Here is a 57671-nt window from a genome sequence, read left to right on the forward strand (position 1 = left end):
GGCGTAACACACCCGTGGACAAAGGCGGCATCGGTCCCGTCAAGTACACTCTGGCGGCTGACCTGAACCACGAAATCTGCAAAGCGTTTGACGTTGAGTCCGCTGGCGGCGTTGCGTTCCGTGGCGCTTTCCTGATCGACAAAGACGGCGTTGTGCGTTCCCAGATCGTTAACGACCTGCCGCTGGGCCGCAACGTAGATGAGCTGATTCGTCTGGTTGACGCGCTGCAATTCCACGAAGAGCACGGCGAAGTATGTCCTGCTGGCTGGAAGAAAGGCGACAAAGGTATGCAGGCTTCCCCAGAAGGCGTGGCTAACTACCTGTCTCAAAACTCCGACAAGCTTTAATCGCTGTCGAGTTAACGAAAAAGGCCGCTTCTGCGGCCTTTTTTGCGTCTAGGAGAAGGGGGACAATCCTAAACTCCAAAAAGAAAAGCGCTGTAAACAGCGCTTATCGAATCGGTGTGGATAACCTAAATCCGAAGATCAGTCTGCGTAGTCTTGCTGATCGGTAGTCCAGCCGCCCAATTCTTTCCAGCGATTCACGATAGAGCAGAACAGCTCGGCCGTTTTCATCGCGTCATATTCTGCGGAATGCGCTTCTTTATTATCGAAGGGAATGCCAGCTAACTGACAGGCTCTGGACAATACCGTATGCCCATAGGCCAGCGCCGCTAATGTCGCTGTGTCGAATGTGGAAAACGGGTGAAACGGATTGCGTTTTACATCCCCTCTCTCGGCGGCGGCGAACAGGAACGAGTGATCAAAAGTGGCGTTATGGCCGACCAGGATCGCGCGATTACAACCGTTGGACTTCACGGACTTGCGAATAGGGCGGAACAACTCGTTCAGCGCATCGGCTTCGGGTTTGGCGTCGCGTAAAGGATTGAATGGATCGATCCCAGTAAATTCCAGCGCAGCCTGCTCGATATTGGCGCCGGCGAAGGGCTCCACATTGAAGCTGACTGGCGGCTCAGGGTAGAGCATACCGTCATCTTCCATGCTGATAATGACGGCGGAGACCTCCAGTAGCGCATCGGTCTTGGAGTTGAAGCCGGCCGTCTCGACATCCACCACAACAGGCAGAAAGCCGCGGAAACGTCTGGCGAGAGGGGATTTAGGGCGGTTTTGCGATTCAGACACTGGTTATCTACTTTTGGTTGGGGTGGCGAACGTCTCCCGCCACGGCTGTACTGTTATGATAAATAAAGGTTTTGCGCGACAGGCGAATGCGCGAGGAGCTGCGTCAGAGCAGCTCGGCCTTCCAGCGAATGGTCTCTCCAGCGCGGAAAGGAACTATGGTTGAGTCGCCCAACGCCATGCTGGTGGGCATGGTCCAATCCTGCTTACTCAAGCGTACTTTGCCGCTATTGACTGGCAGGCCGTAAAACTTCGGGCCGTGAAGACTGGCGAAACCTTCCAGTTTATCCAGCGCGCCCAGTTCATCGAAAGCTTCCGCATATAACTCCAGCGCAGAGGGCGCGGTGAAACAGCCGGCGCAACCGCAAGCCGCTTCCTTCTTTTCTTTGGGATGCGGCGCTGAATCTGTGCCCAGGAAAAATTTATCGCTGCCGGAAGCGGCGGCGTCGCGCAATGCAAGCTGATGTTCAGATCGCTTCAGAATGGGCAGACAATAAAAGTGCGGGCGAATGCCGCCCACCAGCATATGGTTACGGTTATAAAGCAAGTGATGCGCAGTAATGGTGGCGGCGACATTAGAGCCAGCCTGATCGACAAACTCCACCGCATCACGAGTGGTGATGTGCTCCAATACGATCTTCAGGTCTGGGAAGCGCTCAGCTAACGGCGCAAGGGTTTCATCGAGAAAACGCTTTTCACGATCGAAAATATCCACGTCCGCCTGGACCACCTCGCCGTGCACCAATAGCGGCAGTCCGACTTCACTCATTTTCTCCAGTACCGGAAAGACATTGGCGACATCAGTGACGCCGGCGTCGGAGTTGGTGGTGGCGCCTGCGGGATAAAGCTTGCAGCCATAAACGATCACGCTTTGCTTAGCGACGACAATTTCCTCTGGAGAGGTATTGTTGGTCAGATAAAGCGTCATCAGCGGATCAAACGTCGCGCCAGCGGGAATGTGACTCAGGATTCGGCTGCGATAGGCTTCCGCCTGCGCTGTGTGGGTGACCGGAGGAACCAGATTCGGCATGACGATGGCGCGGGAAAACAGGCGCGCTGTCGCGGGTATGGTCGTCGCAAGGGCGTCGCCGTCGCGCAGGTGAAGGTGCCAATCGTCGGGCCGGGTAATGACTAAGTCAGACATAGAGTATCAACCACCAGGGCAATGCAGAAAAGCAGGGTTACAAAACTGCACGCAAGTATACCAGAACGGAACAGGATTCAGGGTAAAGAATTCCCGCGCCGGGCCGATAATATCGTTAATGTATGTTGTGATCACCGTGTTAGTGAGATTATCGTGCGCAAACTAACAATCGCCTCCATGATCGCCCTTTGCGGGGCTGCTCCAACCCAGGCCATGACTTTTTCGGCTGGCATTGAGAAAAGTCAGTGGTATTTATCTTCCTCCATATTTGAGTGTGCGTTGACGCATAACATTCCGCAGTACGGTAGGGCGGTGTTCTACCGGGAGGCGGGAGAGTCACTGAGATTCTATCTCGACACCTCACGCAACCCGATGCGCGAAGGCGAAGCGGCTCTGGTGCTGGAGGCGCCGCGTTGGCGTCCTGGCATTAACGTCCGAGACTTGGGTTACGTGGCTGTGTTGGACAAGCCGCACCCCATTACCGTGGATAATCCCAAAGCAGAGCAAATGATGGACAGCCTGCTGGAAGGGATGATGCCGACCTTCACGCGTCGTGCGCGCTTCAATGACGACACCGTCAGAGTAGAGGTTTCTTCCATCAACTTTTCCCGCTACTACGAAGACTATCTATCCTGTGTCTCCGGGCTGTTGCCTGTGAACTTCCGTCAGGTTGAACGTACAGCGGTATTTTTCAAGCTGGATGAGTCTGTGCTGACGGATCAGGATAAAAGAGAGTTGGACAAGGTGGTCTTGTACGTGAAGGCCGACCCTTCTGTGACGGCGATTTTCGTCGACGGACACACAGATTCCACTGGGCGTAGAATTTATAACCGCCGGCTTTCTAAAGATCGGGCGGAAGCGGTGACCGCCTATCTGACGGAGAAGGGCGTGACCTCCGAGAAAATCACCACTCGCTATCATGGCGAACGTTATCCTGTGGTTAAAAACGCTGGCCCCAAAGAGCTGGCTCGTAATCGTCGCGCCACGGTCAGGCTGGAAAGAGGAACGCAACCCCCGGCTAAAGATGACGTCCTGGATATTTCGACAGAAGAGCTTTAATAACGCTCCATTTTTAACCAGCCCTCATAATCTGCGCCTCGCCCTGAATGGCGTGCGCGCAGTCGCCTTGCTCAGCCATAGAAAACTTTGTACGAAGGGCCTAGAATAACCGCCTTTCGTAATCTCTTGGGAGCATCGTCATGTCTAAGGTCAACAAAGTCGTGCTCGCCTACTCGGGCGGGTTGGACACCTCGGTAATCGTTAAGTGGCTGCAAGAAAACTATAACTGTGAAGTGGTGACCTTTACTGCTGATATCGGTCAGGGTGAAGAGGTTGAGCCGGCTCGCGCCAAAGCGGAGAAGCTCGGCGTCAAACAGATCTTCATTGAAGACCTTCGCGAAGAATTCGCACGTGACTTTGTTTTTCCAATGTTCCGCGCCAACACTATTTATGAAGGCGAGTATCTGCTGGGCACTTCTATCGCGCGCCCCTTGATCGCCAAGCGTTTGGTGGAGATCGCCAACGAGACTGGCGCTGACGCTATTTCTCATGGCGCCACCGGAAAAGGGAATGATCAAGTGCGCTTTGAGCTGGGCGCCTACGCGTTGAAGCCAGGCATTAAAGTGATCGCGCCCTGGCGTGAGTGGGATCTGACCTCAAGAGAGAAGCTGCTGACCTATTGCGATACTCATGACATTGCGGTGGAAAAGAAGAAGGGCAAATCTCCTTATTCCATGGACGCCAACCTGCTGCACATTTCTTATGAGGGCGGCATTCTGGAAGATCCTTGGGCGGAAGCGGAAGAAGATATGTGGCGCTGGTCCGTATCTCCTGAGGCGGCGCCGGATCAGGCGACCTATCTGGAACTGACTTATAAAAATGGCGATATCGTCGCCATCGACGGCGAAACCTTGGCGCCGCACGAGGTCATCGAGAAGCTAAACAAGATTGGCGGCGCTAACGGAGTGGGACGCCTCGATATCGTTGAGAACCGCTATGTGGGGATGAAGTCCCGCGGCTGTTATGAAACGCCAGGGGGAACCATCATGCTACGCGCGCACCGCGCCATTGAGTCCATTACTCTGGATAAAGAGTTGGCTCACCTGAAAGACAGTCTGATGCCCAAATATGCTGAGCTGATTTACAACGGTTACTGGTGGTCGCCAGAGCGTCTTGCTCTGCAGAAATTGATCGACGAGTCGCAGCAGCATGTTAATGGCGTGGTTAGGGTCAAGCTCTACAAAGGCAACGTGGTTGTTGCGGGACGTAAGTCTGAAGATAGCCTGTTCGACGACCGTATCGCCACTTTTGAAGATGACGGCGGCGTATACAATCAACGCGACGCCGAGGGCTTTATCAAGCTGAATGCGTTGCGCATGCGCATTGCCGCCGACAAAGGCCGTAGCATGAAATAGCGCCGGACTTGGTCTAAAAGAAAAAAACCGCCTGAATGGCGGTTTTTTTACGTCTGTCCAGCGGCCCTCGCAATGGAGGGCGCTTTCTTAGTTTCTTGCCTTAGTTGCTAAGGTTTAACTGTTTGTTGGTTCTGGCTTGATAGTCCGCTTCTGTCTCCAGGCCGGTCGTTTCACCCGCCAATGCTGCGGTGGTGTCTACAGCAGCGGATGAGATTTCACCGCCCAGCGTGAAGAATGCGACGGATTCCGTTACGCCTTCAGCAAATGATGCTTGGCGGCGCGCAGTTTCTGCGGCTACGTCTGGGTAAGACGAGGACTCTGACGATGAGACGATCGGCAGTACGTACATAGCATGAGAGCCATAGCTGAGGCGGCTGATTAATGTGTCGGGCGAGCCTGAGGGCGCTGCAGCGTCAAGCGTATTGGTGGCGCCCATTTGCTCGGCCAGTTTATCCACGCCGGATAACAAGTCTGGATAAGGGGTTCCAAAGCTGGTTGTCAGCTGGGTGGTTTCCGTCTCAATAACATTGGTTTGATCGCTGATGTAGCCAACTTGCGCGTTGCCGTTCACGTCAGGGCGTCCCGCCAATTCAATCATCAATACGCCTGTATCGTCAGCGGAAGTTTGGTAATTCCCGCTATAGTTCACCGACGTATTCAAGTTGTCAGCGAAGCTGATGGGGTCAACGGCGTCCAGCGCAGCCTGAAATACTCCCAGGAAGGTTTCATAGCTGGTTGTCTTCTGGTCGATTCCGGCTGCGGACAAGCCGCCAATAATGGTGGGTGCGAATGATGGCGAATTTTCCAGCATGCGTACAATGCCTGAGGCCGGGGTTAGTAACGCTGCGGCTTTAATGTTGTCCATTGGCGTGCTGTTGGCGACGGCGACAAACGGTGTGCCAATAAGTGTCCCTAATGAGTGACCCATAAAGAACACATTGTTGTTATCCAGGTCGCCTGCAGCATATAGGCCGCCGCTGGGGCCATCCAGATCAATCGAGCTGATGGTCTGTCTCAGGTTTAGCAGGTCGATAACGCCTTGGCGATTCTTGTCACGGCTATTGATAAAGCCAGTCAAGTTGATAAACAGACTGCCGGATGAGCCCGAGGCGCTGGCAGGGTCAAAGTTCATTGCCACCGCTTGTTGCGCTGCGTTGGCGGTGTAGTCAAAGTGACGCTCGTTATCCGTGTGGGCGATGCCTGGGATAGTGCTGCCGGCGTTGGCGACTGTGTTTTCGAAAGATCTCAGCGAAGGGGCGTAGGCGTTGACGGCAGCGCTTCCTGTATCTCCGCCTGAGATAGCAGTTAGAATCGCTGTTTCAGCTACTGAGTCATCACTGGTGGGAAGAGTCGCTTTAACATAATTCAGGGCGATTACTTGGTCGACAACGGCTTGATTGTTGGTGTCATTCGGAGCTAGTGATGCTGGTAGTCCGCTTTCTTGACCTGCAGCCAGCAGCGTGGCTGCCAAGCCTAGCTTTTTCGCGGTCGAGGCGGGAGCTACGCCATGTACGACTTGATCAATCGCGATTGTGGCGAAACATTTTTCAGCTAAAGCTGTTCCCACGGACAACGCAGCGCTCCGATCTGTGGTAATACCGTGTTGGAATATTACGGTTTTCAGCGGCTTGGGGCATGCCGACGTGTTGTCTGGATATACCGCCAGCCATGGAATAGGGAGTGTGTCAACAGTATCTGGCGTTGTGGTGTTGCCGTCAGCTTGCGTGGGAAATGGGAAAACATAGTTGACAACTGTTGACTTGGCGGCGACAGGGTTGCCGTTGTCATCCTTGCTGTCTCCTTGAGGGAGTTTCAGTCCTGCGCTGCTGAACGCCAGGTTAAGGGCGTCTGCTAACGGTTTGTTAGCGGTCCAGGTGCTGGACTGTATTGTGGAGCCGTCGGTGCTGGTTGGGATGCCCAAGTAGTAGGGGGTAGAAATGGTTCCCTGAGACACCAGAGGATTGATGCTGTTGGTTTTGTCCAGCAAAGAACTGGTGAGAGCTGAAACCAGATTTACAGGTGTGTTGCTGCTGGTGTAGGTAAGCGCCCGAGCCTTTGGAGTTGGGAGTAGTGAGGAGAAATTGGTTGTAAGTACTGTGGAGGCGCAACCAATTGCTGTGACGCCAGTGGCTCCATAGCATGGGTAGCCGGAATTAAATATTGGTGAAAAAGCGGTTATCTGCGCTGCACTTGGGAATGCGGCTACAGCTGCATCTGCAGTGGCGTTTACAGTGGAGTAGGTGGCCGACGGGTTTGTTTCGAGAACCGTTTCGGCGGCTGAGAGACGAATAAATGTGGTTATTTGATCATTAAACCACTCCGTTGGATTGGCGATATACTCCATCACCTTTTCGTCGCCAGACGTGGTAAACGAGTAAGTTAAAGCTATATTGCTGGCGGAAAGCGGGCTCATGCTCAGTGCTGCTCGGGTCGTGTTATTTATTGCGAAATAACCCTCAGCAGTCGGCTCCCAGAAACTGTTTATTGCGGTTCGGACCGGCTCCAATTGGCTGGATGGTAAGGCGATGTCGCCAGAAAGAAGTGAGTAGTTGGGGTCCATTGAAATAAACTGGCCCGTGGAATCCTTAACCTCGTTGGTGACTATGACTAGATAGCGTGTTCTGGGCTTTAAAGGTTTTGTTGGCTGGATTCTCAGGGTGCTGGCGCCTGACAGCTCAATGACGGATGCTTTGATTGCAGGCGCATCTGCTATGGCGGCTCCAAGAATGGTCGCTGCTGTTGCAGGGTCGCTTTCAGCTGACGCTAAAAGTACGCCAGCCGCCAAAGGTATGGTGGGCGGTTCGGAAATGGACAGGCCCTGAATTGGGTCGCCGCTGGCGTAAGCAAGCTCAAGTAAAAAGACATTCTGGTTAGGATTGGGAACAAGGCTGCCGCCGGAAGGGACAAATGGAGAGGTGCTCAAGCTATCGCCATTTATATAGCCTGAAAAAGTAATATCAATCGGCGCAATAATGGACGCGCCGCTTAGAGCCCCTAGTGCAGCTTGAACCGGGTTGGCGGAAGAGTCTGAATAGGTGCCGTCTCTTGCGGTCTGATCCAGCAGTAGATCGTTTGGAATGGGCACCTTGCTGGCTATCGGGTTAAAAACAGGCCATATTTTGCCATCGAATTGATTTAGCGAGTCAGGCAAATCCCCATCAAATTCATTTTGCGCGCCAGCATTAGCATTGCCGCCGCCGTTGCCTCCACACCCCGATAAAGTGACTGCCGACGCTACCGCCAGACTGAGAAAGGTTTTCTTGAACATAGGTAGGACCTTCTTCCTTTTATTATTGCTTTCAGAATGTTCCCGGCGTGACTGAATTATTCGCTCCAGTTCTGCGCCAAAAAAGTTTTATCAGCATAGGTTAGATTTCATCGGCCTGAAAGCCGTGAAATCATACCCCGCACAATAAAATAAGCCTTTCGCACGATGTGTTGGCGTCATCAGGGCGCAGGCGTTTGGTGATTTTCTCATGCATCGTCAGGAGTTTAGCTCATTTTTTCTATGAACGGACTCCCTAATTCACAAATGGGAAAAATAGATTAGGCCCAGTCCTTAGGGCTACGGTTGCAAAGGCGCTGTATTCGTTAACAGTTTAAGGCTGAACTTGGGGGGCGAATTAGGTACAATTTCCGCCTAAATCAAATAAGGCGGGCACTTGGCGTCCTTTGGGAGGCGTCGTTGTCAGCCAAAGCTGTGACTACTCCAAGAACCATGTAACAAGAGAGTGCGTGCATGACCACCGTGATCCGTCAAGACGATCTCATCGACAGCGTATTCGACGCGCTGCAGTTTATCTCCTACTACCATCCCGTCGACTTTATCAAAGCGGTTCATGCTGCCTATGAGCGCGAAGAGTCCACCGCCGCTAAAGATGCGCTGGCGCAAATTCTGATCAACTCCCGTATGTGTGCGGAAGGGCGTCGTCCTATCTGTCAGGATACCGGCATCGTGACGGTGTTCCTGAATATCGGAATGGATGTGCAATGGGATGCAGATATGAGCGTCGAGGATATGGTTAATGAAGGCGTACGTCGCGCCTACCTGCACCCTGACAATATTCTGCGGGCGTCCGTCTTGGCTGATCCTGATGGCGCGCGCAGAAACACGAAAGACAATACTCCCGCCATTATTCACATGAAGGTCGTTCCTGGCGACAAAGTGGATGTGCACGTTGCGGCGAAAGGCGGCGGCTCTGAAGCCAAATCCAAGTTCGCCATGCTGAACCCGTCTGATTCTGTCGCAGAATGGGTGCTGGAGCAGGTGCCGAAGATGGGCGCCGGCTGGTGTCCGCCTGGAATGTTGGGTATCGGTATCGGTGGAACCGCCGAGAAAGCAATGGAATTGGCCAAAGAGGCGTTGCTTGATCCTATCGACATTCAGGACTTGCAAGCGCGCGGCGCAGCTAACCGCAGCGAGGAGTTGCGTCTGGAGCTTTTCGAGAAAGTAAATGCGTTGGGCATCGGGGCGCAAGGCCTGGGTGGTTTGACGACGGTGCTGGACGTTAAGGTAAAAGACTACCCGACCCATGCCGCCAACAAACCCGTCGCTATTATTCCCAACTGTGCGGCGACTCGCCATGCTCATTTCGTGCTCGATGGCAGCGGGCCTTCATTGCAAACGCCGCCTAACCTTGATGAGTGGCCGGAAATCACCTGGGAGGTAGGAGCCAACGTTAAGCGTGTGAATATGGACTCGATCACTCGCGAGGAAATTGCGTCCTGGCGCCCCGGCGATACCGTGCTTCTGTCAGGAAAAATGCTGACGGGTCGTGACGCTGCGCACAAGAAAATGGTGGATATGCTCGCGCGCGGCGAATCCTTGCCGGTGGATTTGAATAATCGCTTCATTTATTACGTGGGCCCTGTGGACCCCGTGGGCGATGAAGTGGTTGGACCGGCCGGACCAACTACATCTACGCGGATGGATAAGTTCACTCGCACTATGCTGGAGCAGACCGGTCTTATGGGTATGATCGGCAAAGCTGAGCGCGGCCCTGTGGCGATTGAAGCGATTCGTGACAATAAGGCTGTCTATCTGATGGCTGTGGGCGGCGCAGCCTATCTGGTTTCTAAAGCAATCCGTTCTTCCAATGTCGTGGCCTTCCCTGAGTTGGGAATGGAGGCGATCTACGAGTTCGAAGTAAAAGATATGCCGGTTACCGTGGCGGTGGATGTAAATGGCGAGTCTGTGCATCAAACTGGTCCAGCGGAATGGCGTAAGCGCATTGCGGAAAGCGCTGTGAAAATAGTCGGCTAAGATAAATGTTGGCGATCTTTTTCTTGTGGAGTTAGGCTACAGCGACGCTGGGGCGAGCGCCCCGGCAAACGCTTAATTCAAAACAAGGAGAAAAAGCATGAGCGATACAATTCCAAGCTGCGAGGCCTGTAGACCTGACGCCGAAAAGGTAGATCCGGCGAAACTTGAGAAGTACTTGAGTCAGGTGCCCGAGTGGCGTTTGGAAGAGCGTAACGGCGTGCAAATGATCAGCCGCGACTACAAATTCAAAAACTTCGCTTTGGCGTTAGAGTTCACCAACAAAGTTGGCGCTATTGCTGAGGAAATTAACCACCACCCTGAACTGGTGACCGAGTGGGGTAAGGTCAGGGTTACCTGGTGGAGTCATACTATTAAAGGTCTGCATGAGTTGGACTTTGCGATGGCTAAGCGGTGCGAAGCAGTCTTTAACGCATAGAGGTCTGTCGCGTCCCGCTGGCGTCTCACAGCTGGTAGGAAAATAATGGAAAGAACATATCGACTGGTAATCGCCTGTCCTGATCGGGTCGGCATTGTTGCGAAAGTAACCACATTTCTGGCTACTTATAATGGCTGGCTGACCGAAGCGAGCCATCATTCTGATCCAACCAACGGCTGGTTCTATATGAGGAATGAGATAAAAGCGAGCTCGCTCCCTTTTGATCTGAACTCATTTCGCATAGCGTTTGAGCCAATCGCCCGGGAGTTCCAGATGTGCTGGCATGTGGCGGACTCGCAGCAACCCAAGCGTATTGTTCTGATGGCGAGCAAGGAGTCTCACTGTCTGGCGGACTTGCTGCATCGCTGGCATGCGAAAGAAATGGATGGAGAGATTGTCGGGGTTATCTCCAATCATGATGACTTGCGTCGCATGGTGGAGTGGCATGACATTCCCTATTATCACGTGCCGGTGGATGCAGATGACAAGTCCGTCGCATTCGCTGAGGTGGAGCGATTGGTGGATGCGCTGGATGCAGAGGTCGTCGTTCTTGCGCGCTACATGCAGATTCTGCCGCCGGAGCTGTGCGACAGGTACACGGGGCGCATCATCAATATCCATCACAGCTTCCTGCCGTCTTTCGCGGGCGCTCGTCCGTACCATCAGGCGTACAAGCGTGGCGTCAAGTTGATCGGCGCAACCTGTCATTACGTCACTCAGGATCTGGATGAAGGTCCAATTATTGAGCAGGATGTGATCAGGGTGAATCACAGCGATACCATTGAAGACATGGTGCGGCTGGGGAAAGATGTAGAGAAGCAAGTGCTTGCGCGAGGCTTGCGCTATCACCTGGAGGACCGGGTGATTGTTCATGAGAACAAGACCATCGTATTTGAATAAGGTCATTATTGACTGACATCAAACCCGGGGCGTTCGCTCCGGGCTCATGAGTTGGCGTTTCAGGTATATGGGCGTATCTTTAAGGTATCAGCGTAATTAAAGGAAGACGCTGACAGGGCGGTTAACAATAACCATCAGCAAATGCCTGCCTTAGGAGAGTCCCATGTTGCGATCCGTGAAAGTGCGCGATTATATGACCACTAATTTGGTTGTATTTTCCCCTGAAACAGAATTGTTTGAAGCCATTCATAAACTCCTTAAAAACAGTATTTCCGGCGCCCCTGTCGTAGATGGCAGGGGGAATCTTGTGGGGATGTTGTCGGAAGTGGATTGCCTGAAAAGCATCCTGAGTGGTAGTTATTACGACTACGAATCTCTGGGCGGCACTGTTGCTGAGTATATGACCGTGGATGTGGATGTCGTCGGGCCGGAGGAGGACATTCTTGCTGTCAGTGAGCGCTTCATTAATGATCGTCGGCGTCGCTTTCCTGTAGTGGAAGAGGGGAAGTTGGTGGGGCAAATCAGTCGTAAGGACGTGCTGCGCGCTGTTGCGGACTTTGTCGCCCCCCAGCGGTTTCATCAGTCGGCCTGACTCGCTAAAAAGAGTGGCGCGCGTTGGCTGATGCGCGCCGCCAACTAGCCTCTCCTGTTGCTGGAGGGAGCGCTTTTTTGCGCCTAAAAAATATCTTATTCTCGCCCTAATTAACTTCGTTGCCGCCGCCTTCTATGCTAGACTTGACCGCTTGTGGCGCAGCCCTTGGTCGAGTAAAGAGTGTGCGATTACATGCCGCTTGAACTGACTCCCCGCCGGGTTCAACGACTGCAAGACGAGCGAACCAGGGTTTGGACAGACTGTGGGTAGAACAAGAACCGAACTATCCTTTCTAGAATAGGTTATTGCTATATTATGGCTGAACTCGCCAAAGAAATACTTCCCGTCAATATTGAAGATGAACTGAAACAATCCTACCTCGACTACGCGATGAGCGTTATCGTAGGCCGTGCCTTGCCGGACGCGCGAGACGGCCTCAAGCCGGTGCATCGCCGCGTTTTGTTTGCGATGAACGAGTTGGGGAACGATTGGAACAAGGCCTATAAGAAATCCGCCCGTGTGGTCGGTGACGTCATCGGTAAATATCACCCCCATGGCGACTCCGCCGTATACGACACCATTGTGCGTATGGCGCAGCCATTCTCGCTGCGATACACCCTGGTGGACGGGCAGGGCAACTTCGGCTCCATCGACGGCGATAGCGCAGCGGCAATGCGTTATACGGAAATCCGTATGGAGAAGATCGCCCATGAAATGCTGGCCGATCTCGATAAAGAAACGGTCGACTTCGCCCCTAACTACGATGGCTCTGAGCAGATTCCCGTCGTACTGCCGACCAAAGTGCCCAATCTCTTGGTGAATGGGTCCTCAGGCATCGCGGTAGGGATGGCGACGAACATTCCTCCTCATAACCTGACCGAAGTGGTCAATGGATGCCTTGCTTACCTGGATAACAGTGATATAACCATCGATGAGCTGATGGAGTTTATTCCGGGACCTGACTTTCCCACTGCCGCCATCATTAATGGTCGCGCGGGGATTTTGGAGGCGTACCGCACTGGTCGTGGCCGGATTTATATTCGCGCGCGCTATGAAATTGAGCAGGACAAGAAAACCAGTAAGGAAACGATTGTAATCACTGAGATTCCTTATCAGGTTAACAAGGCCAAGCTGGTTGAGAAAATCGCTGAGCTGGTCAAAGAGAAAAAGGTTGAAGGCATCACCGAGCTGCGTGATGAATCCAGTAAGGAAGGGATGAGGGTGGTTATTGAGTTGCGTCGCGGTGAAAACGCGGACGTGCTCATGAACAACCTGTTCGCCCTTACGCCCCTGGAAACGGTATTCGGCATCAATATGGTCGCCTTGATTAATGGCGAGCCCAAGCTGCTGAACCTGAAAGACTGTATTGAATGCTTCGTGCGTCACCGCCGTGAAGTGGTGACGCGCCGGACCATTTACGAGTTGCGTAAAGCCCGTGAGCGCGGCCATATCCTGGAAGGTCAGGCGGTTGCGTTGGCGAACATCGATCCGGTTATCGCTGTTATCAAGGCTTCTTCCACTGGCGCGGAAGCCAAAGAACGTTTGATGGCGCAAGGCTGGTCTCCGGGTGCGGTGACAGGCATGCTGGAGCGCGCAGGCGAAGACGCCTGTCGTCCTGATGACTTGGCGCCTGAATTTGGTCTGCGTGATGGCCTGTATTTTCTGTCTGAAGTGCAGGCGCAATCTATTCTGGACTTGCGTCTGCAAAAGCTGACTGGTCTGGAAATTGAAAAAATTAACGACGAGTACCGCAGCATCATCGAGCAAATTGCTGAATTGCTGGAGATTCTGCAGAATCCAGAGCGTCTGATGGAGGTTATCCGTGAAGAGCTGGAAGCTGTCCGCGAAGAATTTGGCGACGCTCGCGTAACGGAAATTACCGCTTCCAAGCGAGATCTTACGATTGCTGACCTGATCGCCGAAGAAGACATGGTGGTTACGTTGTCTCACAAAGGCTACGCGAAGACTCAGCCGCTGGAAGCGTATCAGGCGCAGAAACGAGGCGGCAAAGGTAAGGCTGCGACGGCGATTCGCGACGAAGATTTTGTCGAGAAGCTTTTGATCGCCAGCTCTCACGATACGATTTTGTGTTTCACCTCTCACGGTAAACTGTATTGGCTTAAGACCTATGAAATTCCTCAGGCAAGCCGTACTGCCCGTGGTCGTCCGATCGTAAATATTCTGCCGCTGGCGGAAGATGAGCGCATCACTACCATGTTGCCGGTGCGTGAATACGCGGCTGATCACTATGTATTCATGGCCACCCGTCAGGGGACCGTCAAGAAAACGCCATTAGAGAACTTCTCGCGTCCTCGCAGTAGCGGCTTGATCGCTTTGGCGCTGGATGAAGGCGATATGCTTATCGGCGCAGCCATTACCGATGGTAAGAAAGACGTCATGCTGTTCAGCAGCAGCGGTAAAGCCATTCGCTTCAATGAAGACGACGTGCGACCAATGGGGCGTACTGCTCGCGGGGTTAGAGGCATTCGGATGGCGGAAGGGCAAACTGTCGTTTCCCTTATCATTCCGCAAGAAGATGCATTCATCCTCACTGCAAGTCGTAAAGGCTACGGTAAGCGGACTGCGGTGTCGGAGTTCCCTGTATACGGGCGTGGAGGCCAGGGTGTTATCGCTATCCAGTGCTCTGAACGGAATGGCGACCTAGTAAGCGCGGTACAGGTAATCAGCGGCGATCAGCTTATGTTAATCAGTAACCAGGGAACATTGGTGCGGACTCGTTCGGACGAAGTCTCTATCGTCGGAAGAAATACTCAGGGCGTGCGATTGATTCGTCTGTCTGAATCGGAAGACTTGGTTGGCGTAGAGCGGATTGCAGAGCCGGAGGAAGACGAAAATGACTTCCAGGGCGAAGAAGGTGAAGGCGCTGAAGCCGCTGAAGCCATTGGTAGTGATGAGTTGGACTCTGGCGCATCAGGTGAGGAAGGCTCCGAGGCGGAAGAATAACTTTCGCTTCGGTTGGCTTGTCTGAGAAGTTTATTTGACCAAATACCGGAGAGCGGCCTGTATGGCTGATAGAAAGTTTAATTTTTGCGCGGGCCCTTCCGCGCTGCCTACGGAAGTGTTGTTGCAGGCTCAGGCGGAACTGCTCGATTGGCGGGGTAAAGGCCTGTCAATTATGGAGATGAGCCATCGCAGTGACGATTTTGTCTCTGTGGCGGTTGAGGCGGAACGTGACTTTCGCGAACTGATGTCTGTGCCTGACAATTACAAGGTTCTCTTTGTGCAGGGTGGCGCTGCGACCCAGTTTGCGTCAGTGCCGCTTAATCTGCTGAAGCTTGGCGCTGAAGCGGATTATATCGACACGGGTATTTGGTCGAAGAAGGCGATTGCTGAAGCGGGGCGCTACCTTAAGGTGAATGTTGCCGCGTCAGCTAAAGATAATGGCTATTCCCGCATTCCTGCTCGCAGTGAGTGGCGTTTGAGTGAAAGTGCAGGTTATGTGCACTACACGCCAAATGAAACGATTGGCGGCGTTGAGTTTCTCGATATTCCTGACGTGGGTGATAAACCCTTGGTGGCGGATATGTCTTCCACCATATTGTCCCGTCCTGTGGATATCAGTCGCTTCGGGGTGATATACGCTGGCGCGCAGAAGAATATTGGGCCTGCTGGTCTGACCTTGGTTATCGTGCGGGAAGACTTGCTGGGGTATGCATCCGACAGTCTGCCCACCATGCTGAACTATAAAGTGGCCAGTGAAAACGACTCCATGGTCAATACTCCGCCTACTTTTTCCTGGTACTTGGCTGGCCTGGTATTCAAGTGGCTAAAAGGAAAAGGCGGAGTGCAGGCTATGGAAGCGATTAACTGCCGCAAAGCTGGCAAGCTCTATTCATACATAGACGACAGCGAGTTTTACGCGAACCCGATAGACCTGTCTTGCCGCTCTTGGATGAATGTGCCTTTTACCCTGAAAGACGACAGCCTGGATCAGAAGTTTCTACAAGAAGCGGAAGAGGCTGGTTTGCTTAATTTGCAAGGGCATCGTTCTGTTGGAGGGATGCGCGCCAGTTTGTATAACGCATTGCCGGAAGAGGCGGTGGATGCGCTGGTTGGGTTTATGCAAGATTTCGCCGGGAGGAACGCCTGATTCATGACCTCTGAGCAGACCGAACTCGCCAAGCTGCGCGAACGAATAGATCAGATTGACCGTCAACTATTGGCGTTGATTTGTGAGCGGGCCAAGTGCGCGCAAAATGTCGCGGAAGTGAAAATGCGCGGCAATACAGGGCAGGATGTCGTATTTTATCGCCCAGAGCGGGAAGCTCAGGTTTTACGGAAAATAATGGACGATAACCCGGGGCCGCTGAGTGATGAAGAGGTGGCCAGGCTATTTCGGGAAGTTATGTCTGCCTGTCTTGCCCTGGAAGCGCCATTGCATATCGCGTTTCTAGGGCCTGAGGGGGCCTTTACTCATGCGGCTGCGCTCAAGCACTTTGGACATTCCGGTGTTTGTCTTCCTCATTACGCTATTGATGAGGTTTTTCGCGAGGTCGAAGCAGGGGCTGCTCATTACGGCGTAGTCCCGGTGGAAACCTCCAATGAAGGTGTGATCAGCCACACTCTGGATGTGTTTGTTAATTCGCCTCTGCTGATCTGCGGTGAGGTGGAGGTGCGCACTCACCACTTCTTGATAGCCCCAGAACAAGTTGATGCCGCTGATATCAAGGTTGTTTACTCCTTGGCGCAGTCATTTTCTTTGTGCCGGCAGTGGCTGGATGAAAAGTGGCCGGGGGTGGAGCGTATTGCGGTGCCCAGCCATGCGGACGCTGTAAAACGGGCGTCTGAGCGTCAGGATGCAGCTGCAGTAGCTGGTGAGCACTGCGCCAGACTGTATGGTATGAAAGTGCTGGCGAAAAATATCGAAGATCATCCTGATCAGATCGCCAGGTATTTGATTATTGGTAAAAATTCGGCTCCGCCAAGTGGGGATGACAAAACATCTCTGATGGTTACCATTCGCGATGAGCCGGGCGCTCTGTACAAGATGCTGGGCGTGTTTCATCGTCAAAATCTGAGCCTGACGAGAATTGATTCGCGTCCCGCCCTCAGTGGCGCACGTCGCTATCACTTCTTTGTGGACTTTATCGGCCATAAAGATCTGCCAGAGGTTGGTGTGGCGATTCAGGAGTTATCCCGGGACGCTCTTGACGTGCGATGTCTGGGGTCGTATCCCAAAGGCGTGCTTTAGGCGCGCCCTCCGCCGGTCTCAGTAGGTTGGCTTTTTTGATACCTTAGCCCTTGAGGGCGTTTCAATTTATTCTTTATACGGACATGGCTGCCAAGCGCGCCTGATTAACAATGTTGCAATCCCGAGTTAAATGTTTGGCTGTTGTCGGACTGGGTCTGATCGGCGGTTCTTTAGCCAAGGCTGTGAAAGAGCGCAGTTTGGCGGAGAAAGTAATTGGTTATGATCGGCGCGATTCTGAGGCTGCATTAGCCGTGCGTTTGGGGGTTGTTGATGAGGCTGCCCCGGATCTTGTCACGCTTGCTTCACGGGCGGATGTCATTGTTTTGGCGGTGCCGGTTGGCGCGGTCGCTCCAGTGTTGGAGGAAATGAGATCGGCTTTGCGAAGCGATCACATTCTGACGGATGTGGGAAGTGTGAAAGGTGAGATAGAAAAAGCCTTTATCTCTGTATTTGGTGAAATGCCAGCGAATGCTGTGCTGGGGCACCCTATCGCTGGCTCTGAAAAGAGCGGCGTTCAGGCCGCTAATAGTGCTTTGTTTGAGAATCATAAAACCATATTGACGCCGGTTCCGGTGACGGACTCTCATGCGCTGGGAGTGGTGGCGGCTCTGTGGCGCGGCATGGGGGCGGAAGTGCTCTTCATGTCGGTGGCTCACCATGATGAGGTGTTGGCTGCAACCAGTCACTTGCCTCACTTGATCGCTTTTTCGCTGGTCGATACGCTGGCGGGGGCGGATGATAATAAAGAAATATTTCGCTATGCGGCGGGCGGCTTCAGGGATTTTACCCGAATTGCCGCCAGCGACCCGGTGATGTGGCGGGACGTTTACCTGACTAACCGGGATGCGGTGCTGAAAGTGTTGGATGCGTTTGACGCGGATTTAAAAAAGCTGCGCAGCGCTATTGCTGATGGGGACGGACAAACGTTACTTGGTGTGTTCACCCGGGCCCGGGCGGCCCGCGAACATTTCACAAAAATGCTTGAAGGAAAGGCTTACAAGACTGATATGGCTAACAATGTGACCTACGTTGCCGGGAAAGGCGGTCCGGTGTGCGGCGATATTCGCGTGCCCGGAGATAAATCGATGTCCCATCGCTCCATCATGTTGGGTTCGCTGGCGGAAGGCGTTACGGAAATTGAAGGTTTTCTTGAAGGGGAGGACGCTCTGGCCACCCTGCAGGCCTTCCGGGATATGGGTGTCGTCATTGAGGGGCCGGATCGCGGTTCAGTAAGAATAAATGGCGTGGGCATGCACGGCCTGAAACAGCCGCCAGGGCCTCTGTATTTGGGTAACTCCGGAACTTCCATGCGTTTGCTTGCAGGTTTGTTGAGTGGTCAGTCGTTCGATGTTGAACTGACAGGCGATGAGTCCTTGTCCAAGCGGCCTATGGAGCGGGTTGCAAAGCCGCTGCGGGAAATGGGTGCGGAAATCTCCACATCTGAGGGCGGACGCCCCCCTGTCAAAATTAAAGGCGGCTCCAAGCTACACGGCATTCATTATGACATGCCTGTCGCCAGCGCCCAGGTTAAGTCCAGTCTGGTTCTCGCAGGTCTTTATGCAGAGGGTGAAACCTCTGTGACGGAGCCTGCGCCTACCCGGGATCATAGCGAGCGAATGCTGCGTGGTTTTGGTTATCCTGTGGATGTGAATGGCTCCAAGGTGACGATTGAGGGCGGCCATAGACTGAACGCTACCAAAATCGATGTTCCTTCGGATATCTCTTCCGCTGCGTTTTTCCTAGTTGCAGCGAGCATTACTCCCGGCTCGGATCTGACCTTGCGCCATGTCGGCGTCAATCCGACTCGTGTTGGCGTTATTAGTATTCTTAAGTTGATGGGCGCCGACATTGAGTTGTCCAACCACAAAGAAGTGGGCGGTGAGCCGGTGGCTGACATCCGTGTACGCTATGCTCCCTTAAAAGGAATTCGCATTCCAGAGGACCAGGTGCCTTTGGCGATTGATGAGTTTCCGGTTCTGTTTATCGCTGCCGTGTGCGCTGAGGGAGAAACTGTGTTGAGTGGCGCGGAAGAGTTGCGGGTCAAGGAAAGCGACCGTATTCAAACCATGGCGGATGGTCTGGCGGCGCTGGGAGTCGGTAGCGAAGTAAAAGAGGACGGTATTGTATTGCGTGGCGCGGAAATCGGCGGCGGCGCAGTAGATAGTCATGGCGATCATCGCATAGCAATGGCTTTTGCCGTAGCGTCTTTAAGAGCTACCGGCGCTATTGTTATTAAAGATTGCGCTAACGTCGCTACGTCATTCCCTAGCTTCACGACTCTGGCGAATGAGGTTGGTTTTAATCTTCGGACTGAGGAGACAGCATGAAGGTGAGTTCTGGCATTCCTGTCATCACCCTTGATGGTCCCTCTGGCTCAGGCAAGGGAACCATCGCGCAGCTGACTGCGCGGGCGTTGGGATGGAATATTCTGGACTCCGGCGCACTGTATCGACTGACCGCCTTGAGCGCTGAGCGGCAAAGTGTTGATTTGGCTGATGAAGGCGCTGTGGCGAAAGTCGCTGAAACCTTGGATGTGCGTTTTGAAGCGGGAACTCCTGGTCAGCCGGTGTCCGTTATTTTAATGGGCGACGACGTGACTCTGGAAATCCGGACGGAAACCTGTGGCGCTATGGCCTCACGGGTGGCTGCGTACCCTTTGGTGCGCGCCGCTTTGTTGCAGCGGCAGCGGGACTTTCAGTCCGCGCCGGGGTTGGTGGCGGACGGGCGAGACATGGGGACGGTCGTGTTTCCTGACGCTCAATGTAAGATATTTATGACTGCAAGCGCCGAAGTAAGGGCGCGGCGAAGATATGATCAGTTGAAGCAGCAAGGCGAGAGTGTTAAAATTTCGCACCTTTTAAAAGAGATAAAGGAACGCGATGAGCGTGACACGAATCGGTCAAACGCTCCTTTGCGACCTGCGGATGACGCCGTAGTCCTTGATACTTCTGACTTTTCGGTGGATGAGGTGTTGGAGAAAGTACTCCAGATCTGGTCTTCCCGTCAATCCTGAGTGTCCATCACTACGGTAAATTAATTAACCGGTGATCTTTTTTCGGGAGTATGCCAGTAATGCCCGGAATAAGATTTTAATCGAACAGACCGTGCTTGCTGGCCGCGCGGATGAAAATGTTCAACAGGAAACACAATGAGCGAGAGCTTTGCTGAGCTTTTTGAAGAAAGTTTAAAACAAATTGATATGAAACCCGGCTCTATTGTTAAGGGCGTAGTGGTTGATATCGATGAAGACTGGGTTACTGTAAACGCAGGCCTTAAGTCCGAGGGTGTAATCCCTGTAGCACAGTTCCTGAACGAGAAAGGGGAACTGAATCTGCAAGTCGGCGACGAAGTTGAGGTTGCTCTCGACGCAGTTGAAGACGGCTTTGGCGAAACCCGCCTGTCTCGCGAAAAAGCGAAGCGTGCGGAAGCCTGGAAAGATCTTGAAAAAGCTTTCGAAGCAAACGAAGTTGTTAACGGCGTTATCAACGGCAAGGTCAAAGGTGGTTTCACTGTTGAACTGGGCGGCATCCGCGCATTCCTTCCTGGTTCCTTGGTAGATGTGCGTCCTATTCGCGACACTGCGCATCTGGAAGGAAAGGATCTCGAATTCAAAGTTATCAAGCTGGATCAAAAGCGTAACAACGTAGTTGTTTCACGCCGTGCGGTTCTGGAAGCGGAAAACAGCGCTGAGCGTGACGCTCTGCTGCAAACTCTGCAGGAAGGTATGGAAGTCAAAGGTATCGTTAAGAACCTGACTGACTACGGCGCATTCGTTGATCTGGGTGGTGTTGACGGTCTGTTGCACATCACTGACATGGCTTGGAAGCGTATCAAGCATCCTAGCGAAATCGTTAACGTTGGCGACGAAATCACCGTTAAGGTGTTGAAGTTCGATCGTGAGCGTAATCGCGTATCTCTGGGTCTGAAACAGCTGGGCGAAGATCCATGGGTTGCTATCAAAGAGCGTTACCCAGAGAACACCCGCGTTACTGCGCGCGTTACCAATCTGACTGACTACGGCTGCTTTGCTGAGTTGGAAGAAGGCGTTGAAGGTCTGGTTCACGTTTCAGAAATGGATTGGACCAACAAAAACATTCACCCATCCAAAGTTGTTCAATTGGGCGACGAACTGGAAGTGATGGTTCTGGATATCGACGAAGAGCGTCGTCGTATCTCTCTGGGTATCAAGCAGTGTCACGCTAACCCATGGGAAGAGTTCTCCGGCAACTTCAACAAGGGCGACCGTATCTCCGGTAAGATCAAGTCTATTACTGACTTCGGTATCTTCCTTGGTCTGGAAGGCGGCATCGACGGTCTGGTTCACCTGTCCGACATTTCTTGGAACGAGCCAGGCGAAGAAGCTGTTCGCAAGTACAAGAAGGGCGACGACCTAGAGACTGTGATCCTGTCTATCGATCCTGAGCGTGAGCGTATCTCTCTGGGGATCAAGCAGCTGGAAAGCGACCCATTTGCTGAGTTCACTCAGTTGAATGAGAAAGGCTCTATCGTTACTGGTACTGTTAAGTCCGTTGACGCCAAAGCTGCTGTGATCGCTCTGAACGACGAGGTTGAAGCAACTCTGAAAGCGTCTGAAATCAGCCGCGATAAAGTTGAAGACGCTCGCAACGTGCTGAAAGAAGGCGACGAAGTTGAAGCGAAAATCATCAGCGTTGACCGTAAAAACCGCGTGATCAACCTTTCCATCAAGTCCAAGGACATTGATGAAGAGAAGCAGGCGATTCGCGATGTCAAAGAGAAGCAAACTGAAGCTCAAGGTCCGACCACTATCGGTGATCTGATCAAAGAGCAATTGCAGCAGCAACAGTAATTTCTCTTAGATATATTCTCTAAAAAAACGGGCTATATGCCCGTTTTTTTTGTGTTTTTTTAAATCTTTAACTACACTTCTGACGAAGGCTACGATAAGGAAGCTTCTATGACCAAATCAGAGTTAGTCGAGATTATTGCGCAAAAACAACCACAACTTTCGATAAAAGACGTTGAGCTCGCGGTTAAAACGATCATAGAGTACATGTCACAATCTCTGTCCCAGGGGCAGCGCATAGAAATACGGGGATTCGGCAGTTTTAGTCTCCATTATCGCGCTCCACGGGTAGGGCGTAATCCCAAAACAGGTGAGACTGTTCATCTTCCTGCGAAGTATGTACCGCACTTCAAGCCTGGTAAGGAATTGAGAGATGAGGTTAACGCAAGTCTCAAGGCCGGTTATTAATCGCCGGCGTCAAACCGCTAATTAATTGTAAGTGCACGTTTTTCTATGCCTGACATCAAATCCAGGTATGGTAAGATAGTGCACCCAATTAGACCGGTTCGGGTGCGCTAATGTCCAAGCTTAAAAAAATCTTTTTGCTATGCCTTATCTTCCTGATGGTGATTGTTGGTGTAGTATTTGTGCTGCTGAATAATTCCAAGCTGGAGCTAGACCTCTTCTTCTACCACACGGGGCCTGTGAACGTTTCCATTCTGATCGGGTTGGCGTTTGTTGTAGGGTTTCTATTGGGGATGGCGGTAACTAGTTTGACCGTTCTGAAGTTGAAAATTTTCGGTAAAAAAGGGCGTGATCGCGCCATAAAGTCATCTACGCAGGTTGTCGCCAGCAAATCATAAGGGCTTATGGAATACCTTGGCCAATTGTTGTTAATTGCCGTTGCAATAGGCATTGGTTGGCTGATCTGTTTTATTCAGGGGCGAGTTGGTCAGACTGCCAGAGCTATTAGGCGGGGCGGCGAATATCCTAAGTCCTTGCAATATCTTTTTGAGGCGTATGATGCGCCGACTCTGGACTCTTTTGTTCAGGAGTTAGAGATAAATCAGCATACGGTTCAGCTTCACCTCTCAATCGCCAACTTCTTTCGCCGCAAGGGCGAAATCGAGAAAGCGACGGCGATCCATCAGAATCTTCTTTCACATCCAGACGCAAGAATCAAACACGGTGAGCAGCTTACTTATGAGCTGGCTCAGGACTATATGTTTGTTGGTCTGTATGACAGGGCTGAAGCTCTTTTCATTGAGCTGGCGGCGTCCCGGCAGTGGCGGAAGCTGAGTACCGAGTGTCTTCTTGAAATCTATGAGCACGAAAAGGAATGGGGAGTTGCACGTGAGCGCGCTTTAACGCTGGACGTTAAGCGGGATCGAGACGTGCAGGTGCGGCTGGCTCAATACTGTTGTGAGATGGCTGAGCGCAGTATGCGGCGTAAGGAATATTCAGACGCAACACGCCATCTTCGAGAGGCGCTGATGTATGACAAATTTTGCGCTAGAGCAAGTATTCAAGTGGCTCAGGTTTGTGTCGCCACGGAGCAGTATCCTGAAGCGCTGGCGGAATTGAAGCGTATTGAGCAGCAGAATCCAATGTTTCTCTCGGAAGTCGTTGGGTTGGTGAAAGAGATATGCGAAAAGCTTAATGAGCGGGAGCGACTGCTGAAAATACTCCAAAGAATGTGGGATCTGCAGCCGTCAGCGAAAGTAATGATTGCGTTGTCCGGCGCTCTCAACGAAAACGAGAATACGGAAGAGGCGATAGAGTTTCTTTTGGGGCAGTTGAATGCTCATCCTACTCTTGGTGGCGTGAAAGCGTTGTTGGTGTTGTTGGCTCCTTATGCGGACCCTGAGCCCAAGCGTTGGATTATGATTGTGAAAGGGGTGCTGGAGACGCTTTTGGAGAAGAATCACTCCTATTTATGTGAAAGTTGTGGCTTTTCGGGGCGTCATTTGCACTGGCAGTGTCCCAGTTGCAAAAAATGGGGAGTGGTGAAGCCGTTGCCTTGGGTGTAGGTTTGGCGCGGTTAGCGGTTGGGTTATGGTAATAAGTGACGTGAGAGAAAGGTGAGACGATGGTAAGTGGACCAAGAGTCGTGGTGGCTTTGGACTTTTCTGATAGAAAGCAGCTTGATGAGTTTGTCGCCAAGCTTGATCCAGGTTTATGCCGACTTAAGGTTGGCAAAGAGCTGTTTACAACATTTGGGCCCGCTATAGTTGAGCAATTGCAGGTGCGCGGCTTTGAGGTATTTCTAGACCTCAAGTTTCATGATATTCCCAATACAACGGCGCAGGCGGTGAAAGCAGCGGCTGGTTTGGGGGTATGGATGGTGAACGTGCATGCGTCCGGTGGCAGAAGAATGATGGAGGCGTGTCGCGAGGTGTTGGAGCAAGGATCTCATGCGCTGTTGCTGATTGCTGTTACGATGCTAACCAGCTTGAGTGATGAGGAGATCGTTGAGATAGGGTTTCCCTGCTCAGCTCAAGAGATGGTCGGCAGGCTTGCGGGTTTGGCGCAAAGTAGCGGAATGGATGGCGTGGTGTGTTCTGCTCAAGAGGCTCCCTTGTTGCGTCGTGCGCACGGCGAGGAATTTTGCTTGGTAACGCCGGGCATCAGACCTGCCGCGGCTGCGGCGGATGATCAGACGCGAATTGTTACTCCAGCTCAGGCGATTCTAGATGGAAGCTCATATTTGGTCGTGGGAAGACCTGTTACCCGAGCGTTAAATCCTCTGGATGCATTGCAGCAGATCGTCAAAGAAATTGAGTCGGTCTAAATTGGAGTTAGCTGTTGGTGGGCGAGGAGGGCTTCTTCTCGTCGACCGAAGGCGTGTAGATAAAGATGAGCTTAATTTAGGCAATAAAAAAAGGCTGGTAAAACCAGCCTTTTTAAATTTGGCTCCCCGAGCTGGACTCGAACCAGCGACCCAATGATTAACAGTCATTTGCTCTACCAACTGAGCTATCAGGGAATGAAACCGTTAGTGGCGCGTATAATAATGACCTTTAATTTAAAGGTCAACACTTCGGAAGTGGTTTTTCTTTAGTGTTTTCAGCAAATAAAAAGCCCGCTGAGCCGCGGGCTTTTTAACGCTCTTGAAGACTGTCTTAAGCGTTTATTTGATCGCTTTCGCGATGCGCTCCATGGCTTGTTCCAGATTTTGCATGCTGGTGGCGAAGGAGATACGCAAATGTCCAGGCGCGCCAAAAGCGGAGCCTGGAACCAGGGCGACGCCTGCTTCGGTCAGCAGATACTCAGCCAAGTCCAGATCGTTATAGATATTCTCCATGTGCTCGATCACGCCTTGGAACCCAGGGAATGCGTAAAAGGTTCCGTCCACGGGCAGGCAAGTTACGCCGGGCATGTCGTTAAAGGCTTTAACGACAAAGTCGTGACGTTTCTTGAACTCTTTTACCATTTCTCCAATGCACTCCTGTGGGCCGTTCAGCGCGGCGGCTGCGGCGGCTTGGGAGATGGAGCAGGGGTTGGACGTGCTTTGCGACTGGATTTTTTTCATGGCCGCGATCGCTTTGGCGGGGCCCGCCGCGTAACCGATGCGCCAGCCGGTCATGGAGTAAGCTTTGGAAACGCCATTCAGGACAAAAGTGCGGTCGTAAAGGTCTGGGCATACACTCAAAATATTGACGAAATCTTCTCCAGTCCACAGCGTATGCTCATACATATCGTCTGTCGCCACCATCACAGAAGGATGTTTGCGCAGCACTTCGCCCAAAGCGGACAGTTCTTCTTTGCTATAGGCCATGCCGGTTGGGTTGGAAGGGCTGTTCAGTACTACCAGGCGGGTTTTGCTGGTGATTGCAGCGTCCAACTGCTCCGCAGTGATTTTGAACCGCGTCGCTTCGGTGGTCTCAATGATGACCGGCTTACCGTCCGCGACAATAACCATGTCGGGGTAAGAGACCCAGTAAGGCGCGGGGATAATGACTTCGTCACCTTCGTCCAAAAGAGCCAAAGCAAGATTGAAAAAGCTTTGCTTGCCCCCACTGGAGACCAAAATCTGGTTGGCTTCGTAATTCAGGTTATTATCGCGTTGGAATTTGCTGATAATCGCGTTCTTTAGTGCAGGGGTTCCATCGACTGCGGTATATTTGGTCTGGCCCGCGTTAATCGCGGCGATAGCGGCGTCCTTAATATGCTGGGGGGTATCAAAATCAGGTTCTCCGGCGCCTAAACCAATAATATCTTTCCCGGCGGCTTTGAGTTCCGCCGCGCGGTTGGTGACAGCCAGAGTGGGAGAGGGTTTGATTGCTTGAACACGGCGTGAGAGATCGATTTCCAACGGAGTAATTCCTCGATTTTGGTGGTTAAGCTTGGTAAGTTGGCCAATGGCTTGAATTAAGGCGAACGGCGCGCCCAATCAATGGCCAAACGGTATAATTCTACAATGTCGTCGATTCATACGTAAGTGAGTAATGCAAAAGTTTCAGCTTAAAGCGAATTATCAGCCGGCGGGCGATCAGCCCGGCGCCATCGCCGGCTTAGTGGATGGACTGCGCGATGGTCTGCTGCACCAGACGTTGCTGGGTGTTACCGGCTCAGGGAAAACATTCACCATGGCTAATGTCATTGCGGAAATGCAGCGGCCCGCTATGGTGATGGCTCACAACAAAACCCTGGCGGCGCAGTTGTATGGAGAGTTCAAAGAGTTTTTCCCAGATAACGCAGTGGAATACTTTGTCTCCTACTATGATTACTATCAGCCGGAAGCTTACGTGCCGTCTTCCGACACCTATATCGAAAAAGACTCCTCTATTAACGATCATATTGAGCAAATGCGTCTGTCGGCCACCAAAGCGCTGATGGAGCGTAAAGATGTGGTGATCGTCGCCACTGTCTCCGCGATCTATGGTTTGGGCGATCCGCAGTCCTACAAAAAGATGATGTTGCACCTGGATCGAGGCGATAAGGTTGATCAGCGATCTTTGTTGCGCCGGCTGGCGGAATTGCAGTACACACGCAACGACCTGGAGTTGCACCGGGCTAACTACCGGGTGAGGGGGGACGTCATTGATGTCTTTCCTGCGGAATCTGAATCGGACGCGCTACGTATTGAGCTGTTTGACGACGAAATTGAATCGCTGTCCTGGTTTGACCCTTTAACGGGAGAAGTATACCGGCGCGTGCCGCGGGCGACTATCTATCCGAAAACCCACTATGCCACGCCGCGCCAGGTCATACTGGATGCGACGGATCAAATAAAGACGGAGTTGCAGGAGCGTTTGCAGCAGTTTCGCGGTTCCAGCAAGCTGCTGGAGGCTCAGCGGCTGGAAGAGCGCACCAAGTATGATCTGGAGATGATGTTCGAGCTGGGTTACTGCAACGGCATAGAGAACTACTCCCGGTATCTGTCCGGCCGTCAGGCGGGAGAGCCGCCGCCGACCTTATTTGATTATCTACCTTCCGATTCCCTGCTATTTATCGATGAATCTCACGTGACGATTCCGCAGATCGGCGCCATGTATCGCGGCGACCGCTCCCGTAAGGAAACGTTGGTATCTTATGGATTCCGGTTGCCCTCTGCGTTGGATAACCGTCCTTTACGCTTTGATGAGTGGGAGCGTCTGGCTCCGCAAATGATTTTTGTGTCGGCGACGCCCGGTAATTATGAAGCCGATCATCAAGGACAAGTAGTTGAGCAAGTCGTGCGTCCCACCGGCCTGGTCGACCCGGAAATAGAAGTATTGCCGGCCTCCACTCAGGTTGATGATCTGTTAGGACAGATCCATGATCGGGTGGAGCGCAACGAGCGTGTGTTGGTGACCACACTGACCAAGAGAATGGCGGAGGATTTAACGGACTTCCTGTTGGATAAAGGCATTCGCGTGCGTTATCTGCACTCGGATGTGGAAACTGTCGAGCGGGTGGAGATCATTCGCGATTTGCGCTTAGGCGAGTTTGACGTGCTGGTGGGCATCAACTTGCTGCGTGAAGGTTTGGACATGCCGGAGGTTTCCCTGGTCGCTATTTTGGATGCGGATAAAGAAGGCTTCCTGCGTTCAGATCGTTCACTGATTCAGACTATCGGCCGGGCGGCGCGGAACGTACGCGGCAAAGCGATCTTATATGCGGATAAAATCACTGGCTCCATGCAGCGAGCGATGGATGAAACCGAGCGTCGGCGTAATAAACAGATCAGCTATAACGAAGAGCATGGCGTTGTGCCACGCGGGTTGGACAAGAAAGTCGCCGACATCATGGAAGGCGCGCGGGTTCCTGGCTCCAAGAAAGGCGCGTCACAGCGCAGAGTGGCGGAAACAGCTTCTTCCTATAATGTAGAAACCGAAGCGAGAACGCCGCAGGAATACGCGAAAATGATACAGAAGCTGGAAACCGCTATGTACGAAGCCGCCCGTAATCTGGAGTTTGAGAAAGCCGCGCAGTTGCGGGATCAACTCAAAGAACTGAAAGAAAAAGGCCTGCAATAAAAGAAGAAGTAATGGCGTTATTACAACTATATTGGCCCTACCTGACGGCGGGGGGGATAGGGCTTGCTCTCGCGCTTCTTGCGTTGATGGGGATGATGAGGCAACGCCGGCAGCGAAGAGAACTTGAGCTGCGCAATGCCCAATTAATGGAAAAGCTCTTGGCTCGTGAGGACGAAGTGGCGCGTCTTCAGGATGCGTGTGCGGAAAAAACGCAACGCTGTGAGTCCCTGCAACGGGAAGTTGGTTTGCTGCAACAAAGTAATGCAGCGGTGAAGGCGCGGATGGAGTCTATCCATGAGCGTTATGTCAGCGCGGAGGCGGCAACCAGAGACAAAGACGCTGATTTATCTGAGTTAACGCAAGCGCTTAGCGCCGCTCAGAGTGAGCTGGCGTCCTTGAAAACCGCCGCAGCGAAGGAGCAGTTACATCATCAGGAGAAGCTGAAGTTGTTGGAAGCGTCGCGTGAGGCGCTGACGCAGGAATTTCAACTGTTGGCGAATCGCATCTTCGAAAATAGCACGCAGAAACTGTCCGAGTTCAGCCAGAACAATCTGAAGACCATTCTCGACCCCTTGAATACACAGTTGAATGACTTCCGTAAGAAAGTGGAAGACGTGTATGACAAGGAAGCGCAGCAGCGTTTCTCGTTATCTGCGGAAATTAAAAAGCTGCAAACGCTGAATGAGCGCATCAGTGATGACGCTATTAAGTTGACCAATGCGCTGAAAGGCGATAATAAGGCGGCTGGAACCTGGGGAGAAGTCATTCTGGAGCGCATCCTGGAGCGTTCCGGGCTGGTGAAAGGGCGCGAGTACGAAGTGCAGAGCGCTCAGAGAAATGAAGCCGGGCGCCGTATTCAACCGGATGTGATTATTCGTCTTCCAGAGAATAAAAATGTTGTCGTCGACTCGAAAGTCAGTCTGGTGGCCTATGAGCAATACCATAACGCTACGGACGACAGCGCCCGCATGGACTACCTGAAACAGCATGTATTGTCTGTGCGACAACATATTAAGGGGTTGAGCGGTAAGCGCTATCAAGACGCTTTAGGTCTGAACTCCTTGGATTTTGTGCTGCTGTTTATCCCCATCGAAGGCGCCTTTGCGGCAGCGGTGCAGGGGGACCAAAGCCTGTTCAATGAAGCGTTTCAACAGAATGTGGTGATCGTCTCTCCTTCGACGCTTCTCGCGACTTTACGCACCATTCACAATATCTGGCGCTATGAGCATCAGTCGCAAAATGCGCAGGAAATCGCGCGGCAGGCTGGTTATTTGTACGACAAGTTCGTCAATTTCGTGCAGGATCTGGAGGAGGTAGGCCAGCGTTTGCAGCAGACGCAAGGCGCCTATGATACGGCTATGGGACGCTTGGCCACAGGGCGAGGCAATTTGATTACCCGGGTGGAGAAGCTGAAGCAGTTGGGCGCCCGCGCCGGTAAGCAATTGAGTGAATCTACACTGCAGCGGGCGCAAATGTCGGAAGAGGGCGACTCCAGAACGGCGTCTCTCTCACTCGGTGACGGCGCCGGATTATGACGGAATGGTTTGCGGGCCTTTCCTGGCTCGAAGTCGCAACGCTGCTGGGCAGCAGTTTTCTGGGCTCAATGTTGACCGCCGCGCTTGGTGTTGGCGGCGGCGCGTTTCTGATTGCCGTAATGGCGGATGTCGTGCCGCCGTTAGCCCTGATTCCTTTGCATGGCATTGTGCAAATGGGCTCCAACGCCAGTCGGGCCGCCTTGACCCGCAAACATATTCAATCGCGTACAATCGCCTACTTTTTGAGCGGCGCTCTCGTGGCGGCGCTCGCCGCAGTTTGGCTATTGGGGCGCGTCGACCCCGCCTGGATTCCTCCGTTGGTGGCGCTTTTCATCATCTGGCTGTGCTGGGGACCCATTCCTGAACTGGGATTGGGGAAAACCAAAGCAGGTTTGTTTTGCGGCGGTTTGTTGACGACACTGGCTACAATGATCGTTGGCGCAACCGGTCCCCTCGTGTCCGCCTGGCTCGGGCGTAGCGGCGTCGACCGCTGGACCTACACCGCTAACTTTTCCAGTTGTATGACAGCGCAACATTTGTTGAAAATTATGGTGTTCGGGTTAGCGGGGTTTGTTTTCACTCCCTGGCTTCCTTTGCTGGGTTTGATGGTGCTGGCGGGGTTTTTAGGCACCAAAGTCGGCTTGAAAATACTCGGTAAACTGCCCGAAGCGCGTTTTAAATCACTGTTCAAATGGGTGCTGACGTTGTTGGCGCTGCGTTTGTTGTGGCTATGGTGGCGAGGATTCTCCGCCTGAAACGCTGAACTCTGAAGTTGAATTCAGCCAGGGTTCAGGTAAGAAAGGATGTAATAGCGATAGTAATGATAACTCCGCCTGGGCGCTGACGATGCGTCTCAGGTGGGAGATGAATAACCCAGAGTGGTTGAGGTGGTTTAATGGAAACCTATGATAGTTTGGTCTCCACAATTGCATTAATGATGGGCGTGTCCTGGGCCAGCGGCGTGAACCTGTACGCCGCAGTGCTGATGCTGGGGCTGGGCGGCGCCACCGGACATATCGATTTGCCGCCGGATTTGCAGACTCTGCAGGACCCGCTGGTGATCGCAGCTGCCGGATTTATGTACTGTGTGGAGTTTTTCGCGGACAAAACCCCTGGCGTGGACAGTGGTTGGGATGCGCTGCATACCTTTATTCGTATTCCTGCCGGCGCTGTGCTGGCGGCGGGCGCAGTGGGTGATATTTCACCGGCGTTGCAGATCGCGGCTGGATTGGTCGGCGCCTCAATGGCGGCGACGTCTCACGCTACGAAGGCCGGAACGCGCCTGGCGATCAATACTTCTCCTGAGCCGTTCACCAATTGGGCAGCCTCGATTGGCGAAGACGTCATGGTTTTGGCCGGTTTGTGGGCGGCGCTGAATCACCCCTTTATCTTCTTGGTGCTATTGGGGCTGTTTATTGCATTGGCGATCTGGCTGCTGCCGAAACTATGGCGGTTCCTGAAGCTGGTGTTGCGCAAGATTGGCGGATTTCTGGGGCTGGTGGATAAAGATAAGGAGCCTTCTCTTTCAGTGGGGAGTTATCAATTTGGCTCCTTTTCCGCTGCGTCTGGTTCTTCTACACCCGGCGATGCTGACTTTACGACGCCAAATCCCGCGATTGAGGATAATCTCAGTCGGATTAAGAAGTTAAAGGAGTTATTGGACGCTGGCGCGCTCACACAGGAAGAGTTTGAGGCGGAGAAAAAGCGCATACTTGGGCCTTAGCCAATAACTAAAGGGAGGCGTCGTGGGCGTATTGCTCAGGGCGCTTCCTTCCAGACTTTGACCTCGCCCAGCCAAGTCAGGTCGGCGGTACTTTCCCGCATGCTTTTTACCATCTCCTGGGAAAGATGGCGCTCGTTTCCGGCAATCATCACTTCCACATGCACTTGGCCGTTGATGTAGTGCAAAATCAGCCGTTTGATTGAGCCTTCGGGCGTCAGGTCGCGCCAGCGTTGTTGCAGGATCTCTGTCACGTCATGCCGTAGCGGCAACAGAGGAGAGCCGGCCCGCTTTTTGCCGTCAGTGTCATTCTCTGTATCTATGTGGTAGGTGATGTCGCTGATGTGCTCAAACTTCTCTCGAATCTTTCTCGCGACATGCACGCCAATATAATGCCCTTCCGAGACGCTTAGCGCTGAGTCCACTTGTAAGTGCAGGTCGATGACAATGTCCGGTCCTACATAACGTCCGCGCAGGTCATGCACGCCGCGAACGCCTTCCACCGATAACGCAAGATCTCTAAGAGCGCGGACCTGTTCCTCTGGTAGCGCGGTTTCCACCAGCTCCTTGACGCTTTTGCCCGCCAGCTCAATGCCAATCTTGCCGACGAGAATCGCAACAATGATCGCCGCCACAGCATCGAGCCAGGGGAAACCGGCTATAACGCCGAGTAGTGCGACCAGGACGACAACTGAGGAAAGGGCGTCGCTGCGTGAATGCCAGGCGTTGGCGATAATCAGATCGGAGCGTAGTTTCTTGCCGATATCCAGCGTGTAGCGATAGATCCATTCTTTACCGGCGATAGACAGGGCCGCCGCCAGTAGCGCTGGCCATCCCGGAGCGACTTGGGCGTCTTGCTCCCATAGACGCAGAATGCTGTCATAAGCCATGGCCCCGGCGACGGCGATAAGCATGGAGCCCAGCACCACTGTGCCCAGCGTTTCGAATTTTCCGTGACCGTAGGGATGTTCCCGATCTGGCTTCTGGTGGGAGTAACGCGTGATGACAATCACCAGGATGTCCGTTCCCGCATCAGTGAAAGAGTGAATACCATCCGCCACTAACGCGTGAGACTGTGCGATGACCCCGACTATGATTTTCAACAAACCCAGCGCAATATCCAGAATCATTCCAATCAAGGTGACGCGATGGGCGGCGCGAGTCTTTTCGGCGGGGGTAGAGTATGTCATGCTGCTGTTTTACAAAGCTTTATCGTGAGAGCGATGAAGAATTGTAGCATGTTCCAACTATCCTGCGGAGAAGATGGAGGTTGCGTGGGATGGGGCTGAGGATAATAGTTGAACCAGGGGCTTTAAGTTTTTTATACTGGTCAAAAAATAACCATAATAAATAGCGGAAAAGGTGCATACTATGAGTTCCCACACAGAAAGGCGTCGTTTTGAACGACTACCCGCGTCGATGAGCGTTCTGCTTGATCACCCTGTGACAGGGCTCCACGAGTTGAAAACAGTCGATCTTTCCGAAGGCGGCGTATTGGTGACCGGTGACTTTACCGGTAACGCCGAGGTCGGAGATCTGGTTTCACTGAAAGTCGTTGGCTTATTGCAGGAACGCAGTCCGACTGTCCCGTTGAAAGTGGTGCGCTGTGGCGCTAATGAAATGGCCTTGAACTTTGTTTGATGTCCGCCATTACATTCATCGATTAAACCCACGTTGAACATTTTCAGTTGAGACAAAAAGGGGAGCGACAGCTCCCTTTTTTGTTGCTCTGACGACTGTGGATAACTCGTCATGCTCTATAAATGAATGACTTACATATAAATCTGTGGAAATTCCGGAGAACTTTCCTGCGTATCGCGCCAAACCTAAGCGGCGATTTCGATGGATTTGAGTATCCTATTCCGGTGCAAAAAGTGACGTTATTCTCGGATTGGGGGAGCTAGGGTTAATAAGTGGTTGAAATTTAAGCGCAAAAAATAACTGATTAAAAAGTGATCAATTCGCTGGGAGGGCTGGAATTTCGTGGGGTCTGAGATTTTTCCCTACCGATATTAACAAAGTTATCCACAGATTTAGTGGATAAATTACAGTTCTGTCACAGATATCCCCAACATGTAGTTATGGGTGGTCAAAAATAGTGCAAAACGCAATGTGAAGTTACTTTTCGTGAGGAGCGGGCGTCGATAAGCGTCGCGCCGGTGATGGGAAATAAACCTTTTAATGCGATTCTGGTTGGTTATAATACCGCGCCTGAAGTTCACCCCTCTTTTAAACTGTTCTACAGCAGTGGAATAGCCTTATGTCATATCAGTTAGCCCGACAGTTTTTGTTTCGCCTTCCGGCGGAAGCCTCCCATAATATTTCCCTGAAAATGCTTAAGATGGCTGATAACGCCGGCATGTTGGGAATGTTTATGCCCCAAATGTATTCCCGGCCGGTCGAGTTGATGGGGATTACCTTCCCCAACGCGGTGGGGCTGGCGGCGGGGTTGGATAAAAACGGCGATTACATCGATGGCCTGAGTAAACTGGGTTTCGGCTTTATCGAAGTCGGCACAGTGACTCCTAAGCCTCAGGACGGGAATCCGCTGCCGCGGCTCTTCCGTCTGGAGGAACGCAATGCAATTATCAACCGCATGGGATTCAACAATTACGGCGTTGATTACATGGCGGAGCGCTTGCGCAAGAAAAAATACGATGGGGTGATCGGCGTTAACGTCGGCAAGAACAAAGACACTCCCGCTGAGGAAGCCGCTTCGGACTATATCACCTGCATCAATAAGGTGTATCCCTACGCTTCCTATATCACGATCAACATCTCTTCGCCTAATACCCCTGGATTGCGCGCACTCCAGTTTGGCGACTCTTTGCGCAGCATGTTGCAGGATATCAAAGACTGTCAGGAGCGTTTGAACCAGCAGCATGGGCGCTATGTGCCTTTTGTCGTGAAAATTGCGCCAGACATGTCTGACGACGAGGTGCATATGGTTGCGCGCACTCTGCTGGACTACAACATGGACGGCGCTATCGCCACGAACACCACGTTATCGCGCGAGGGCGTTGAGAGTCTGGCTCATGGAAAAGAGCAGGGCGGCCTGAGTGGCGCGCCGCTGACCAAGCGTTCCACTCATGTGGTGAAAGAGCTGTGCGCAGCGCTGGAAGGGCGGATTCCTGTCATCGCATCCGGCGGCGTGATGAGCGCCCAGGATGCGGTGGAAAAAGTGTGTGCTGGCGCCAAACTGGTGCAGGTGTATAGCGGCCTTATTTATCGAGGACCGGTGCTGGTGCGGGAAGCGGCTGAAGCGATTGGCGGTCTGGAGGGCTAATCCCTCAATGAAAAGGCCCGCGATGCGGGCCTAAATGGGGTTGGGTGAACCCCTCCTTTATGAATGAGTGTCTAAGTGAATCAGGATGCTATGCCAGGGCTTCTGTGTATCCCTGAGACGCCGGTGTAACCATCCCAATGGTCCGCTCGGCCGTCGCGCCAGCCGTTAATCCACTCTTGACGCATGTGAGGATTGGCGGCGGGACATAAATCTTTTGACCGGCCGCTTACGCCGGCACGGTAACCCTTGAGGTACGCTCTTTCGAACATATCGCGCTTCTGTCTTCTCATTCTTTAATGACCTCACCAATTTCTGGGTTAGACAGGAATTCAAACAGATAAACTTTTGAATCGGAATTTGGACTAGAAAGCATCTCCTTATCATCTGATCGTGTACGAGGGATATATATCAGAGTAATAGCGCTACACTTTCAAGTTAAGCCAAATTTAATTTCGATGTACACGAATTATTTCATCTATGTGACGGTTTTTTTATAGTTTTGTGGAATTAAATCCGGTTAAGCGCTTGATCGCCTTAGAACCGTCTTTAACCCTTGATATGCAACGATTTGTAACGGCGTAGGAATATGAATGAATTTTCATTGTTTGCGAGCTGCCCCAAAGGACTGGAGTATGTGCTCGCAGACGAATTAAAGACTCTGGGCGCGGAAGTGCTTAAAACCAATCCCGCTGGAGTTGAGGCGAAGGCGGATCTTGCCGGTGTTTACCGAATTTGTCTGGGCTCCCGTCTCGCTAACCGGGTGCTGCGATTATTGCAGTCCACCCGCACTGCTACCCGGGATGGTCTATATCAGGCTGCTTCCGAGGTGAATTGGAGCGAGCACCTGCGTCCAGGAGAAAGCTATTGGATCGCGGCGTTCGGCTCCAGCGGCGATATCCGACACTCGCGCTTTGGCGCGCAGGTAGTCAAAGACGCTATTAATGATCATTTTCGCGACCGTGATCTGGAGCTGCCGGTTATTGACAAGCGGTCCGGCGTACAGACCGTACAGTTGAATCTGGCGAAGACCATTACCCTTGGCCTGGATTTGGCTGGCAGAAGCCTGCACCAGCGCGGATATCGACAAGAGGGCGCGGCGGCGCCATTAAAAGAGAATCTGGCGGCGGCCATACTTTATCGCGCTGGCTGGCCGGAGTTGTGTGGAGAGGATGGATGCTTCGTTGATCCCATGTGCGGTTCCGGCACCCTGGTGGTTGAGGCGGCGATGATCGCCATGGATGTTGCGCCGGGGCTGCTGAACCCGCATTTTCTGTTTGAAAAAGCGCCCTGGCATGATCCGGAAGTCTGGCGTGGAGTCTACGAAGAGGCGATGGAGAAAGCGGTGCTGGGCAAGCGACGCTGGCGCGGCGCCATATTCGGCTGCGACCTGAACCCCGCTGCTATCCGCACCGCTAAACGTAATCTGTCGCGCGCCGGACTTGATCGCTGGGTGAAGCTGGAAACGGCCAGCGCCATGGACTTCACCCCTGATACGGAAGGGTGTGGGCAGCGTTTGCTGGTGTGCAACCCGCCCTATGGCGAGCGTTTGGGGCAGGAGTTGGAGCTGCGCTCGCTGTACCGGGCGCTGGGGCGGAGGCTGAAAACCGCATACGGTGAATGGAAAGCGGGTATTTTTACTTCCAGCGTCAACCTGGCCAAAGAAATCGGGCTGCGAGCGGACAAACAATACCATCTTTACAACGGACCTCTGGCCACAACGCTTTATTTGTTTGATGTTTACGGGAACCGGCCTGAAGCAGAAACGCCGCGCAAGCCGCAGAACGCTTCTCTAGAGGGGATCTCTGAGCAGGCGCAAATGTTCCGTAATCGGTTGAGTAAGAACCTGGCGAAGTGGAGCAAATGGGCGAAGAAGCAGCAGCTTAGCGCTTATCGGATCTATGATGCGGATATGCCGGAGTACGCGGTCGCCATCGACTGGTATGACGGCGGAATCATCGTGCAGGAATATGCGCCGCCGAAATCAGTGGATGAAGAAAAGGCGCGCCAACGCCTGCTGGACGTGTTGGAAGTAACCCCGGCGGTGCTGGGGATTGATGGCGGGCAGCTGTTTCTCAAGCAGCGTAAAAAGCAAAAAGGCATGCTGCAGTATGAGAAAACGGATTCCAGTCGCAAGGAGCGTACGGTAGAGGAGCATGGTTGCCGGTTCTGGGTGAATCTGTCTGATTACCTGGACTCAGGACTTTTCCTTGATCATCGTCCAACCCGCTATTGGATTCAGAAGCATTGCTCGGGTAAGCGCTTTCTGAATCTGTTCTGCTACACCGGAGCGGCGTCTGTCCATGCGGCGGCGGGCGGCGCCGCGACCACCACCAGTGTGGATATGTCGCAAACCTACCTGGGCTGGGCGGAGCGTAACTTCCACCTCAATAAACTGACCGGTCCCCATCGTTTTGTGCGGGCCAACGTTCTGGAATGGCTGAAAGCTGAGCGCAACACTTACGATCTGATATTCCTTGATCCTCCCACCTTCTCTAACTCCAAGAAAATGGAGGATGTGCTGGATATTCAGCGGGATCATGCTGGGCTGATTGAAGATTGCATGCGCTTGCTGGCGCCGGGAGGCGTATTGATATTTTCCTGCAACTATCGACGTTTCAAGCTGGACTCAGGCATTGAAGAGCGTTTTGTGGTGGAAAATCATACCGCCGCCAGCATTCCTGAAGACTTTAAGCGCAACGAACGGATTCACCAGTGTTGGCATATCCGCCATAGCGCTTGAGTCTGTGACGCTTGGCGCCGGGCCTAGAACTCGTATTTCAGGCCGGCGCTGAGCTGCATGGTGCGGATCGCCGTTTCCGTATCGCGGTGAATGCGGCCGAACTCCAGGACACCCCAAAGGTCGCCAGTGACCTTGATTTCCGTTCCTAATGCATAGCTGACGCTGAAGCTGCTTTCGGTGAGGTCTTCCGGGATATTTTGATACGAGTCCGGGTCGTCTTTGGAGACCTTACCTTTCATATGGGTGAACCCGAACAAGGCGTAGACGGACAGATAATCCGTAGCTGGATACTGTGCGCCCATATACCAGCTGGCGAAGTAGTCCATGCCGATATCCAGCCCCGGTTTTGCTTCTTCCTCATCCAGGCCCATGCCGGCGCGAAACTCGGTTTTGACGTAGTCAGTAAGATAGGAGCCATAGGTTAGCGTGACGCCTGTTGTGCTGGCGCTGTTACTGCCGTCGATTCGTTTGAAATCGAACTGGGTGGCGCTCAGCCCGACATAAGATTTGCCTTCTTTTTCTCCCTCTGCACGGCTGCCGGGGCTGGCCAGCAAAACCGCCAATACGGTGAGAACGGTTGTGATCGAACGCGGATGACGAATGCTGCGCTTCATTATTTTTAGCTTTCCATGAGTTGTTTTTATCGGTGCGGCATGCGGCCAGAGTGGAGGCGCAATAGCTCGGGATTGTGACGTAAGCGGTTGGCGCAGTCACGGAAAAGCGTCACAAATCAATTTTTCGCCCACGGGGAGGGGCTTAGAGTTCACCCATGTCCTGCATCTTGGTTTGGATGACCCTGCGCAGCTCGCTTTTTTCGAATTCGCTGGCTCGATGGATTAGCGGCAGGCGCAAGCGATGCAGATGCAGACAGGGGATCTGGTCCTGGAAGGGCTTCAGGTCGCCTTTGACCAGAATAGGCAGGAAAGGGTCGGACTCCGTGCGCATTTTATTAAGCACTTCCAGCGCCTTGCGCATAGCGATGGGCTTCGCTGGCGCTTCCGGGTCTTTGGGCTGTATCAGCATGAACATCCCTTTCTGCTTGATCAGTTCGCCGGGGATAATGTGAAAGCCGGTGCGGGTGACGGCCTCTTCTTCAATATGGTTGAACGTGTCGTGAAAGGCGTAAGGATCGGGCAATATGACCAGATTACGGTTATAGTCTTCAGGGAAGTGCATGCTGTAATTGGTATAGATTTGCCGTACGGAGCCTGAGAAGACGCATAGTTTGTTCTCAAACTTCAAGACGAACTCCTGGGCTTTGCTACGATCGGCGAGCAAATCCAGGTCCCAGATCAGGTCTGAGTTCACGTTGTTCGATATTTCCATGTAGGCGCGTTTAATTGGCTGATACGTCTGATTAAAGCGTGAAGACACTGGAAGTTATCTGCAGTCCAGTAAAAACTTAGCAGTGAAGCGAGTAACCAACAAGCCACAAAGGTTTTCAGCAAGGTAATATATTGTTACTTAACCTCCGGCGAGCTTCGGCTTCCGATGAACAAACCAATAAATTCAATAATAAAGGTGCAAGTGAAATGAGTCAGGGAACTACCGGCAGTCTCTCCGCAGTCTCCAAGTCGCAGGGGGCGGAGCTTATCCATCAGGATGGGGCGTTGATGCAGGCGCTGGGGCAGGCGTTTTTTGAAGTGCAGGCTCTGGAACATGTGCTGGCCTGCTTGTACGGCGCCAGCCCTCATGGACTGGGGGATTCATGGAGTCGCGAACTGCGCAGGATGCTGTACACCATTGAAAGCGGCGGTGTGGAAAAAACCGTGGAAGAACTGATATTTGATCTGGAGTTGCCGCAGGATCACTGGCTGCAGTTGCAGCAGGCGCTGTACCTGCGCGAGTGGGTGATCAGCGGTTTCTTCAGCGAGTTCGGCAGCCGTTTGCAGGTGCTGGAGGCGGAGGTCGGCGAAAAACTGGTGGAGCGTATGCGCGCCGCTTCTGAGGAAATCTCCAAGGCGGTGATGGATTTGCAGGAGCTGGTGTTTCAGCGCGAGATGGATTGTGATGAGCCTATGTCGGAGCAGGTCCAGCGGGCGGCGCGTTTTTATTGGGTTGGTGCGGAATAGGGCGGCTGCGCCGCCCGGCGTAATCAGCGCAGACGGCGGGTCAGTTCAGCCATGACAAAAACGTTGTTCTCCGCATTGAAACCGGAAAGGCCGTTTTCCAGCAGTATTTCCTGGCGTCGCTCAAGAAAGGTCTCGAAGTCCAGTTCCGGCAGAAAATCCGTGATCCGCGCCAGTTCAAAAGGCATGTCGGCGTCGAAGGCTTCGTACAGGCGTTCCAGCAACTGGGAGTCAGGATCGAGGCCATCGACGTAAACGGTGGCTTCCGCCAAATCGCTGGACAGGGCGCGGATGACGTCTTTGCCGGTTTCGCCCTGTTCAAATAAATGCTCCCGGGATAAGCCGTGACTGTGCTGGTAACCGAAGTCCCAATCCTCCCAATCGTCCTCTGGAATGATCAGCGCCTTTTGGATGGCCCCATCCGGGTCGGTCCAGGCGATACAGATAGGGTAGGCGTCATCGTCCGGGCTGCTGGCTTCGATGTCCAGGAACAGGGCGTCTTCCAGATGTTTGCTTTTCATAATCAGACTATTTGGGCTCGGCAAGTTATTGACATTCAATTATATTTGCTCAACCTTATTTCACCAAACAGACTTTGCAGGCGCCCGGGAGTCTGAATACGAAGGACGGCGTTGGAATCGGTTGTCGAGAGATTCCGGCGACTTGAGTCGTATTTTGTCCGTTTTATAGCTATGGATATATTAATGAAATCCTGTCTAGTCGCATGTTTTCTCTTTCTTTTTTGCATTTTCCCGGCTCAGGCCGCCCCTTCTGATATCCCGCAGCAGCTCGCCGACTGGTCCGGCTGGGTGTTGCACGACCATCTTGATAAAGACTGCACCGCAGCCCATGACGGGAGCGGCGCGAAAGTGTGCCTTTGGCTCAGCGCGCTGGAGCTGGATCTGGACCTGAAGCGGCTGGACTTCCGTTTTCAGGCGGAAAGTCAGTATGAGGGCTGGCTGTCGTTGCCGGGCTCCGCGCAATTCTGGCCTCATGAAGTGAAGCTGTCCGGTAATCGGGTGGCGGTCATCAATGTGGACGGCGTGCCTTCTATCTGGCTTCAGCCTGGAAGTTACCGGGTTCAGGGGCGCATCAGCTGGGAGCAATTGCCGCAAAGCGTTCCACTGCCTAAAGCATTCGCCATGACCAAGCTGAGCGCCGTGGCGGCGCTGGAAGGTCGCGCATACGTGGATAGCGGTTCCGCGCTCTGGCTGGTGCGTGACCAGCTACAGGCGAATCTGCAGCCGGATTCATTGAAAATCAATGTGTTTCGCAAGCTGATCGATGACGAGCCAAAACTGCTGGAGACGCGTTTGCAGCTCGACGTTTCCGGTGGGGAGCGGGAGGAAGTCCTGGGCGGCTTTCGTTTGTCCGGCTGGGAACAGGTTTCTCTGACCAGCAACCTGCCCGCGCGCGTTGAGAAGGATGGTCGTCTGCGGATTCAGGTGCGCCCAGGCTCCTGGACGCTGGTGGCGCGCTTTCGGCAGACCAATCGTACGGATGCGTTCTCTATGGAGCCGGAGCCCGGGGGCGTCTGGCCTGAATCGGAGTTGTGGGTAGTGGAGACGCAGCCGCAGTTGCGTCGGGTGGAGATAGAAGGGCGCGCTGTTGATCCGCAGCAGACGCTGTTGCCTGAGGAGTGGCGGACATTGCCAGCGTTTCGGGTGGCGGAAGGTTCGCCCCTGGATTTGAAAGAAATTGAGCGGGGGATGACTTCTCTGGCGGGAAATCGTATTCGGCAGCGCACCCAGGGGTGGCTGGCGTTTGATCAAAGTCGCTGGATCTGGCGTGATCGCCTGACGGGTGAAATGTCACAGGGATGGCGTCTGGAGCAAGGCGCGCCTTATGAGTTAGGCAAGGTGGATCTGTCGGGGCAGGCGCAGTTAGTCACGCAGTCGCGCCAGGACTCCAGTCGAGGCGTGGAAGTGCGGCGCGCTGACCTCGACATGACGGCGGTCAGCAGCTCGCCGGTTGAGCGTGAGGCCGCCGCGTTTGTGATTCCCGCCAGTGGCTGGCGTGACGACAGCGGCAGTCTTGATCTTGAGAATGTTTCCAGTGACGTCAATCTTCCGCCGGGCTGGTGGCCCTTGGCCGCTTCCGGTGTGGACCGCAGTGCGGGAACCTGGTTTGATCGCTGGTCTTTGTGGGATTTGTTCTTGCTCCTTTTGATTACTGCGGCGGTGGCGCGTTTGGAGGGTATCGTGTGGGGCGGCGTGACGGTGGTGGCGCTGGGGTTCGCCTATCACGAAATCTATGCGCCAGTGGCGGTGTGGTTACTGTTGATTATCCCCAATGCGCTACTGCGCGTGGTTCGCCCCGGCTGGATGCTGAAACTGGTGACCGGCTGGCGTTGGGGAGCGTTGCTGATTCTGGCGGGTATGCTGCTGAACTATGGTGTGGCCCAGGTGCGTATGGCGATATATCCGCAATTGGAGCGTGATTCCGGTGTGGTTTACTTTGCGGACAATGCTGCGATGAGGCGCGAGATGGCGGTGGAAGAGGATGTGCAGGCTGATTATATGCTGCAGGAGTCGATGGAGCCTGCGCCCCCAGCGCTGATGAGCGCGCCTATGTCTTTGAGGGAAAAGCAGCCTGAGGACTTGGCGCCGGAGGCTCCCGCGCCCACGGGGCCAGGAGTGCCGGACTGGAGCTGGCGAAAAGTGAATCTTACCTGGCAAGGGCCGCTTAGCGGGGATGAAAGCGCGAAGTTGTATGTGTTGAGCCCCATGCAGACGGGATTTGCGCGTATTGTTCATTTTGCGCTGTTAGTGGTGCTGTTGGCTTGCCTGGTGGGGCGGCGTGGCGGGCGCAGCGACAAGGGTGGGGATGATTCGCCGCAACCCGGCGTCACCACCAAGCTGGCGGGACTGGCGTTACTGGCCCCTCTGGCGTTGATGGCGCCGGCGGAGCGGGCGCACGCCGACACCGATTATCCCAGTCCAGAAATGTTGCAGGCTCTGGAGCAGCGTTTGACTGCGCCGCCGCCCTGTACTCCCCGTTGTGTGGATGTTAATTCCGCCAACCTGATTCTGGATGGTTACAGTCTGACCTTGTCGCTGGAAGTCAGCGCGCTGCAGCCGATTGCGTTGCCAATTCCCGCGCGCGCTGGTTTCTGGCGGCCTGAGAATGTGTTTGTCAACGGGAAGCGCTGGGATCGCTGGAGCGCTGGCGAAGATGGCGTGTGGCGTATTCCGCTGGAAGCCGGCGTGCAGGAAGTGGTGTTGGAAGGCGGCGTTCGCGAGGTCGATCAGTTTCAGTTGGCGTTTCCCCTGCGGCCCCATCGATTTTCGGCGAAAGTGGCGGACTGGTCGATGTCCGGCGCAGGTAGCAATGAGCTGCTGAGTTCTAATATCAAGTTTGAGCGCACCAGCGTCAGCCAGCGAAGTTCGGAGTCGCGGCAATCTCTGTTTCAGGAACCGGCGCCCGCCTTCGTCAAGGTCTATCGGGAACTGGATCTGGGACTGAAGTGGCGTGTACGCACCCGGGTGGAGCGAGTGGCTCCATTGCGAGGCTCCATTTCGGCCAGCATTCCGCTGTTGATGGGGGAGTCCGTGACCTCGGGAGATATCGACGTCAGCAATCAGCGGGCGTTGGTGACTTTGGATGATCGTCAGGACAGCATGGAGTGGGTGTCCAACCTGAGCTTCCGTCAGCGTATCGAGTTGCTGGCGCCGACGAATAGCGCCTGGAGTGAGCACTGGTCGATTCTGGTAGGGCCGCAGTGGAGCCTTGAATACACTGGGCCAGCGCCTTACGAAATTATTCAGTCCGGCTATTGGCGGCCAAAATGGCGGCCTCAGCCGGGAGATTCCCTGTTCTTGTCCGTTTCGCCGAATAAAGCCGTTGAGGGTCGCATGCTGACGGTGGATAGCCTGAATGTGACTCAGAAAGTGGGCGGCAAGCAGTTGCAATATACGGCTGATATTCGTCTGCGCACCTCGCGCACTCAGCGCTACAGCTTTGATTTGCCGGATGGCGCAGTCCTGGATGCGGTAGAGCTGGATGGAAGAAATGTCGCCCGCAGTGAAGAAACTAATCGTGTGGATGTCGTGCTCGGTTATGGTGAGCAATTCTTGAGCATACGCTGGCATGAGGAGACGCAAGGAACGCAGTGGCGTTATCAGACACCGGCTCTGCAGTTGCCGGCTCCTGTCAGTAACGTTCAACTTCAAATTCAGTTGCCGGATCGCCTGTGGCCGTTATGGGTGGGAGGCCCGCAAATGGGGCCGGCCATATTGTTCTGGGGTGTGCTGGCGGTGATGCTGCTGTTGGCGTCAGTGCTGGGTTGGCATGGCGGCAATCCACTGGGCGTGGGGCGCTGGGCGGTGCTGGCGGCCGGAGCGGCGTTGGGATGGGTGCAGGGCTTGCTGGTGCTGGCGGTGTGGTTTTACGCGTTCAATTACCGTTATGAGCTGGTCCACGCCTTGCCGCGCTGGGGGCGTAGATTATACAGCGCGCTGTTGGTGCTGCTAACGCTGGCTGTGTTGGGGTGGGTAATCGCCAGTATTCCCAAAGGCTTGATCGGGCAACCTGCGGATTATGTCGCCGGCAACGGATCTTTTGCGGGGCAATTGCGCTGGTATCAGGATGCGGCGGCGGGAGAGCTGCCGACGGCGTCAGTATGGACGGTTCCTGTTTTATTCTATCGGGTGGCGATGTTGGTTTGGTCATTATGGTTGGCTTTCGCCATGATCAACTGGCTGCGCTGGGCCTGGGAAAAATTCTCTGAGCGTCTGCCGGAGGCGCCGGTCAAGCCCGGGCGCAAGGATAAGAAAGCGAATGCGGGGAAGGGAGATGAGAATTCTTCGCAAAACCAACTGGCCAAGCCGGAATCTCCCGTATAGGCTATGTGCAGTGCTTACGGTCGCTGTCGGCCCAGTGTCGACAGCCGTATAGAATCGGATAACGCGGTTACTTGAGTGAAGTATGAAAAAAGAAGAGTTTAATGAAGGATTATTGGCGTTTCTAAACGCCTCGCCGACCCCTTTTCATGCGGTCGCCAATATGGTGGAAATGCTGGAAAAAGCTGGTTTCAAGCGTTTGCACGAAGAATATGAATGGTCGCTGCAGGCCAATGAGCGTTACTTTATTACGCGTAACGGCTCTTCGCTGATCGCATTCAGCGGCGCGCAAGGACCGTTGGAGGTTAGCGGGGCCAGAATGTTCGGCGCACACACCGACAGTCCCTGCCTGAAAATCAAACCCAACCCGGAATTGCTGCGCAAAGGCTATTATCAGCTGGGCGTTGAAGTGTACGGCGGCGTTTTGCTGAACCCCTGGTTTGACCGCGAGCTATCGCTTGCGGGTCGGGTGACCTATCTGAGCGGCGCCGGGGAAGTGAAAAGCACGTTGATCAATTGGGTGCGCCCGATTGCAATGATCCCCAGTCTGGCGATTCACCTGGATCGGGAGGTCAACAACAACCGCTCCATTAATCCCCAGAAAGATCTGCCGGTGGTATTGATGCAATGTCGCGACGACAGCCCGCCAGAGTTCCGTGGCCTGTTGCTGGAGCAAATCAAACAAGAGCATCCTGCATTGGATGCGGAGCGCGTGCTGGATTATGAGTTGTGTCTGTATGACACTCAGCCCGCCAGTATTCACGGTCTGCAAAACGAATTCCTCAGCTCCGCGCGCCTGGATAACCTACTGAGTTGCTATATTGGTCTGCAGGCGTTGTTGGATGCGGGTTCCAGCCAGCCTTGCTTCCTTGTCTTCAATGATCATGAAGAAGTGGGCAGCGTGTCTGCAGAAGGCGCGCAAGGGCCTTTCCTGCGCTCAGTGCTGCTACGTATTACGGAAGATGAGGCGCGTTTGAGTCAGATGATCAGCCGATCCATGATGATTTCCGCTGACAACGCTCACGGCGTGCATCCCAATTATGCGGACCGCCATGATGAAAATCATGGACCTTTGCTGAACAGTGGGCCGGTCATCAAGGTGAATTCGAATCAGCGTTACGCCACCAACAGCATCACCAGCTCGTTTTACCGTCGTCTCAGTGAGGAGCTTAAACTGCCTTATCAGGTATTTGTGGTGCGGACGGATATGGCGTGCGGCAGCACCATCGGACCGCTCACCGCGGCGGAGTTGGGCGTCAAAACCCTGGATATCGGCGTGCCGCAATTTGCGATGCATTCCATCAGGGAAACCTGCGGTAGCGCAGATCCGCTGACGCTATATGAAGTCAGCAAATCATTCTTCAATACGTCGACAATTCCACAAGCATGACGTAATCAAGGCCAGGGTAGGCGAGATAGTCCAAGGATGGGCTTTCTTGTGTAAAGTGTTTGCGCTTGAGGGTTTACGTAAAGAAAGACAACGGCGCGACGCAGCTTTTGTGTCGGAAACGCATGGAAAAGCGAGTGATTAAAGACTAAATATGATTTCTAAATCTGGAAAAAGAAAAACAAGAAGGGAAGTGAAAAAGTGGTCGGGGTAGAGAGATTCGAACTCCCGACATCCTGCTCCCAAAGCAGGCGCGCTACCAGACTGCGCTATACCCCGAATGATCTTGACGATCCGAAAAGTTTGGCTCCCCGAGCTGGACTCGAACCAGCGACCCAATGATTAACAGTCATTTGCTCTACCAACTGAGCTATCGGGGAACGTCATTTTCGAGGCCGCAATAATAATGAGATGGGACTATCTCGTCAACCTTTTCTATTATTAAAAACGAAGGAAGTTGAAAAAAATTTTAAATCGCTGGGGAGAGGCTATGGAAATCAAGAAGCTGGCGGAGATTAAAAAGATATTGCTGGTTGTGGACCCGACCAAGGAAAGGCAGGAAGTCATTCCCCGTACGATTCGTCTCGCCAAGGCGCTGGGCGCGGAAGTGGAGCTGATGGTGGCGGAATATCAGCGGGCGTTGGAATCCAGCTATCCCTTCGACGCCAAGGCGCTCAGTTCGGCGAAAGAAAGTTGTCTGGCCAGTCGTGAACGCTGGCTGGAGGCTTTTGCGGAGCAGATGCGCGCGCATGGTATCGCCGTCACTCAGCATGTGCGCTGGGAGAAGCCTCTCTATAAAGCGGTGGTGGAGCGTTGCCGGGAGACGCAGGCGCAATTGATCATCAAAGCCACTCACCATCACTCGATTCTGCAGCGGGCGTTATTCACCAATACGGACTGGCATTTGATGCGGGATGCGGATGCGCCGATCTGGTTTGTGCGGGAAGAGCACCGCTGGGACGGGCATATCCAAGTGTTGGCGGCGGTGGACCCGATTGAGACGGAAGGCTCCATCAATAATCTGAACCCACGCATCCTGGATATCGCCCACGAAATTTCCTGCCGCTTGCCTGCGGAGTTGAATGTCGTGCATGCTTATGAGCCGATTCCCACCGGCATGCTGGTGGAGTTTGACGCCATCGTCGCCGATTACGAAGAATATCGCGAGAAAGTGAAATCCAAGCACCAAAAGGCGCTGGATCGTCTGTTAGAGAGCTATGTGGAGTCAAGCACGCACGTGTTTTTCGAAGAAGGCTCGCCGGAGAAAGTGCTGCCCGCCTGCGTCAATCAGCATGGCCATGATCTGGTGGTCATGGGGGCGGTATCCCGCAGCGGCGTCGACCGCATTTTTATCGGCAGCACTGCGGAGCGCGTGCTGGATAATCTGGAGTGCGATGTTCTCGTCATCAAATAGCAGCGTCCGCTGGCGGCGCAGCCTACTGCACCTAACAGGTCTTGAAGCGGCCGACGTTTTCCTGCAACTGCGATGACAGTTGATTGATATTCTCGCTGTTGGATGAGGTGGTGTTCACCTGCCGCCAGCTTTCATCCAGCAACGTCTCCAAGGTATGCATGCTTTGCGCGATGCCTTCCGCGTGCTTGGCCTGCTCTTCGGTGGTTTTGGCTACCTGGTCGATCAGATCGCTGGCCTCTGCAATGCCGCTGTTGGTTTGATCCACGGTGACAGCCAATGTACTCATCTGCGAGACGCTGTTCTGCGTCATGCTGTTGCTCAGATTGATCATCTTTTCCGTTTCTTCGGCGTCTTTTTGCAGGCCTTCCATGATTTCGCGGATTTCTTCAGTGGAGTCCCGGGTGCGTAACGCCAACTGTCTGACTTCATCCGCCACCACGGCGAAGCCGCGGCCATGCTCGCCGGCGCGGGCGGCTTCGATCGCCGCGTTCAGCGCAAGCAGGTTGGTTTGCTCGGCGATATTGTTGATGACCTGCAGCACTTCTGAGACTTTCTGGCTGCTGCTGGCCAGGCGTTGCATGGAGGCGTAGGAGGTCTCCATTTGCTGGGCCAGTCGGGAGAGCGTGTCGGTGTTGTTTTGCAGCAGACGTTTTCCATTGTCCGACTGCGAGGCGATAGACTGGGCGATTTCCAGCAATTTGCCCGCCTGTTGCGCAATGTCCCGGAAACTGTGAGAGATCAGTTGGGTGGATTCGGAGACAGTGACAAATTCGGCTTTTTGCTGCTCCAGACAGTTTTCGCCCTGATGAGCCACATCCTGCAAGGATTCCGCGGACTGCCCCAGCTCCTGAGACTTGTCATTGATGCTGATGCATATCTGCTGAATGAGTTCGACGAAACGGTTGAAAGCCCGGGCAAGCCGGCCAAGCTCGTCCTGCCCCAGATAGGTCAGGCGTCGGGTGAGGTCGCCGCCGCCCTGGGCGATGTCCTCCATGGTGGCGACTACATCTTTGATGGGTTTGCTGATCAGCCGCGACACCAGCGCGGTCAACACCGTGGAAATGACCAGCGTCACCACCAGAAACAGCAGCATTTTCACAATATTGGAATCCAGTGATTCCGCGATGTAGCCGCTGACGCTGCGCAAGTCGCTCCAGATGCTGGCTTGCTCTTCCGCCACTATGTTGAGGGTGTCGTTGACCAAAGGACGCAGCTCGCTATCCAGAAGACTGTTTTGGCTGCGCGCCACGTCGAAGATGGTTTTGGCCTTGCTCTCAAATTCTTTCACCAGTCCGTCGATCTCTCCTATCCACTTTTGATGTTCCGGTTTGCGCAGATGTTTCTTCAGGTCGATCACGGCGTTTTGCGCCCCGTAGATCTCCATCAGGAAGGCGTCGGTCTCAGTAGGGGAACCGGTGCGCAGGAAGGCGTTCAGATTGATGAGGGCGGCTTGTATGTGATTGCTGACCAGAATGGTCCATTGGATCAACACCTGGGCGCTGGAGGGGTCAAGCGTTACCCTGATATTGTTGGATAACTCCAGGGTTTTCGGCACAAGGGTTTCCTGCACCGTGGCGATGCCGCTGCGTAGCTCGCGGTTTTTCGGCAGCAGGTTGCTGCGAAACAAATCGTCGATGCGCAGGCTGGCGGTTTGCAGGGCGTCAGCGCTTTTCAGTTTGGTGAAATTGGCGTCGGAGAAATATTCTTGCGCCTGCGCGCTGGCCTGATTGTACTCCTCCAGTGTTTTATCCGTCGGCGTGCGTAGATATTGCTGTTGCAGGCTGGCGCGGGTGGACAGATTGGCGCTGAGATCGCTGGTCAGGCGCGCTGTCGGCTCGATGACGGTGGAGAAGTGATTGGCGCGAGTGGTGATTTCCCGCAGCGATGCGATCACCATCAGCGCATAGGCCAGCAACAGGATCAGTATCAGCGCTGGAACCAGGCTCAACTTCAGCATCAATGGAAGATTCTGCAGACGCATTCCGCACCTCAGTTGTTACATCGCTATTGGCCAGCCGGAGTCATACCGCTCAGCAGGCTTATCAGCAAATCATGGATTTTTTTCGCTTGCGCATACAGGCTGTTCAGGGAAGCGTTGGCTTCTCCTGATGGCGCCGGGCTGCGCTGCTCAATATTGAGGCCGGCTTTCATGCGATGGATCTCCGCCAGCACGCTGCGCGCGCCGTCGTAAGCATCCAGCACGGTCAAGGCGCCGCTGGGGATGGCTTCCGGACTGGTGGGCTCCACCTCCAGATTGCGTTGCAGCCTGCCAAGCAGATGGTAGTCCTGGTACAGCGCAAGCATCACGTCACGCACGCTCTTATCGCTGTACTGATTCTTCTGCGGCTCGGTAAATTTAAGGTTCTGCGCCCGGGCCAGCAGCTTCAGCTCATCTTCGATCAACTTGAATTGTTTTTGCGTATCGCCGATGTCCGGCGGCGGCGCCAGCACGGACAACACGTTGGTGAGCTTCCACAAACTTTGATAAACATCGGCGCCGGACTTGCCCAAAGGGCGTTCGAACTCTGCTTCCGTACTGATGGACTTGGCCTCCAGAATGGCGTTGAGGCCCTGGTCCGCTTGCTCTAACAGATCGTATACGTCTTTAGGTCTGAAAATCTGGAAGGGGAGTTGCTTATCTTCGATGGGAGTCAGGTTATTCAACGTCATCAACTGACGAATTTGCGCATAGGCGTCCAGCGCCTTCGCGTAGACCTGGTTGGGCAGCTTGTCCTGAAATACCGGTGCGTCAGATTCATCAACAGATTTGTTCTGGGCGGCGATCAGGCGCTGGGCCTTGATCTGCATCTGTTCGCTGATCTGGAAGACGTTGTTGTTATTGATTATCGCCGCGCCGACATGGCCGCTGAACGCCCACGCCGCCAGCAGACACAACAACCATCCCGGTCGAATCCGCGGGATCACCATATAGCCGGCCTCAATAGTATGACTTACTTTAAGACTAGCAATAGCTATAAAGAGTGCAAATAAGCGTCGCTTGGATCAATGACTTAGCAGAGAATTTAAATGCGGCAACACATTTTCCACCAGTTGCGGCTGGCCCTTGGCGTTGGGGTGAATGCCGTCAGATTGCATCAAACTGGGATCAAGCGCGACGTTATCCAGAAGGAAGGGTACTAACGTGACTTTTTGTTCACTAGCCAGGTCTTGGTAGATCTGATGGAATCCTTCAGCATAGGCCGGTCCATAGTTGGGCGGAATGCGCATGCCGATCAGCATGGCCTTTGCCCCGGCTTCAGCGATGCTTTCCAGCATGGCCGCCAGATTGTTTTTAATGATGTTGAGGGGAAAGCCGCGCAACCCGTCGTTGCCGCCCAGCTCCAGCAGGACGATATCCGGTTTGTGATCCTTCAATAACGCTGACAGGCGGGCGCGACCGCCACCGGTGGTTTCTCCGGAAATGCTGGCGTTGATCAAAGTGAGGTTGGGGTGGGTGGCGCGCAGCTCGTTTTCCATCAGCGTGATCCAGCCGGATTCCAGCGGGATGCCGTAAGCGGCGCTGAGACTGTCCCCCAGCACGACGATTTTTACCGGCTGCGATTTATCTGTGACAGCCTGTGCGATAGGGCTTACCATCAGGCAGCAGAGCGCGAACAAAGTCCAGATGGACTTGATGACATGATGTTGAAACAGATTGAGGAATGAGGTTGCTAGCATGACTTCGGTTGATGTGCTTGAGGTTAAATCGCTGACGAAAAGTGTCTCCAATGGTAGCGGTCGTCTGGACATATTGAAAGGCGTCGATTTGCAAATCAAGGTGGGGGAGTCGTTGGCGATTATCGGACGCTCTGGTTCCGGCAAGACCACTCTGCTGAGCATCATGGCGGGCCTTGATCTGCCGTCAGCCGGTCAGGTGCGTATGCTGGGCAAGGATCTGGCGCAGCTGGACGAAGATGGCCGCGCGGCAATTCGCGCTCAGCATGTCGGCTTCGTTTTTCAATCCTTTCAACTCATTCCCACCATGACTGCACTGGAGAACGTGATGTTGCCGCTGGATCTTGCCGGCGCGGCGGACAGCCGTGAGCGGGCGCGCCAGTGGCTGGATCGGGTTGGACTGCTGGAGCGGGAGGGGCATTATCCGCGTCAATTGTCCGGCGGCGAGCAACAGCGGGTTGCAGTGGCGAGGGCTTTCGCCACAGAGCCGGATATTCTGTTTGCGGATGAACCCACTGGAAATCTGGACCTGGAAACCGGACAGCACATCATGGATTTGCTGTTCGACCTGAACAGGCAGCATTCGACGACGTTGATTCTGGTCACTCATGACCGCGAACTGGCGGGCCGCTGCGGGCGTTCTCTCGCCCTGGATCAAGGCGTTCTGGAGGCCGCGTAATGACAGCTTCTACGCGATCGCTGCAACTCTGGCTGAGAGAGTGGCGACAGCCTTCATTCCGTTTGTTGTGGCTTGCGCTGTTTGTCGCCGTGCTGACGGTGGCGTCGATCACCGCTTTTACCGGGCGTCTGAAAGCCGTTTTTGATGACGGCGCTTCCCGCTTCCTCGGCGGCGATCAGGTGATCGAAAGCTCCGGTAATCTTTCTGACGCCTGGGTGAAAGAGGCGCAGCAATTGGGCTTGGATACGGCGTTTACGCTGGAATTCTCCACCATGCTGAACAGCGGCGACCAGTTTCAACTGGTCGCAGTCAAAGCGGTGGACGCAGGGTATCCGCTGAAAGGCGAAGTGGGTGTGGTGACTACGGCTGGCGCGCCATCGCAGGTTGTGAAGCAGGGGCCGGCGCAAGGCGAAGTCTGGCTGGCGCCAAGACTGTTCTCCCTGCTGGGCGTGCAGTTGGGGGACGCCGTCGGCGTTGGGCGTAAGCAGTTAAAAGTGACCGGGTTACTGACGAAAGAGCCTGACCCTTCTTTTTCCTTCATGAATGTCGCCCCCCGCGTTTTGATGAACTACGAGGATGTCGCCGCCACGGCGGTGGCGCAGCCTGGAAGCCGATTGAAATATCGCCTATTGCTGGCCGGCGACGAAGCGCGACTGGAGCAGTTCAATGCGGATATCGCGTCATCACTGACCGCCTCAGAGCGTATTGTCTCAGCGAAAGACGGTCGTCCAGCGGTGTCGCGGGCGATAGAGCGGGCTGAGCGTTATCTGTTATTAGGCGGTGTACTGGGCGTACTGCTGGCGGCGGTGGCGCTCACTGTCACTGCGCAGTACTACGCTCAACAACAGAAGGATACGGTAGCTCTGCTGAAAACCCTGGGGTGCCGCAGCGGTCAGCTACGCATGCGTTTTGCGTCACTGTTGTTAATTTCCGCCGTCACCGCGTCGATATTGGGTCTGGGATGCGGATTACTGTTTGAACAATGGGCGGTATGGGCCATGGGCGACATGCTGCCGCCGCTGCACACATCCCTGCCTCTGAACTGGATCTGGTTGCCGTTGCTGACACTGGCGATTGTGCTGGCGGCGTTCGCCTGGCCGGTGTTTCGGGCTCTGGCCAAACAGCCCCCCATGTTTATCCTGCGGCAGGCGGCGGCCAATGCGGACTTTCAGCGCATGCTCGGGTTCTCCAAGTCGCGCATGCTATCCGCTCTGATCGGCTTTGCGGCGTTGTTGATGGTCTACAGCGGCGAATTAACTATCGTTGCTGCTGTGTTGATCGGGTTGGCGGTGATGATCGCCGTGGCGGCCTGGCTCATGAAGATGTGGGTGAAGCTGCGTCCGCCGCGCCGCACGGTCACTCCAGGCGCTCTGCGGGCCGGCGCCGATCAGTTGAAGCGTCGCCCCTGGTCGACGGTGCCGCACGTATTGGCGCTGGGTAGCGCTTGGGCTTTGCTGCTGACCCTGTTTCTGGTGCGAACGGAGTTGGTGGACAACTGGCGGGCGCAAATTCCGGAAAATGCGCCTAATCACTTCTTTATCAACATCGCTCCTTATGAAGTGGAGCCGATGCGAACTATGTTTGAGCAGAATCATATCGCTGCGGCGCCGTTGTATCCCATGGTGCGCGGCCGTCTGACTCACATCAACGGCGAGCTCGTGCGGACGGTGGTCAGCAAGGAGCGGGAAGTCGGCGCCTTGAATCGGGAGCTCAATCTAACCTGGATGGCGGATCTGCCGGAAGACAATCGAATCCTGAGCGGTACTTGGTGGGATGGGGCGTCAAGCGCGCAAGGCGGCGTTCCCGGCGTGTCCATTGAAAGCCAGTTGGCGCAGCGACTCGACGTGAAGTTGGGGGACTCTCTGACCTTTCAGATTGGCGGCGCCGCGTTGGAATCGAAAGTACAGAGCATCCGCAGCGTGCAGTGGGACAGCCTTAAGCCGAACTTTTATATGGCTTTTGCGCCCGGCGCGCTGGATGGCTTCGCCGCCACTTATCTGACCAGCGCTTACTTGAGTGATAATAAAACCGAGATGGTGAATCAGGTTAATCGCCAGTTTCCCACCGTGTCGGTGCTGGAATTGGATCAATTCGTGGTGAAAGTGCGGGAAGTCATCGCGCAGGTGTCGCTGGCGATCGAAGCGTTGCTGGCGCTGATTTTCGCGGCGGCGCTACTGGTGGTGGCGTCGTTGCTGGCGCGCGAAGCGCCTTCACGACGCGCGGAGACTGCGCTGTTTCGCGCGCTGGGCGCCCACCGGCGCGTCGTGATTGGCGCGACCGTAGGAGAGTTCAGCCTGATTGGCGCCTTTGCTGGCGTCATGGGCGTTATCGTGGCTGAGAGCGTGGCGGGATTTCTGCAATATCGCCTGTTTGAACTGCCTTTTAGCCTGCACTGGGAATTGTGGTTGCTGGCGCCGTTAATCAGCGCTGCCGCGACGGCGGCGTACGCCTACTGGCGTCTAAGGGGCGCTCTGCTGGCGCCGCCTCACGCGACGTTGCAATCCGGCTTTGTGGAGTAGGCTGGCGTAAATGGCGGAGGCGAGTGCACAGGCGTACAAGCCCGGTAAGGCGATGGCCAAGTATCTGCGTGAGTACGCGGAAGCGGAAAGCCATGCGCTTGCGAGAATAGAAGGGCGGTGGCGCGGCGTGATAATCATCCCGGCGTTTGCGGAGGATTATGAGGGGCTTAAGCGCGTCGCCGCAGCTTTATCCCACGGCGATTGCTTGCAAATCTGGGTGATCAACGCGCCGGTGGCGGCGGACGCGGACGCATTGGCGACGACCAGAGCATGTTTGCGGCGCGCGCGAAGCGAAGGCCGCATCGTGTGGCGCCACGCCAATCTGGCGCTGCTGGAGATCGATGGCTCAGCTATTCTGCTGGTGGATCGGTGCGGCGAGGAAACTCTGATTCCCAAAGAGCTGGGGGTGGGGCTGGCCCGCAAAATAGGCGGCGACATAGCTTTGGCTTTGATCGCGGGCGGCCATCTGCAAACTACCTGGATTCACTTCACCGACGCTGACGCGGAGCTTCCTGCGGATTATCTCGAACAGGCTGCCCAAGCTGATGGCGGCGTGGCGCTGGTTTACCCGTTTCGCCATCGTGGCGAAGGCGACGACAGACAGCGACGCCTGATGCGAATTTATGAAAACAAGTTGCGCAGTTACGTGGTGGGCTTGCGGGCGGCGGGGTCTCCCTATGCGTATCACACTATCGGCAGCACATTAGCCTGTCGCGCGGACGCCTACGCCATGGTGCGAGGAATGCCTCTGCGTGCGGCGGGAGAAGACTTTTACCTGCTTAACAAGCTCGCCAAGTTGGGTACGGTGTTGCAGCCGACGGGCGAAGCAATTGTTTTAAGCGGGCGGCTGAGTAGCCGGGTTCCTTTTGGAACCGGACCAGCATTACAAACGGCGCTGGAAGGCGAGGGGACGATGGCCTTCTATCACCCGGCGACTTACCCCTGTTTGCGCATACTTCTGCAATCCGTGGCGATGCTGTGGCGTTTGCGGGAGCAGTCGGAAGCGGCGATATCGGAGCTTGCCGGGGCGCTAAACGCTTACACTGGGCGCGAGGATTTAGCCAACCAGGCTCTGGAGGCGTTCGCGGTCGCCGGAGCGGTGCGTCGTTTTGCTGCGCAATCCTCCACTGAGCAAGCCTTCCGTCGCCACTTTCACTGCTGGTTCGACGGATTTCAAACGTTGAAATGGATACACTGGTGGCGGGACAACCTGTACCCCAGTATCTACTGTGATCGCGACGAGCAAGTACGCGCTTTGATGAATGAAATAGAGGATAAGGACGAAGTATGAGCCAAGCCTCACTCTCTGGTATGGCCGATGTGCACATGGCGGCGCCGGAGTCTCTACTAATGACGTTGACTCCCTGGGAGTATGCCGCGGAGCCGGGAATGACGATTCGAGGCTGGCGCAGTCGCCCCTCAGGCAAACCAATACTGCACTTTATGCATGGCAACGGTTTCTGTGGATTAACCTATGAGCCTTTGTTGCGCCTGCTCGCCGAGCATTACGACTTGTTTCTCAGCGACGCGCAGGGACATGGCGACAGCGACGCCGGCGGGGCGTTTCGCGGCTGGAATGCAACGGCGGAAACCGCTTACGCCGCCTGGCGGCATTTTCGTGCGGATTATGGCGCGGTTCCGGCGCTAGGCATGGGACACAGTTTCGGCGGCGTGTTGACGACGCTGATCGCCGCGGCGCACCAGGATGCGTTTGATCAGGTGGTGGCGCTGGACCCGGTTTATTTCACTCCAACCATGTTGCGAGCGCTGACCGCTTATCGCTGGCTGCGATTACGCGCGCCCAACCCCTTGGCAGCGCGGGCGGAAAATCGACGTGACGGCTGGGACGACAGAGCGGCTGCGCGTGAGTATTTTGAGGGGCGCGGCATGCTCAAAGGGTGGCGCGCCGACGCATTGGAGGCTTATATCCAACATGCGCTGCAGGAAACTGATAAGGGATTGACCTTGAAGTGTCCACCACGTCTGGAAGCGGCGGTGTTCGCGACCTTCCCGGATAGGTTGTGGCCTTCGATCAAACTTGCGCGCCAACCCATGGCGATTATTTATGGAGAGAGTTCTTATCCGTTTGTCGTGAAATCCGCGCTGCGGGCGGCGTCAGTGAATCGTCGGGTGCGATTGCAGTCGCTTCCGGGCGGACATTGCTTTATGCAGGAAGATCCAGACGCCGCCTTAGCACATATCCTGGCTTTGGCGGCGTCCGCTGAGGGTTAGCGTAAACGGTAGCTATGCAGGCGGGTGAGCAGCGATAAATCCTTGCGCTGCGCCGCCTCAGTCGCAATGGCGCTGAATACTGGCTTTGCCTGTTGGCCGGGACTGGCGGGTCCCAGGGCAAGAGTATCCTGCTTCATGACCCAGCCGCTGGCGTTTATCAAGGCCACTTCGACTACAATATTGTTCACTTCCAGCGCACTTTGATTGCTATAGGTAATGAAGGCGCGCCCCTGCTTATCTTTCAGTGTCTGCAGTTGCAGATAACGCTCAGGATTCTTCGGTAAATCCAGACGCGATAGCTTCTGGCGCGCTTCCTGGCCGTAAGCCCCTGACGCCTCCGCCGCTGCGCTGTAATGGCTGATGGCGGCGGCGGAGTTATTGCTTTGCGCTTCAATATCGCCCAGCGCCAGGTTGGCTACTGAAGTCGGCAGTAACTCGTTGGCGCGGCGCAGATCCTGGGCGGCTCTGGCGCCATCTCCCATCTCTTTATAAGCCAGGCCGCGCTTGAGCGTGTGAGCGAAGTAATCCGGGTTCAGCGACACGGCCTTGTCATACTCTTTCAAAGCGGCGGACTCTTTATTCTGCTTTTTATAGATGTCGCCGCGCAGGGAGTAAAACATCGCTTCCTCCGGCTCCAGCTTGATGGCCTGATTGGCCCGTTGCAGCGCTTTGTCGGCGTCGCCCGCTTTCAGGGCCTGGACCCCCTCGTCGTAGGCGTCATAGGCGGGAACCGTTTTGCGCAGGCGCGCCGTCGCTTTCATGAAGGCGTCTTTGCCGCGATAGCTGGATTTGGGTAGCGTCAGCGCGGTGCGTCGATTTTCCTCCACGCGTTCAGGGGAGGGGGGATGTGAGGCGAACAAGCCTTCCAGCCAGTTCTGTGAATGCCCTTCAGCGAGCTTTACAAATAGTTGCTGCAGTTCCACTGCCGCCTGGGTGTCGTAACCGGCGGCGGCCATGTATTGCATGCCGTAGTGGTCGGACTCCAACTCATGATCGCGACCATATTTCGCCACCGCCATCGTGGCGCCCATGGCGGCTCCGCCTACTAATATGTCTCGATAGTCCTGATTGTCCAGCGCCAGTCCCAGGCCGGCCACGCCGGCTGAGATGAGTAAATTCGACTGCATGCGCTTGGCGCTGTGACGGGCGGCGGCGTGAACGATTTCGTGGCCGAGCACGGCGGCCAGTTGCGCCTCGTCATCCAGCTTCGCCAACAGGCCCCGGTTGATGGCGATCTTGCCGGAAGGC

At 54.3% G+C, this 57671-nt stretch carries 45 protein-coding genes and 3 tRNA genes (2 of these 48 cut by a window edge); 32 read left to right on the plus strand and 16 right to left on the minus strand.

Annotated elements, in window-relative coordinates; genetic code table 11:
* Nucleotides 1–347, plus strand: the 3' portion of a protein-coding gene (locus tag ONV78_RS12175) for a peroxiredoxin (RefSeq protein WP_011398748.1). 256 nt of this gene lie to the left of the window's left edge; 347 of the gene's 603 nt are visible here — the last part of the coding sequence; its start codon lies beyond the left edge, outside the window; it ends in the stop codon at nucleotides 345–347.
* A 138-nt stretch (nucleotides 348–485) separates the two neighbouring features.
* Here ONV78_RS12175 and rnt read toward each other — a convergent pair whose 3' ends face one another.
* Together rnt and pyrC are read right to left on the minus strand one after the other, a co-directional pair.
* Nucleotides 486–1142, minus strand: a complete 657-nt coding sequence (rnt, locus tag ONV78_RS12180; protein ID WP_011398747.1) for a ribonuclease T — start codon at nucleotides 1140–1142, stop codon at nucleotides 486–488.
* Nucleotides 1143–1245: 103 nt separating this feature from the next.
* Nucleotides 1246–2283, minus strand: coding sequence for a dihydroorotase (pyrC, locus tag ONV78_RS12185; RefSeq protein WP_279503394.1), 1038 nt, complete (start codon nucleotides 2281–2283; stop codon nucleotides 1246–1248).
* A 153-nt stretch (nucleotides 2284–2436) separates the two neighbouring features.
* Between pyrC and ONV78_RS12190 the strand changes: the two genes are divergently transcribed.
* Together ONV78_RS12190 and ONV78_RS12195 are read left to right on the plus strand one after the other, a co-directional pair.
* On the plus strand, nucleotides 2437–3342 hold the full coding sequence (locus ONV78_RS12190; RefSeq protein WP_279503395.1) for an OmpA family protein: 906 nt from the start codon (nucleotides 2437–2439) through the stop codon (nucleotides 3340–3342).
* 140 nt (nucleotides 3343–3482) lie between these two features.
* A complete protein-coding gene (locus ONV78_RS12195; protein WP_279503396.1) occupies nucleotides 3483–4697 on the plus strand; it encodes an argininosuccinate synthase in 1215 nt (404 codons plus the stop codon).
* Between the two features lie 100 nt (nucleotides 4698–4797).
* On the opposite strand, the gene ONV78_RS12200 is transcribed toward ONV78_RS12195, so the two are convergent.
* A complete protein-coding gene (locus ONV78_RS12200) occupies nucleotides 4798–7965 on the minus strand; it encodes an Ig-like domain-containing protein (protein ID WP_279503397.1) in 3168 nt (1055 codons plus the stop codon).
* Between the two features lie 471 nt (nucleotides 7966–8436).
* Here ONV78_RS12200 and ONV78_RS12205 point away from each other — a divergent pair, with 471 nt between their 5' ends.
* From ONV78_RS12205 to pyrF, 14 genes are all read left to right on the plus strand, one after another.
* A complete protein-coding gene (locus ONV78_RS12205; protein ID WP_279503398.1) occupies nucleotides 8437–9960 on the plus strand; it encodes a fumarate hydratase in 1524 nt (507 codons plus the stop codon).
* A gap of 97 nt (nucleotides 9961–10057) precedes the next feature.
* The gene (locus tag ONV78_RS12210) at nucleotides 10058–10396 is read left to right on the plus strand and encodes a 4a-hydroxytetrahydrobiopterin dehydratase (RefSeq protein ID WP_011398741.1); all 339 of its coding nucleotides are present in this window, start codon (nucleotides 10058–10060) and stop codon (nucleotides 10394–10396) included.
* 45 nt (nucleotides 10397–10441) lie between these two features.
* On the plus strand, nucleotides 10442–11296 hold the full coding sequence (gene purU / locus ONV78_RS12215) for a formyltetrahydrofolate deformylase (RefSeq protein WP_216737296.1): 855 nt from the start codon (nucleotides 10442–10444) through the stop codon (nucleotides 11294–11296).
* Nucleotides 11297–11459: 163 nt separating this feature from the next.
* On the plus strand, nucleotides 11460–11888 hold the full coding sequence (locus ONV78_RS12220) for a CBS domain-containing protein (protein WP_216737295.1): 429 nt from the start codon (nucleotides 11460–11462) through the stop codon (nucleotides 11886–11888).
* A gap of 315 nt (nucleotides 11889–12203) precedes the next feature.
* Complete coding sequence (gene gyrA / locus ONV78_RS12225) at nucleotides 12204–14852, plus strand: DNA gyrase subunit A (RefSeq protein ID WP_279503399.1); 2649 nt, start codon at nucleotides 12204–12206, stop codon at nucleotides 14850–14852.
* 61 nt (nucleotides 14853–14913) lie between these two features.
* Nucleotides 14914–15999, plus strand: a complete 1086-nt coding sequence (serC, locus tag ONV78_RS12230) for a 3-phosphoserine/phosphohydroxythreonine transaminase (protein ID WP_279503400.1) — start codon at nucleotides 14914–14916, stop codon at nucleotides 15997–15999.
* Between the two features lie 3 nt (nucleotides 16000–16002).
* Nucleotides 16003–17100, plus strand: coding sequence for a prephenate dehydratase (gene pheA, locus ONV78_RS12235; RefSeq protein WP_216737292.1), 1098 nt, complete (start codon nucleotides 16003–16005; stop codon nucleotides 17098–17100).
* A gap of 110 nt (nucleotides 17101–17210) precedes the next feature.
* Entirely contained in the window at nucleotides 17211–19427 is a 2217-nt protein-coding gene (locus tag ONV78_RS12240; RefSeq protein WP_279503401.1) for a bifunctional prephenate dehydrogenase/3-phosphoshikimate 1-carboxyvinyltransferase, read from the plus strand.
* Nucleotides 19424–20113, plus strand: a complete 690-nt coding sequence (cmk, locus tag ONV78_RS12245; RefSeq protein ID WP_279503402.1) for a (d)CMP kinase — start codon at nucleotides 19424–19426, stop codon at nucleotides 20111–20113. The genes ONV78_RS12240 and cmk overlap by 4 nt, the downstream gene beginning before the upstream one ends.
* 135 nt (nucleotides 20114–20248) lie before the next feature.
* Nucleotides 20249–21928 carry a 30S ribosomal protein S1 gene (gene rpsA / locus ONV78_RS12250; protein WP_216737289.1) on the plus strand — a complete coding sequence of 560 codons (1680 nt, stop codon included), beginning with the start codon at nucleotides 20249–20251 and terminating at the stop codon, nucleotides 21926–21928.
* 108 nt (nucleotides 21929–22036) lie between these two features.
* A complete protein-coding gene (locus tag ONV78_RS12255; RefSeq protein WP_011398732.1) occupies nucleotides 22037–22333 on the plus strand; it encodes an integration host factor subunit beta in 297 nt (98 codons plus the stop codon).
* A 110-nt stretch (nucleotides 22334–22443) separates the two neighbouring features.
* The gene (locus ONV78_RS12260) at nucleotides 22444–22728 is read left to right on the plus strand and encodes a lipopolysaccharide assembly protein LapA domain-containing protein (RefSeq protein WP_216737288.1); all 285 of its coding nucleotides are present in this window, start codon (nucleotides 22444–22446) and stop codon (nucleotides 22726–22728) included.
* Nucleotides 22729–22734: 6 nt separating this feature from the next.
* Nucleotides 22735–23895, plus strand: a complete 1161-nt coding sequence (gene lapB / locus ONV78_RS12265) for a lipopolysaccharide assembly protein LapB (protein ID WP_279503404.1) — start codon at nucleotides 22735–22737, stop codon at nucleotides 23893–23895.
* A 59-nt stretch (nucleotides 23896–23954) separates the two neighbouring features.
* Nucleotides 23955–24656, plus strand: coding sequence for an orotidine-5'-phosphate decarboxylase (pyrF, locus tag ONV78_RS12270; protein ID WP_279503406.1), 702 nt, complete (start codon nucleotides 23955–23957; stop codon nucleotides 24654–24656).
* A 119-nt stretch (nucleotides 24657–24775) separates the two neighbouring features.
* Here the strand turns inward: pyrF and ONV78_RS12275 are convergent.
* Together ONV78_RS12275 and ONV78_RS12280 are read right to left on the minus strand one after the other, a co-directional pair.
* Nucleotides 24776–24851: transfer RNA gene (locus ONV78_RS12275), tRNA-Asn, on the minus strand.
* 144 nt (nucleotides 24852–24995) lie between these two features.
* Nucleotides 24996–26180 (minus strand): pyridoxal phosphate-dependent aminotransferase, encoded by a 1185-nt coding sequence (locus tag ONV78_RS12280; protein ID WP_279503407.1) that lies wholly within the window; start codon nucleotides 26178–26180, stop codon nucleotides 24996–24998.
* Between the two features lie 133 nt (nucleotides 26181–26313).
* Between ONV78_RS12280 and uvrB the strand changes: the two genes are divergently transcribed.
* The 4 genes from uvrB to ONV78_RS12300 all read left to right on the plus strand — a co-directional run bounded on the left by uvrB (nucleotide 26314) and on the right by ONV78_RS12300 (nucleotide 31584).
* On the plus strand, nucleotides 26314–28326 hold the full coding sequence (gene uvrB, locus ONV78_RS12285) for an excinuclease ABC subunit UvrB (RefSeq protein ID WP_216737285.1): 2013 nt from the start codon (nucleotides 26314–26316) through the stop codon (nucleotides 28324–28326).
* 11 nt (nucleotides 28327–28337) lie between these two features.
* On the plus strand, nucleotides 28338–29861 hold the full coding sequence (rmuC, locus tag ONV78_RS12290) for a DNA recombination protein RmuC (RefSeq protein WP_279503409.1): 1524 nt from the start codon (nucleotides 28338–28340) through the stop codon (nucleotides 29859–29861).
* The gene (locus ONV78_RS12295) at nucleotides 29858–30616 is read left to right on the plus strand and encodes a sulfite exporter TauE/SafE family protein (RefSeq protein WP_279503410.1); all 759 of its coding nucleotides are present in this window, start codon (nucleotides 29858–29860) and stop codon (nucleotides 30614–30616) included. Before rmuC ends, ONV78_RS12295 begins: the two co-directional genes overlap by 4 nt.
* A gap of 140 nt (nucleotides 30617–30756) precedes the next feature.
* The gene (locus tag ONV78_RS12300) at nucleotides 30757–31584 is read left to right on the plus strand and encodes a DUF4126 family protein (RefSeq protein ID WP_279503412.1); all 828 of its coding nucleotides are present in this window, start codon (nucleotides 30757–30759) and stop codon (nucleotides 31582–31584) included.
* A 35-nt stretch (nucleotides 31585–31619) separates the two neighbouring features.
* Here the strand turns inward: ONV78_RS12300 and ONV78_RS12305 are convergent, their stop codons facing one another.
* Nucleotides 31620–32771 carry a cation diffusion facilitator family transporter gene (locus ONV78_RS12305; protein WP_279503415.1) on the minus strand — a complete coding sequence of 384 codons (1152 nt, stop codon included), beginning with the start codon at nucleotides 32769–32771 and terminating at the stop codon, nucleotides 31620–31622.
* Nucleotides 32772–32952: 181 nt separating this feature from the next.
* Here ONV78_RS12305 and ONV78_RS12310 point away from each other — a divergent pair, with 181 nt between their 5' ends.
* Nucleotides 32953–33222: a PilZ domain-containing protein gene (locus tag ONV78_RS12310; protein WP_127969270.1), complete on the plus strand. Its 270-nt coding sequence runs from the start codon at nucleotides 32953–32955 to the stop codon at nucleotides 33220–33222.
* A 619-nt stretch (nucleotides 33223–33841) separates the two neighbouring features.
* Nucleotides 33842–34867, plus strand: coding sequence for a quinone-dependent dihydroorotate dehydrogenase (locus tag ONV78_RS12315; protein WP_279503417.1), 1026 nt, complete (start codon nucleotides 33842–33844; stop codon nucleotides 34865–34867).
* An 80-nt stretch (nucleotides 34868–34947) separates the two neighbouring features.
* On the opposite strand, the gene rmf is transcribed toward ONV78_RS12315, so the two are convergent.
* Complete coding sequence (gene rmf, locus ONV78_RS12320) at nucleotides 34948–35157, minus strand: ribosome modulation factor (RefSeq protein WP_216737278.1); 210 nt, start codon at nucleotides 35155–35157, stop codon at nucleotides 34948–34950.
* A 296-nt stretch (nucleotides 35158–35453) separates the two neighbouring features.
* On the opposite strand from rmf, the gene rlmKL reads away from it, so the two are divergent.
* Complete coding sequence (rlmKL, locus tag ONV78_RS12325) at nucleotides 35454–37607, plus strand: bifunctional 23S rRNA (guanine(2069)-N(7))-methyltransferase RlmK/23S rRNA (guanine(2445)-N(2))-methyltransferase RlmL (protein ID WP_279503420.1); 2154 nt, start codon at nucleotides 35454–35456, stop codon at nucleotides 37605–37607.
* A gap of 23 nt (nucleotides 37608–37630) precedes the next feature.
* Here the strand turns inward: rlmKL and ONV78_RS12330 are convergent, their stop codons facing one another.
* Complete coding sequence (locus ONV78_RS12330) at nucleotides 37631–38221, minus strand: porin family protein (protein ID WP_279503422.1); 591 nt, start codon at nucleotides 38219–38221, stop codon at nucleotides 37631–37633.
* 142 nt (nucleotides 38222–38363) lie between these two features.
* The gene (locus ONV78_RS12335) at nucleotides 38364–38933 is read right to left on the minus strand and encodes a hypothetical protein (RefSeq protein WP_216737275.1); all 570 of its coding nucleotides are present in this window, start codon (nucleotides 38931–38933) and stop codon (nucleotides 38364–38366) included.
* Nucleotides 38934–39139: 206 nt separating this feature from the next.
* Between ONV78_RS12335 and ONV78_RS12340 the strand changes: the two genes are divergently transcribed.
* Nucleotides 39140–39679, plus strand: a complete 540-nt coding sequence (locus tag ONV78_RS12340; RefSeq protein WP_216737274.1) for a hypothetical protein — start codon at nucleotides 39140–39142, stop codon at nucleotides 39677–39679.
* Nucleotides 39680–39702: 23 nt separating this feature from the next.
* Here ONV78_RS12340 and ONV78_RS12345 read toward each other — a convergent pair whose 3' ends face one another.
* On the minus strand, nucleotides 39703–40197 hold the full coding sequence (locus tag ONV78_RS12345; protein ID WP_279503425.1) for a hypothetical protein: 495 nt from the start codon (nucleotides 40195–40197) through the stop codon (nucleotides 39703–39705).
* A gap of 183 nt (nucleotides 40198–40380) precedes the next feature.
* Between ONV78_RS12345 and ONV78_RS12350 the strand changes: the two genes are divergently transcribed.
* Together ONV78_RS12350 and ONV78_RS12355 are read left to right on the plus strand one after the other, a co-directional pair.
* The gene (locus ONV78_RS12350) at nucleotides 40381–44520 is read left to right on the plus strand and encodes a hypothetical protein (RefSeq protein WP_279503427.1); all 4140 of its coding nucleotides are present in this window, start codon (nucleotides 40381–40383) and stop codon (nucleotides 44518–44520) included.
* Between the two features lie 82 nt (nucleotides 44521–44602).
* Nucleotides 44603–45907: a M18 family aminopeptidase gene (locus tag ONV78_RS12355; RefSeq protein ID WP_279503429.1), complete on the plus strand. Its 1305-nt coding sequence runs from the start codon at nucleotides 44603–44605 to the stop codon at nucleotides 45905–45907.
* A 199-nt stretch (nucleotides 45908–46106) separates the two neighbouring features.
* Here the strand turns inward: ONV78_RS12355 and ONV78_RS12360 are convergent.
* Nucleotides 46107–46183, minus strand: a tRNA-Pro gene (locus ONV78_RS12360).
* Nucleotides 46184–46208: 25 nt separating this feature from the next.
* Nucleotides 46209–46284, minus strand: a tRNA-Asn gene (locus ONV78_RS12365).
* A 110-nt stretch (nucleotides 46285–46394) separates the two neighbouring features.
* Here ONV78_RS12365 and ONV78_RS12370 point away from each other — a divergent pair.
* Nucleotides 46395–47318 carry a universal stress protein gene (locus ONV78_RS12370; protein ID WP_279503431.1) on the plus strand — a complete coding sequence of 308 codons (924 nt, stop codon included), beginning with the start codon at nucleotides 46395–46397 and terminating at the stop codon, nucleotides 47316–47318.
* A 31-nt stretch (nucleotides 47319–47349) separates the two neighbouring features.
* Here the strand turns inward: ONV78_RS12370 and ONV78_RS12375 are convergent, their stop codons facing one another.
* The 3 genes from ONV78_RS12375 to ONV78_RS12385 form a co-directional block, all read right to left on the minus strand.
* The gene (locus ONV78_RS12375) at nucleotides 47350–49299 is read right to left on the minus strand and encodes a methyl-accepting chemotaxis protein (protein ID WP_279503433.1); all 1950 of its coding nucleotides are present in this window, start codon (nucleotides 49297–49299) and stop codon (nucleotides 47350–47352) included.
* 23 nt (nucleotides 49300–49322) lie between these two features.
* Nucleotides 49323–50246: a hypothetical protein gene (locus tag ONV78_RS12380; RefSeq protein WP_279503435.1), complete on the minus strand. Its 924-nt coding sequence runs from the start codon at nucleotides 50244–50246 to the stop codon at nucleotides 49323–49325.
* 75 nt (nucleotides 50247–50321) lie between these two features.
* Nucleotides 50322–50996 (minus strand): arylesterase, encoded by a 675-nt coding sequence (locus ONV78_RS12385; RefSeq protein WP_279503437.1) that lies wholly within the window; start codon nucleotides 50994–50996, stop codon nucleotides 50322–50324.
* Here ONV78_RS12385 and ONV78_RS12390 point away from each other — a divergent pair.
* The 4 genes from ONV78_RS12390 to ONV78_RS12405 are packed head-to-tail and all read left to right on the plus strand — an operon-like array spanning nucleotide 50995 to nucleotide 56423.
* Entirely contained in the window at nucleotides 50995–51672 is a 678-nt protein-coding gene (locus tag ONV78_RS12390) for an ABC transporter ATP-binding protein (protein ID WP_216737267.1), read from the plus strand. The genes ONV78_RS12385 and ONV78_RS12390 overlap by 2 nt on opposite strands.
* Nucleotides 51672–54191, plus strand: coding sequence for an FtsX-like permease family protein (locus ONV78_RS12395; RefSeq protein WP_279503440.1), 2520 nt, complete (start codon nucleotides 51672–51674; stop codon nucleotides 54189–54191). Before ONV78_RS12390 ends, ONV78_RS12395 begins: the two co-directional genes overlap by 1 nt.
* A gap of 10 nt (nucleotides 54192–54201) precedes the next feature.
* A complete protein-coding gene (locus tag ONV78_RS12400) occupies nucleotides 54202–55482 on the plus strand; it encodes a hypothetical protein (protein ID WP_279503441.1) in 1281 nt (426 codons plus the stop codon).
* The gene (locus ONV78_RS12405) at nucleotides 55479–56423 is read left to right on the plus strand and encodes an alpha/beta hydrolase (RefSeq protein WP_279503442.1); all 945 of its coding nucleotides are present in this window, start codon (nucleotides 55479–55481) and stop codon (nucleotides 56421–56423) included. Before ONV78_RS12400 ends, ONV78_RS12405 begins: the two co-directional genes overlap by 4 nt.
* Here ONV78_RS12405 and ONV78_RS12410 read toward each other — a convergent pair.
* Nucleotides 56420–57671 carry the 3' portion of a M48 family metalloprotease gene (locus tag ONV78_RS12410; RefSeq protein ID WP_279503444.1) on the minus strand. 239 nt of this gene lie beyond the right edge of the window, so 1252 of the gene's 1491 nt are visible here — the last part of the coding sequence; the start codon falls outside the window, past its right edge; it ends in the stop codon at nucleotides 56420–56422. The genes ONV78_RS12405 and ONV78_RS12410 overlap by 4 nt on opposite strands.

Source organism: Hahella sp. CR1 (assembly GCF_029813005.1).
Lineage (GTDB): Bacteria > Pseudomonadota > Gammaproteobacteria > Pseudomonadales > Oleiphilaceae > Hahella.

Coding starts and splice junctions, on each gene's coding strand:
- ONV78_RS12220 (WP_216737295.1), top strand. CDS start 11,460: ATGTTGCGATCCGTGAAAGTGCGCGATTATATGACCACTAATTTGGTT.
- ONV78_RS12210 (WP_011398741.1), top strand. CDS start 10,058: ATGAGCGATACAATTCCAAGCTGCGAGGCCTGTAGACCTGACGCCGAA.
- rlmKL (WP_279503420.1), top strand. CDS start 35,454: ATGAATGAATTTTCATTGTTTGCGAGCTGCCCCAAAGGACTGGAGTAT.
- ONV78_RS12240 (WP_279503401.1), top strand. CDS start 17,211: ATGTTGCAATCCCGAGTTAAATGTTTGGCTGTTGTCGGACTGGGTCTG.
- pyrC (WP_279503394.1), bottom strand. CDS start 2,283: ATGTCTGACTTAGTCATTACCCGGCCCGACGATTGGCACCTTCACCTG.
- gyrA (WP_279503399.1), top strand. CDS start 12,204: ATGGCTGAACTCGCCAAAGAAATACTTCCCGTCAATATTGAAGATGAA.
- pyrF (WP_279503406.1), top strand. CDS start 23,955: ATGGTAAGTGGACCAAGAGTCGTGGTGGCTTTGGACTTTTCTGATAGA.
- ONV78_RS12315 (WP_279503417.1), top strand. CDS start 33,842: ATGTCATATCAGTTAGCCCGACAGTTTTTGTTTCGCCTTCCGGCGGAA.
- pheA (WP_216737292.1), top strand. CDS start 16,003: ATGACCTCTGAGCAGACCGAACTCGCCAAGCTGCGCGAACGAATAGAT.
- ONV78_RS12355 (WP_279503429.1), top strand. CDS start 44,603: ATGAAAAAAGAAGAGTTTAATGAAGGATTATTGGCGTTTCTAAACGCC.
- rmf (WP_216737278.1), bottom strand. CDS start 35,157: ATGAGAAGACAGAAGCGCGATATGTTCGAAAGAGCGTACCTCAAGGGT.
- ONV78_RS12195 (WP_279503396.1), top strand. CDS start 3,483: ATGTCTAAGGTCAACAAAGTCGTGCTCGCCTACTCGGGCGGGTTGGAC.
- ONV78_RS12260 (WP_216737288.1), top strand. CDS start 22,444: ATGTCCAAGCTTAAAAAAATCTTTTTGCTATGCCTTATCTTCCTGATG.
- ONV78_RS12305 (WP_279503415.1), bottom strand. CDS start 32,771: ATGACATACTCTACCCCCGCCGAAAAGACTCGCGCCGCCCATCGCGTC.
- ONV78_RS12340 (WP_216737274.1), top strand. CDS start 39,140: ATGAGTCAGGGAACTACCGGCAGTCTCTCCGCAGTCTCCAAGTCGCAG.
- ONV78_RS12295 (WP_279503410.1), top strand. CDS start 29,858: ATGACGGAATGGTTTGCGGGCCTTTCCTGGCTCGAAGTCGCAACGCTG.
- ONV78_RS12345 (WP_279503425.1), bottom strand. CDS start 40,197: ATGAAAAGCAAACATCTGGAAGACGCCCTGTTCCTGGACATCGAAGCC.
- ONV78_RS12205 (WP_279503398.1), top strand. CDS start 8,437: ATGACCACCGTGATCCGTCAAGACGATCTCATCGACAGCGTATTCGAC.
- lapB (WP_279503404.1), top strand. CDS start 22,735: ATGGAATACCTTGGCCAATTGTTGTTAATTGCCGTTGCAATAGGCATT.
- ONV78_RS12380 (WP_279503435.1), bottom strand. CDS start 50,246: ATGGTGATCCCGCGGATTCGACCGGGATGGTTGTTGTGTCTGCTGGCG.
- ONV78_RS12330 (WP_279503422.1), bottom strand. CDS start 38,221: ATGAAGCGCAGCATTCGTCATCCGCGTTCGATCACAACCGTTCTCACC.
- ONV78_RS12385 (WP_279503437.1), bottom strand. CDS start 50,996: ATGCTAGCAACCTCATTCCTCAATCTGTTTCAACATCATGTCATCAAG.
- serC (WP_279503400.1), top strand. CDS start 14,914: ATGGCTGATAGAAAGTTTAATTTTTGCGCGGGCCCTTCCGCGCTGCCT.
- ONV78_RS12370 (WP_279503431.1), top strand. CDS start 46,395: ATGGAAATCAAGAAGCTGGCGGAGATTAAAAAGATATTGCTGGTTGTG.
- rmuC (WP_279503409.1), top strand. CDS start 28,338: ATGGCGTTATTACAACTATATTGGCCCTACCTGACGGCGGGGGGGATA.
- ONV78_RS12400 (WP_279503441.1), top strand. CDS start 54,202: ATGGCGGAGGCGAGTGCACAGGCGTACAAGCCCGGTAAGGCGATGGCC.
- ONV78_RS12255 (WP_011398732.1), top strand. CDS start 22,037: ATGACCAAATCAGAGTTAGTCGAGATTATTGCGCAAAAACAACCACAA.
- uvrB (WP_216737285.1), top strand. CDS start 26,314: ATGCAAAAGTTTCAGCTTAAAGCGAATTATCAGCCGGCGGGCGATCAG.
- cmk (WP_279503402.1), top strand. CDS start 19,424: ATGAAGGTGAGTTCTGGCATTCCTGTCATCACCCTTGATGGTCCCTCT.
- ONV78_RS12395 (WP_279503440.1), top strand. CDS start 51,672: ATGACAGCTTCTACGCGATCGCTGCAACTCTGGCTGAGAGAGTGGCGA.
- ONV78_RS12335 (WP_216737275.1), bottom strand. CDS start 38,933: ATGGAAATATCGAACAACGTGAACTCAGACCTGATCTGGGACCTGGAT.
- ONV78_RS12350 (WP_279503427.1), top strand. CDS start 40,381: ATGAAATCCTGTCTAGTCGCATGTTTTCTCTTTCTTTTTTGCATTTTC.
- rpsA (WP_216737289.1), top strand. CDS start 20,249: ATGAGCGAGAGCTTTGCTGAGCTTTTTGAAGAAAGTTTAAAACAAATT.
- ONV78_RS12405 (WP_279503442.1), top strand. CDS start 55,479: ATGAGCCAAGCCTCACTCTCTGGTATGGCCGATGTGCACATGGCGGCG.
- ONV78_RS12390 (WP_216737267.1), top strand. CDS start 50,995: ATGACTTCGGTTGATGTGCTTGAGGTTAAATCGCTGACGAAAAGTGTC.
- ONV78_RS12300 (WP_279503412.1), top strand. CDS start 30,757: ATGGAAACCTATGATAGTTTGGTCTCCACAATTGCATTAATGATGGGC.
- ONV78_RS12375 (WP_279503433.1), bottom strand. CDS start 49,299: ATGCGTCTGCAGAATCTTCCATTGATGCTGAAGTTGAGCCTGGTTCCA.
- ONV78_RS12310 (WP_127969270.1), top strand. CDS start 32,953: ATGAGTTCCCACACAGAAAGGCGTCGTTTTGAACGACTACCCGCGTCG.
- purU (WP_216737296.1), top strand. CDS start 10,442: ATGGAAAGAACATATCGACTGGTAATCGCCTGTCCTGATCGGGTCGGC.
- ONV78_RS12200 (WP_279503397.1), bottom strand. CDS start 7,965: ATGTTCAAGAAAACCTTTCTCAGTCTGGCGGTAGCGTCGGCAGTCACT.